This window comes from Sporosarcina sp. OR05 (genome assembly GCF_041414805.1).
Classification (GTDB): Bacteria; Bacillota; Bacilli; order Bacillales_A; family Planococcaceae; genus Sporosarcina; species Sporosarcina saromensis.
Genome location: NZ_JANKJL010000007.1, coordinates 57,672 through 115,342, shown reverse-complemented (window position 1 = coordinate 115,342; position 57,671 = coordinate 57,672). Strand labels below are relative to the sequence as shown.

Here is a 57,671-nt window from a genome sequence, read left to right as displayed (position 1 = left end):
TCGAAGGGAAAGGATGGTTATCATATACGGAACAATTACCGAATACATGGGGACAGCCTATACAGGACGGGGGATTGCGCATAAATACGACACATTGATTGCCACCGCGGAGCAGACGTTGTTGGTAAAAGCACCACCTACAAATTCAGTGTCTGATCTATTGAATGAAGCGACAACGTATTTCATTAAACGAGGATTTGACGTGGATCGTTTTCATAACCCGGTCGATGTCGATCGAATTGACGCCATTTTCGTCAGTGCATTCGGGTTATTCATTCTCCAATCATCCCATCCGGTCGCTTTGGAACCGACGGAGTTCGGCGGGCGTCATCGTGTCATCAGCTTTTACGATACGTTCGATGAGAATAAACTACAAGCTCAAACAACCGACTTGAAAAAGATTGCAGAGGAATCGGATCTTCAACGAACGAAGCTGCTGCAAGCAATGACAAATGCCATTCACATTCATGAGGAAAAAGAAGCGTTAAATATTCCGAGGGTCATGTGGAAAGAACATGATGAATTGCTTGAATCCTTAAAAGTGGAATTGTTCGGTACGATGAAGTTGCACAAGAAATCGACAGTGGCCCATCGTATCGCAGGCTCACTTGCGCCGGGCGGATCGCGTGATTATTTGCCGTCCATTACGAGCCGAGTGAAAAGGCGGATTCTTATGAAAGGTTTATCGGGTACGGGGAAATCGACGATGTTGAAAACGCTAGGGAAAGAAGCGGAACAACGTGGAATTGACGTTCAGTACGGTTGGTGTGGATTAGATCCGAATAGTGTCGATCTGTTGTTGTTTCCGGAACTTTCGGTTTGTCTGTTCGATGCCACTCTACCACATGAATATGACCCTGAACGACCAGGCGATGAAATTTTAGACCTTGTTTCGCTCGTTGCTGAAAATGCAGAAGCGGAAGAGGCCGTGCAAGAGATTGAAGGGCGTTATAAGGAGAAAATTATGGATGGTATCGGATATATGCATGCATTTGCGCAGTCTGAAAGCAAGCTCCGTGACGTTATGGATAAGGCGATTGATCGGAAACGATTCGAAGAGAAAGCGAAGCAGTTTTGGGCATGCATTCATGAGTGAAACGGTTCTTTCAGCGCGTTTTGCTTCCATATGCTAAAATGGGGGCATCACCTGATTGAAAGGAAGATCAATTTGTCCAAAGTTCTCGATACGTATTTACAACAAAATTTACAAGAATTGCGTGACCAAGGATTGTACAATGTTATTGATCCCGTGGAAGGTCCAAATGGTCCTGTTATTAAAATCAAAGGAAAAGATTTAATTAATCTATCCTCCAATAACTATTTAGGTCTGGCGACTGACGAAGATTTGAAAAAATTGGCGATTGCGGCTACTGAAAAATACGGTGTAGGTGCTGGAGCCGTCCGTACGATTAACGGTACACTCGACATTCATATCGAACTCGAAAAGAAACTCGCGGAGTTCAAAGGAACGGAAGCAGCGATTTCATACCAATCCGGTTTCAATTGTAATATGGCTGCGATTTCAGCGGTTATGACAAAACAAGATGCGATTCTTTCAGATGAATTGAACCACGCATCCATTATCGACGGCTGTCGTCTATCTGGTGCAAAAATCATTCGTGTGAAACACCAAGATATGGACGATTTACGTGCGAAGGCGAAAGAAGCGAAAGAATCCGGTCAATACGGCAAGCTCATGTATATTACAGACGGTGTGTTCTCGATGGATGGCGATATTGCAAAGTTACCGGAAATCGTGGAAATCGCGAAAGAGTTCGACTTGATCACGTATGTGGATGACGCGCATGGTTCAGGCGTTACCGGTCTAGGAAAAGGGACTGTGAAGCATTTCGGTCTAGAAAAAGAAATCGACTTCCAAATCGGTACGTTATCAAAAGCGATCGGTGTTGTCGGCGGTTATGTAGCAGGTACACAAAACTTAATCGACTGGTTGAAAGTCCGCTCACGTCCGTTTTTATTCTCAACGGCTTTACCGGCAGGCGATGTTGCAGCGATTATGGGCGCATTAGATAAAATCATGGCATCTACGGAACTGCATGATAAGTTATGGGAAAACGGCCGTTACTTGAAGGAAGGGTTGAAAAACCTTGGCTTTGACATCGGTGTTTCCGAAACACCAATTACACCATGCATTATCGGCGAAGAGAAGTTGACACAGCAATTCTCTACACGCTTAATCGAAGAAGGCGTTTACGCAAAATCCATCGTCTTCCCGACGGTTCCAAAAGGCACAGGCCGCGTTCGGAATATGCCGACTGCAGCGCACACGAAGGAAATGCTTGATGACGCACTTGCGATTTATGAAAAAGTAGGGAAAGAGTTAGGCGTCATTTCATAAAAATAGTTTAGCAACTATCGTATCGGCTTTTGTGCTGGTACGGTAGTTTTTTTATTGAATGATGCAGGTGCTATAGATGTTCGTTACATGATTAAAGACATGTAACGCAAAAGGGGCGTTGGGGCATGATGATGTGAGCTTCGAGGGAAGTTTCGCGCATAAATCGATTAGACTCGGAATAAGAGGCTCTCAATTTTCGCCATTATCGTCAATTGGTCGATTGGTTTTGTAACAAAACTAGTCTTTTTTTACTATTTAACGTTACAGGATGATTACTTTTTAGTAAAAAGGGTAATAGATGAGAAGAAATCATGCGAAGAAGGATGATAGTATGCGATATAATGAGAGCATTCAGTTATTGCAGTCGAACGGCAGAGCGGGCTCGTCGATTGTTAAATATAGATATGAAAAGATTAAAAAGACGATGTTGATGATTATACGAGAAGCCGGTGTTATTTCATTTGAAGAGCTTTCAACAAGAACGTTGAAACGATTAACTCCTTTTGACGGCAATAATCAGTGGTATATGGAAGCGATTGTTACAGATTTAGAAGCGCGTGGACAGTTGGAATGTCCACTGTTGAACGGTCAATTATTTGTTCGATTCGCTAAATGATAAAAGCAAGCCCTTCGTTGATTGATGGGCTTGCTTTGTGTTTACAAAGTGGTTTATTTAGTTGGAATGTGAACTTCTCTTGCCACTTCATCATGAAAGACTGTTGTGAGTTCACCGTTAGGAAGTTCAAGGTCATATTGCGTCTGTTCATTCGGTCGAACCGCGACAATGAGGCAACGAGTGCCATCCTTTAATTCGACAAATGTCTCTTCCACAAAGTCCATTTCTCACACCTCCTTCGTTGAAAATGTCCTCTCAGCTACTCTCTTCAACGTATAGTGCAAAACATGCCTTTGCATGCCGACAGCTTGTTTTGTCGCCATCGCCATCTCTTTCTCAAAAACCTCTCTCTTCTTTTGCTTAGCTGCAATGATCCCTTTCAATGAATGTACCATCCACGGGGTACCAAGCTTGGCCAAACATTCAGAAGCTCTTTCCAGATTGTTATTCATAGTATACCCGATTCCGCTATAATAATTCCGATAAGCAGGGTCTTCCATTGTTTTTGAAAACTCCACGAGATTTCTCCACTCTTTCTGGTGGAAATATAAATTTGCTTTGTACACTTGTTGCACTTCCGCATTTGCATAGGATTTTAGCACACGCTGTAAAGAAGTAATAACTTCCTCGTCCGTTCCATGAGCGAGTGCATAAGCATATCCAAAAATCGGTTTACTGCGATGGTTTGTCAAATACCGGTTAATCAGTTTCAAATTGCGGGATTTGTATATGATATAGAATGGGTAACCCATCGTTAAGATGAACGTGAAAATCATGATGATTGTAAAAACGAGCCATGGCTGTAACCCCGCCATGTATAAAGACAAAGCGAGCAGGACGCTGATGACAATAACAATTATGTAATTAACGTATTTACTAAACATGATGCACCTCAATGTTTTTCTTTAGTATAACAGAAAATTGAGAGGAAAAGATTGCTAACTAAAACAGGTAGTTGTTTTTCAGAAAAGAACATAATATAATCGTAATGTATTGATAATAAAGAGTTTATACTACTTAGAATAATTTATGTCCTTTCCATAAATACATTTGATCTTTAGGAGGAGTATGTGTTGAAGAAAATAATTGTTACAGGTGCACTTGGCCAGATAGGTTCCGAATTAATTGGTAAACTCCAAAAAGAATATGGCGAAAATAATGTTTTATCGACAGATATTCGTAAACCTGAACATCCGATTGCGGGTCCATTTGAAGTGCTAGATGTGACAGACGGTAAGAAAATGCATGATTTAGCAAAGGATTTTGGTGCAGATACGATTATGCACATGGCTGCCTTGTTATCGGCAACCGCAGAAAAAAATCCATTGTTTGCTTGGAATTTGAACATGGGTGGACTTCTAAACGCACTGGAAGTCGCTCGCGAATTAAACATGCAATTTTTCACGCCAAGTTCAATCGGAGCATTTGGCCCTTCAACGCCAAAAGTGAATACGCCGCAAGATACGTTGCAACGCCCGACAACTATGTACGGTGTCAATAAAGTATCTGGTGAGCTATTATGTGACTACTATTACAGCCGTTTTGGCATTGATACAAGAGGTGTACGCTTCCCTGGACTCATCTCGTATGTCGCACAACCTGGTGGCGGAACGACAGACTATGCGGTAGATATTTACTACAAAGCGATCGAAGAAGGGAAGTACGAGTCCTTCATTGCAGCAGGTACATACATGGATATGATGTATATGCCAGATGCACTGCAAGCAATCGTTGACTTAATGGAAGCGGACCCTGCAAAATTGGTGCACCGCAATGCATTTAACGTAACGGCAATGAGCTTTGAACCGAGCCAAATTGCAGCGTCCATTCAAAAGCATATTCCGGACTTTACACTATCGTATAATGTCGATCCTGCTCGTCAAGCAATCGCTGACAGTTGGCCGGACAGCATCGATCCTTCAGCAGCTGTGGCGGAGTGGGGTTTTAAAGCACAATATGATTTGGACGCAATGACCGCTGACATGCTTGAAAAGTTAAAGATGAAGTTACAACGATAAGCGTATATAGGAAAGCCGTTGATTCGATTAGGATTGACGGTTTTTTTGTAGTTGTTTGATGAAATAAACGATCTAAGGAATAAAAAGCTGTCCTCTTGTGGAGAGTTGTCGATGATCGAGTATTTTTTAGTTGGAGGATTAGCATTACATATACTGGAATTTTTTTAGTTTGAATGTAACGAAATGTCTTGAATTTCCGTCTACTGAATAAGGAGACGGATTTCATGAAGATACGGAGGATGTTCTTCTTCGGTGTAATTTTATTCGTACTAACGGGTTGCCGGCCATCTGCTTTTGGCGGTGAAAGTATAATTGAATGGGTGGATTTTATTAAACTCCATGGAATAGAATACAATGGAATTCATTCTGGGGTTTTAGCAGACGAGCACGATATTGGAGAAAAAATCGGAACGGTTCAATTTAGAGTGGCAGATAACGTGACTAATCCAAACTATAAAATCAAAGATGGCGATGCTGCATTTCATGAAAAGGGAACTGATATTTATCAAGTCAAGGATCAACCGCATTTAATCGCAGTTAAGGATGCTCATGCCATAAATGGATACCAAGTATACTTTTCAAGAGATGAACTTGACTATCAGTGGCATTTTAAAGATATGCCCATTGAAAAGGTTAAGTTAATTGAGATTTATCAAAGTGTCCCGGCAGAGAAGGATAAATTGATTGCTAAATTGACAAAGAGCGAAGACGTCAATACCTTCCTTCAACTACTAGTGGAGAGTGAAGAAAATCCTAACTTCCAGCCGAATAGTGAAAAAGGGGATCCTCTTTTTTACGAAATGGTTTTCTATACGGAAGATCCAATTGCTTATAAATTTACCATGTAGTTCGACGGAAACACCTATTATTAGTATCCTTGGGACACATCTATCTTGTCTGATGAGATCAAAGATTTCATTGAAGGAAATTAAAGGGTGTTTCAGTAATTTAGCGCTTTATGCTTACAGAATAAATAAAATGTGTAGTTGTAGATAAACTTAATTATTTTCATTACAATGTAATAGTACTGGACACAACTACTAATTTTAGTAACAAAGCATAGGAGATGTTTTTTTGAAGTATGTAATTTACGGAATCATTTTTGTTTGTATCATTCCTGTTCTTGCCTTTTTCCTCATATCTAAAGAGTTCACGTTGTATCTCTTAGTATGTTTGTTGATTCTTCTCTCCGTCATTTTTGTAATTAATCGGATGGGAACGAATAAGTGAGTTAAATGCTTTTTCAATGAATTGAATGGGGGTATGTAATGTGGGTTTATTACTAACGATCATCATGTCATTCTCAATCATTCTATTATTCATTTCTTTATTCTACGCGGTCATTAATCGTTCTTGGTCAGCGATGTTTGTATGTTTTATTGCGAGTCTACCGGTTTCGCTATACTTTGCAAGTGTGAGTTCGCCGTTATCCTATTTAGGATTGGCACCGGTGCTTTTCTTGATTCTCATGATTGGTTATCGAGTGAAGTTTAGAAGTAATGAGTTCAATAATTAGCGACTCTTGCTGGTAAAGAAAGTTCGAAATTAACGATTTGGAGAGAGCTTATGAAAATTATTCCCTATCTATTATTAGGTATCTTTATCAGCGCTGTGGCTTTTATTATTTTCGAAAATATATACTCCAATGTAACAGGAGCTATTTTCAGTTTAACGGTACCTATTGGAATGATTTTAGGTATGCAAATCGCTATATACAAAAAGTTACAAGATAAGTAAATAAGGTTATGTGATAGAGGGAGAAAGGAATTGAGCGGGTTGCCGTTCAGTTCCTTTTTTGCATTTATTGAAATGCAAACTTCGCAAAGTAGTAGCTTTTCAATTGAGACAAGGAGGCTATCGATCGGATAAACTAACTTATCGATCAAGTTCACAATCTATTCGATTGAATCCGCCGACTTATCGGTCGAGTTCACAAAGTTATCGATCGAATTCACAAAGTTATCGCCATTTCGGGACCTTTGACGTATTCCAACAATGACGCGTTCTCCTAATTCTCCCGTTTTACATACAAATCATCGATTAAGGTTGAAAGAAGAATAGGACCTTCCACTAGTAAAGTTATCGATCAAGTTCACAATTTATTCGATTGAATCCGCCGACTTATCGATCGAGTTCACAAAGTTATCGCCATTTCGGGACCTTTGACGCACCACAAACACCCTCAACCCAAACAAAAAACCACCGTATCTCAAACAGATACGGTGGTTTTGCAATGACAAATTAAAATAACAAATGTGCAACGCCGGCTACGATCGGTAGGGCGATGAGCGTACGTAATAAGAAAATGATGATCAAGTCTAAAATGTTCAGTGGTATTTTTGTTCCGAGGATCAAGCCACCGACTTCAGACATGTAAATGAGTTGTACGACCGAAATCGTAGCGATTGTAAACAACGTAATCGGGGACGTGATGACACCGTCTGCGAGGATTACAGGTAAGAACATATCTGCAAATCCGACGACCATTGTTTGTGCAGCTTCTGCAGCTTCTGGAATACCGAGTACAGCTAAAATCGGTTCGAACGGCTTTCCTAAAATGGTGAACACGCTTGTATATTCAGCTAGAACAAGGGCGATTGTACCGAACGCCATAACGACTGGCGCAACACCAATCCACATGTCGAGCACGTTTTTCATACCGTCTGTGAAGATTTTGCCGATGGAACGATTTTTTGAAGCTGTGTCTAGCGCATACTCCAACCCGTGGCTGACAACGTTGTACCCTGCAGGTAACTTTTCGTCTGCCCCTGTAAACTTTCGACCGTCGATATACTCGGTCTTTTTACCGCGCAGCGGATAAATCCGTGGCATGATTAATGCCAAGATGATACCGGTTAAAATAACAGTTGCATAGAACGGTAGGAAATATTGCGACATGCCAACTGTATCGATAATAACGAGTGAGAACGTAATCGAAACGACTGAAAACGTCGTAGCGATAATCGCTGCTTCACGTTGCGTGTAGTGGCCTTCTTCATATTGTTTGCTTGTCAATAAAACCCCGATTGTTCCGTCGCCAATCCATGAAGCGAGTGCATCAATGGAAGAACGACCTGGTAAATTGAACAATGGACGCATTACCTTCACCATCATTGTGCCGAAAAACTCTAGTAAACCGAAGTTTAATAGAAGTGGTAAAAGCAAGCCGGCAAACAAGAAAATCGTGAATAAGAATGATACAAGACCATCTGGTGCCAGTAGCAAGCCGCCTGTGTTTTCATTCCAAATGGCTTCCGGTCCGACTTGGAACGTTACCATGATGGCGAAAATTGCCCCGACAAGACGTGTGATGGCCCAAAATGGTGTCACTTTGAATAAGGATTCCATGAGCGACGGTTTTGAACTGGACCGCGGGACGAATAGAAATACTAACGATCCGATCGCCGCGATACTAATCAAAATCATTGCAGCCATTGGCATTGCAGGTTCTACCCAACCTGAAAGAATCGCTGCAAATTTTGCGATTGGCACTTTCCATTCGTCTCCGAATTTAAGTGGTATCATGAATAGGATGATTCCTAGTATTGAAGGCAGTAGAAAATAAAGCCATGTGGATGTGCTATGCTTTTTCATGCTTTTTCTCCCCTTATGAATAAATTATCATTTTTATTGTATATTTATACATTCTAACTACTTTAAGACCTATTGTAAATATAGTATCACAATGTTGTATTTTTCTGTAATCAAATTTGAAAATAAAAAGAGCCCTGTTAGTTTTTCAGACAGGGCATAGGCTTACGTTCATTCAAAATCGCGATCCCATTGATACGTATAGAAGCGTTCGTAATGTAGCCATTTCATCGCTTCAGGGTCTTTTTCAGCTAAACGCTTTTCCATATCGCGCATCATCCAAACGGTTTGTGAAGCGTGCGCATTCAACGTCGCAAGTTTCTTTTGTGCAGCACCTTCTACGTGATGAAGGACGTCGGGTTGTCCAATGACCTCTACGGTATTGTGTGCAAATGCGATCGTATACAACGTCGGCCGTTCGCTTTCAGGCATTCGACGAATCGCTCGTACGACTGCGCGTGCTGTTGCGTCATGATCCGGATGGACCGACAATCCTGGATAAAATGAAATGACGAGGGATGGATTTGTGTCTTCAATTAAGTCTGTAATAAGCTTAATCATCTTTTCGTCATCTTCAAATTCAATTGTCTTGTCTCTTAGCCCCATCATTCGCAAATCGGTAAGACCCATCGCAGCGGCTGCGTTTTGCAGCTCCTGTTTACGAACTTGTGGCAATGTTTCCCGATTAGCAAATGGGGGATTGCCTAAATTTCTCCCCATTTCCCCTAGTGTCAAGCATGCGTAAGTAACCGGCACGCCCATCTCGATGTAGGTGGAAATGGTACCCGATACGCCGAAAGCTTCATCGTCTGGATGTGGGAAAATGACAAGTACGTGTCGTTCTTTTTTTATCATCGAAAAGCCTCCTTAGCTTACCATTGCTACAACTTAATATGTAAACGGTGTTTCACTAATTTCAAGAGCGACTGCCAATTTTCCGTCGGGATCCAAGCCTGCCATGAGGAGACGGTCGTGCTCGTCGACTGTGTAATGCGTGATGCCTTGCGCATAAATCCAACCGGAAGGCAATTTCAAGCCGATGCGATGTGGCGAATCACCAGCCACTTTTCCGAGCTCATATTTCACAACAACGTTCCGGATAAAGGCACCAGCATTAAAAAATCCTTCTTTGAAATGCGTTGCGTAAGCGCCGTTCGTCGTTTCAAGATGGATGTACACATCTTTATTCGCATAGGAATTAAGCAATTCCTGTAAGTGGTCGGGTTGAACTTTTTCCATGCAGAATCCTCCTTCGTGCAAACTATCAATGGTTTAAGTATATAGAAAACGATGATTGAATGCGATTGACGTGCTTGAAGGGGGCGTCTTCATCAAGAGGGTGGACATAGCAGAAAGGTGGCGAGCGGTAGGTGGGATATACATGGTATACATGCTGGTGCCGATGAAGTGGACTGTGCAAGTTCGGAGTGAATCGCCTAAAAAAGCTAGGTGCCCGCGTTACTTAAGGGCACCTAGCCAATCCAGACGATTAGATCGTTGTTGTCGTAATGTCTGATGCACCAAATCGATTTTTCGCACCGTGCATGACAGGGCCAACATACGCATTCAGCTGCCAGCCGTTAGCGATCGCTGCAGAGACGAACCGCTTTGCTTCAATGACCGCTTCCTTGACGGCAAGTCCATTCGCAAGGTTCGCGGTAATCGCTGCTGCAAACGTACACCCGGCTCCATGGTTATACGGCGTCGCTGTTTTTTCTGCTTCCAACAATGTGAATGTCTCGCCGTCATAAAACAGATCGGCGGCTTTGTCGTGATCCAATTGTTTCCCGCCTTTTATGACAACATTGCGTGCTCCTAATGAATGAATTTTTTCGGCAACTGATTTCATCTGTTCAATCGTTGTCGGGGTTTTCATGCTCGCCAATTGGCCAGCTTCAAACAGGTTGGGCGTGACAATCTCTGCATGAGGAAGTAAGTATTCCACCATGGCATCGACCGTACCGGGGTTCAACACTTCGTCATCTCCTTTACAGACCATCACCGGATCAATGACGACATGATCAAGTCCTGATGCCGTAATGGCTTCGCCTGCCGTCCGAATGACTTCTTCCGTGCTCAACATTCCTGTCTTAATGGCATCGACGCCTGTTGAAAGTGCGGTTTTCAGTTGTGCTTGCAACACGTCAATTGGAAGGGAGTAGACTCCGTGATTCCAATGATTGTCGGGATCCATCGTCACTACGACTGTCAAAGCGGTCATGCCATACGTGCCGTGCTCTTGAAATGTTTTTAAGTCGGCCTGAATGCCAGCTCCTCCCGATGTATCTGAACCTGCAATCGTCAACGTCTTTTTCATCGTCATTGTTGTGATTCCCCTTCGTGTTTGATTAAAATCTTTCCTTTCATAGTAAGGAAGAAAAACGTAAAATACAATTAACGGGAATTGAAAATAGTGATGCTAACGTAAAGCAGCTGTGCGGGGCGTTCGAAGTAGAGCTCCAGTGCCCGTGGTAGACCGTTTTGTGACCTAAGTTGGCCAAACCCGCATCCAAACCGGGACGTCTCTAACTCAAAGCCGTTCATCACAGGCCTCAGATAAATTACTAAGTGATTCTCCCGCAACTAAACCGGTGACCTTGCAATGAAAAACGATTTGGTAAGGAGTTGTCACAGATGTATAGTTTGCCAGGAAACTTTTTCATAGGCCAAACGTACAACTTAGTAGAATAGACTCGAAGTGTAACGGATTGTGTCGAAGGAAGGTGAGTGAAAGTATGGGAGATCAGAAAAAAATACAAGAAATCGAGAAACTGTTAAAAGAATTGAAGGCGGCAGAATCTGAAAGTGCTGTCACAGTGGAAGAAGCAATGGGCAGGAGGAAGAGTTTCTGGCGCATCGGCAAACTTTTTCTATCGTTCAAGCTATGGAAGCGTTCGTTTATCCTCATGGCGGTCTTGGCTATCCTGCTAGTTATCGCAATTCCGTTCGTCACATTTTATGTATTAAAACAAGGTAGCACGTTCACCGAAGAAAAAGGCGTCTTCGTGGAACAAATACAGGATTTAAATGAAATGGCAACCGCCGAGGCGTTTACAAAAGTAATTGTCGAGCGGTCGGACAATCAATTGTTCGGGCAAAGTATCGGCATGAATGTACCTGGAACAAAACGGCAACTACTTGTCGTCATACCAGGATCCGTAAAGGCGGGCGTCGATTTATCCGGCGTAACTGAAAACGATATTGTCATCGATGACGAGAAGAAAACAGCCAACCTAACGTTACCAGCAGCTCAATTTTTAGGCGGTGCAGAAATCTATTTTGAAGACGTTGAGATCTATTCGTATGAAGGGGTGTTCCGCGAAAAAGCGGACATTAACGAAGCATATGATCTAGCAGCAGAAGCGAAGACGCTCATTTTGGAAGAAGCAACAGGACAAGGTGTGTTAAAAACCGCGCAATTCAATGCAGAAAAGACCTTAAAGGAAATGTTTTCATTCGCTGGCTATGACGTGACGATTGAGTTCAAGGAGACTGAGAAGCATGGTGAATAAAGTGTTTGGCAACGACTGGGATGACGTATTGCAAGAAGAATTCACAAAACCCTACTTTGCTAACCTGCAGCAATACCTTGCGGATGAATATGAAAATGAAACAGTCTATCCAACTAGGGAAGACGTATGGACTGCTTTTAAACTGACCCCATTCCATAAAGTGCAAGTCGTCATACTTGGACAAGATCCGTACCACGGGCCAGGACAAGCACATGGACTCAGTTTTTCCGTCAAGCCGGATGTCAAATTCCCACCGAGTCTCCGCAATATTTTTAAAGAATTGCAGTCGGATATTGGTTGCGATATTCCTCCGTCCGGTACGTTGACAGGCTGGGCAAAACAAGGTGTACTTATGCTCAATACCGTTCTGACCGTCCGAGAAGGAGAAGCGCATTCTCATCGAAAACAAGGGTGGGAGACTTTCACGGATGAAGTCATTCGTCGCTTAGCGATGCGCGAAGAACCGGTAGTTTTCATATTGTGGGGGCGTCCTGCTCAAGAGAAAAGGAAATTAATAGACCTCTCGAATAACGCTATTGTGGAATCGGTCCATCCAAGCCCCTTGAGTGCAAGCCGAGGGTTTTTTGGCAGCCGTCCATTTTCGAAAACAAATGCGATTTTACAAGCGTGGAATGTTCGCCCAATTGAGTGGTGTAAGACCGATGGGGGAATTTGATGGGAAAGAATGCCCCTTAGTTTTTGTGAACGGTAGAGATTTGACAAGCGAAAACCTCATTGGGGCGCGTCATTGCGTACGCAGTTAGGCCATGATACAGTTGATAGGAAAGAGGTTGATGACATGGCTGTAAATTGCTTTACCTGTCAATATTGTTATGTCACATGGGACCCGAAACATCCCCGTGGTTGTAAGGCATATGGATTTAAAACGCGCGAACTACCGTCCATCGTCGTCCGACGATCTTCCGGCATGGAATGTATGAAATATGAACCGAAAAAAGGGGGCATCCGACGTTGATTGCGACGAAACGAATACTTGCAGAAATGGAACGCCAACTTCAGCAGGCACGAACGACGAATGATGAACAAGCAATTCGAGAAGCTTTGGCAGCAATCCGCTCGCTTTGCGAAGTCGTACTAGGCGAAGAAACGATAGCATCACAACCAGTTGTCCAACAGGCCGTACCGCTTGCCCAACAACCACAAATTCATTCACTGGAAAGCAAACCGCTTGTTGAAGAAGACGCAAATGGCGGTTCGATTTTCGATTTCTAATTGTTGAAAACTTGCCTATTATGAAAACGGGAATACTTGTTGAAATGAGCTATCATAGAAATAGAAACAATTATTCACATTCAGAAAGAAGGAAACCATATGCCATTTTTTATTATCGCTGGTGCTGTTAACGCGGCCATTGCAGTTGCCCTCGGCGCATTTGGCGCACATGCACTGAAAGAACGCCTATCCGCGCATTACCTCGCCATCTGGGAAACGGCCGTTCAATACCAAATGTTTCACGCCATCGGTCTCCTAGCAGTCGGCATCCTCATGAGCTCCGCGCTCCTCGGACCGTCGACACAACTGAGCTGGGCAGGCTACTTACTGCTCGCGGGTACGATTATTTTCTCCGGCAGCCTCTACGTCCTTAGTCTGTCAGGCATCGGAATTTTAGGCGCAATCACCCCAATCGGCGGCGTCGCATTCATTGCTGGCTGGATAATGTTAATCATCGCAGCGGTGAAATTTGGAAAATAATAAGCGTTTGATCGAGTTGAAGAGCCTAAATTCTTCAACTCTTTTTTGTGGAATCTCGTCGTCGTGAGTTCTAGAAATGGGCGAGGTTACGCGTGAATGGTGTCTCTTCGCGTGAGACAACTTTAATACGAGTACGCCTCGGTCAAAAGTGGTTTGTTCCGCACCCAAAGCGAGTCGTGCAGAGTCCAAAGCGGTTCGTCGCGCTTCAAAAGGAGACTGTCCCGTTCCAAAGAGCGTTACCCCACGCCTGAAACGTGTCCTCTACGTCCAAATAGAGAGAAGTAACGGCTAAGCGGTTGCGAAAACAATGCACTGTACACTCAATTGTCGAAAAATTATTCGTTCACCGATTATTCTTTTGATAAACTATATAAAAAGGGGGAGATTGTATGGTGTTGACCGGTTCACGTTCCAAACAAGCCATTTTACTTGTATTACTTCTTCTCGTACTTGTTAGTAATTTCTTAGCTTATCGACTGCCTGTCATCCCAATTCCGGCTGATTCTCGTGGAGTTGTCATTGGATCGCTGCTCGATTTTACAATTGTCGCGCCACTTTTGATTCTAGCGTTGACGCGAAAAAAGGGCTTTACAATAAAGCGTTTTTTTACATTTATGGTGATGGGGCTAATCGCTGCTCGGTTTATCATTCCTGCTGAACATTTTGCTCCATTTAAGGTTCTTCCTTATGTTGCAATTGGTTTTGAGGGTTTGATTATTCTAGCTGAAATCGGTCTTCTTTTCCTTCTAGCAAAACATTTGCCTGCAATTATTAAAGATCTCAAGCAAAGTAATTCGAGTAGTTTGTTTGCATTTCCTAGACTGGTCAAGGAAAGAGTTTCGGCGCATCCGCTTATTTCTATTATAGCCGCTGAAGTACTAATGTTTTACTATGCGGTTGCATCTTGGAAGCGCCAACCTCCAGTTGGACAGAACTTGTTCACGTTACATCAGAAAACGAGCATGCTTGCGTTTAACATTATGCTCATTCATGCAATCGTCATTGAAACGATAGGAATCCATTGGTGGTTACACGAAAAATCCTTCATCCTTTCAGTTGTTTTACTCGTATTGAATGTATATTCGGTCATCTATTTTATTGCGGATATCCAAGCAATACGCCTTAATCCATTGAAAATGAATGAAGATCATCTTCAACTATCGTTAGGGTTAAGCAAGCGAATGGAAATCCCTTACGAAGCAATTAAGAAAGTAGATTGGGGCACGGACGCAGAGGCTTACCCGTTAAAAGAGAAAAATCTTATCGAATTTATTGCGAGAGATTTTGAAGATGTAAAGCCGCACTGTATTATCTACTTTAACCGTCCATTGAAGGCAACATTGTTTTTAGGAGCAGAAAAGGAATTTAATACAGCTGCAATTCGTGTGGATGAACTTGAACGGTTCAAAAAAACACTTACTGAAAAAGTACACTCACTCTAGCAAAATCAAAAAGATCGTCAACCGAAAAAATACTTTCAGTTGACGGTCTTTCTTTATTCGACACTGGATTGAATTTAACGCAGTGGCTTTTAAAGTTATACAGTCAGAATAACTATTGTGATTATATTCGTTTTAATTTTGTAGATATCTTTCTACTAATGGTTCACCTAAAAGAGTGGCATGAAAGAATTTTGTTAAAATCATTTTGCTATTCCTTATGTACTTGTCTTTTATTCACACTTCCAAATCCTTCAGCTCCATAAATCATGAAGTAGGGTCGTCTAAGACATTAGGTAGATTGTACACAGTAAAGAAAGATCCAGTTTTAGAAATTACGTTAATTAGAAAGCCTTCCATTGTACTAAGCCAATGGAAGGCATTTCGATTATTACTGGGAATTAAAATGGCTGTTGATCAAAATAATTGAGCTCTTCGTCAAATTGAGCATAGTCAAAGTAAATCATAGGCATTAAAAAACGATCCCCAGTGCCACTTTCACTTAAAATGACGTGATCGCGACCGGCAGCTTCGACCATGCCTCGAATCGCGAGCGTATTTTTTCCAGCAGCTAATGCATTTTCGAAAGAGAAGTTGAATGTACCGATTTTTCCTCGGTTCAGACGTAAAATGTTCTCAATATACGATTCTTCCCGAAACGGCGTAGCAGGCGGGCGTCCTCCGCTTGGAATGGTTACTTGTGGTGGTGTCGTCCCTGGCTGTTGTGGTTGAAATCCTGGATACCAATAGTATTGCACGATTTACTCATCCTTTCATGTGGTCAATTACACCTTGGTGTAATTGCGTTTGAATTTTCCCATGGAGGCAATTTTTCGTACTCTGGCTGTCGTTGTTGCGGAGACGACTGAAGCGCGCAACTTCCCTTCATTTTCACGTCTTAAAAAGGGTGGAATATAAGAGAGCTGCTGCATGCTTGTCGATTCGCACAGGTACTGACGGTTATACGCGTGGGCAATCTTCGACGGTAGGGGCAAAGAAGCAATGTGCTTTGTATCTGCCTGTGTTTGGTTGATTGTACCACTGTGGAGGACAAGCTCCAGGTGGTTCGAAAAACCAAAGTGAGCGGGTTGCTGGGTGGAATTTCTCCCCTGCAATTGCCCGTCTTGCCAACTTTTTATCCACCTCACGAGCCCGTTGATAAAAATAGCTTTTTGTCGTCGCTTCAAAGCCTCCTGGACGTTGATAGACCATGTCTTGTATGTTTCGGATTTTCGTGAAATCCAAACAATCCCCCAGAACCCGATTGACCCCTACGTTTCCGACCATGAGCATTCCTAACTGCCCTTCGCCCTCAGCTTCCGATCGCATTAATCGAGCTAACAGATCAACATCCTTGTCAGTGGCCTTAATGACTGCCACGGCATAACCCCCTCAATTCAACGATATGCTCTGCATTCTATGAAAATGACAGAAACTTATATATACTAAGGAAAAGGGGGAGAGCACGCATGCAAATTGATAACCGAATTACAAGTTTCCTATCTTTCTACGAGGAGAAAAAGCCACTTACGCACGATAAACTTGAGCAATATTTCAACGAACACGAAATAATTTTCAAAGACTATTTTCCAATGCATTGTCCAAAAACCGAAGCGCGCATCCAACTGGCGATTGACAAGTACGAAAGTAAAATTGAGGATATCCGTACGATTTCACATACCTTGCCAGCAATTATTGAAGACATTGAAGAGGCTTTTGCACAAACTTATCAATTGGACCTAGATTTAGCATATGTACTAATGGTTGGTACATTCGGTTCCAACGCATTCGTCACGAGAGACAATCGCCGCAAGATCTTTTTTGCTGCAGAAAAGCTATCGGCAAAACATGAACACTTGCAAGTCATTACGGCGCATGAAATCGGTCATGTCACACATTTCGCACTGGCTACACGCCAAGGGATTGACTGGTCGACCATTGATTGGATGCATGGATTGACGACGCTTTTTACAGAAGGAGCCGCGACCTATTTATCAAAGAAAATGGTTCCAGGCCTTCTACAACCGGTCTATTTTACGTACGATGACGAAGGCGCACCATGGGTAGAGTGCTATGAGCGTAATAAAGCAGAAGTGAAACGGCGCTTTTTAGAAGATGCAACAGGGGAATGGGATATGGCGAAGGAACGGGAGTGGTTCCGATTATCCGGTGGGACTTATTTTGGGTACAACCGAATTGGGTACTTACTTGGGACTGATTATATGGAACATCTCATTGAGAAGCTTGGCGAAGAACAGGCATTGACCTTTTGGAACGGCAACGATCTAAAAGCGGATATCTTGAACTGGCTTGCTGAGAAATAAATGCCTGCAATGAAAAGTTATGCCAAATAGAATACACTTATAAGTTCAGGACTCGCAGTATAATAAATTACTTAATTACCCGCGAGTCCTGCTATTATCGTTCTCGGTTAATTAGGTGACTCCTAAATGCCCGTTGCCCCTGAATTTTGTGGCTCGTGGTCAAATAGAGGCTATCTAAATACCCGGCATCTCCGAATATCGTCACTTGCGGTCAAATAGAGAACTTCTAAATGCCCGTCACCCCCATATATCAACGCTTGCGGTCAAATAGAACGCTTCTAAATGCCCGTCACCGCCGAAAATCGTCACTTGCGGTCAAATAGAGGGCTTCTAAATGCCCGTTACCCCCGAAAATCAACGCTTGCGGTCAAATAGAACGCTTCTAAATGCCCGTTACCCCCGAAAATCGTCACTTGCGGTCAAATAGAGGGCTTCTAAATGCCCGTCACCCCCATATATCAACGCTTGCGGTCAAATAGAGGGCTTCTAAATGCCCGTCACCCCCGAATAGCAACGCTTGCGGTCAAATAGAACGCTTCTAAATGCCTCCTGAAATTCCAGCACTCATTGTCCAATATATCCCCTCAAATTCCGTACTACCTCCGAAATATCAACATGCAAGGTACAATTAAGCCCGTCGATGCTCGCTTAATCTTCGGACACAAAATAGTTGGTAGCAAGCAAGTTTCCAGAATTGAGAATACGTGAATACTATGACATGATTAGAATAAATCCATCATAAGGGGTTTATTGCCAGTTGAACGGAAAGGAATGAGGACATTGGCCTTCATATTGAAGAGAAGTAAACTATTCATTTTTTTGATTTTCATATTAATGCTCGTTGGCGTCTACACATTTTTAACGTTGCCCAAACGGGAAATTCCTGAAACGCCGATAGATGTCGTCATGGTGTCTACGATTCTACCGGGTGCTGAACCTGAAGAAGTCGAGTCGTCTGTTACGAATCCATTGGAGCGTGCGATGAAAAAGCTTGATGGCATCGACGCGATGAAGTCCGTATCAGCAAACTCTGCCTCAATCATTACGTTATCGTTGAAAGACGGAATTGATTCAGATCAGACAATTAGCAAAATCCAGCAGGAAGTTCAGCGTTCAGCAGGGGAGTTGCCGGAAAATGCACAAACCCCTGATGTGAAAAAGCTGGACTTGGCGTTTCCGCTGTCCTCCTATATGTTCACGGGAGATGAGGACGCGCTCGCTAACTTAGAGCAATCATTCGTAAAGCTTTCTGATGAAATACGGTCCATTGAAGGTGTAGCAGGTACTACGGTCAAAGGGTTTACAGATAAGCAAATCGAGATTTTAATTGACACCGAAAAGCTTGTGCAAAACCGTTTGCAGCCAGGTGACGTTCTGAGTGCATTGCAACAAGCGAACCAGCCGCTTGCGCTTGGCACGCATGATGATGGCAATGAAAACCTCGTGCTAACGGTCCAACAAGCGACTGGCATCGAGAAATTGAAACAACTACAAGTTGGTGCAACAGCGGTTCCGTTAGATGAAGTTGCGGACATCCAGGAAGTGGCGAAGGAAGCGGAAGACTTCATTACTTTTGAAGGCAATCCTGCAATCTCGTATACGATTTTCTTGCAACCGGGGAAAGACATTCCTTCTATGGATAAAAAGGTTGCGCAAAAAATGGACCGTTTCATTGAAGACCTACCGAACGGGATCACCGCGGTACACTATGAGTCTCAAGCTGAAAACGTCAACACGATCTTTGACAGCTTGTACATTTCACTACTCATTGCAGTGTTGGCGGTTTTAGTTGTAACGACTGCCGGGTTGACGATTTACGGATCATTTGCGGTAGCGCTCACCGTGCTTGCTTCTGTGTTAATTGGCCTGATTCCAATCCCGTATATGGGCGTGGATTTGAATCAAATCTCCGTCATCGGTCTGATTATTGCCATCGGTATACTTGTCGATGACAGCATTGTCGTCAATGACAACATTCAGCGTCGTTATAAGTTAGGGGATGCACCACTTCTTGGTACTGTAAATGGGGTTAAGGAAGTGTACACGTCGATCATCTCATCGAGCCTTGCGATTGTTGTGACGTTTTCACCGTTATTATTGCTGTCAGGTGGAAATGGCGCATTCATCAAGGCATTGCCGAGCATTTTAATCACAACAATTATTGCATCGACGGTGTTGTCTGTGACACTCGTGCCGATGTTGCAATATGTAAAAACGAAGCGACGCAATAAAAAAATCTCAGACACTCCTGGGTTCCTTGGAAAGCCGTTGGAGAAGCTTGCCGTCTTTTATTCCGAAAAAGTGTTACGGTCTGTATTGAAACGTCCGTTGCTCGTCGGATTTGGTGGGTTAGGGATTGCGACAGGATTGTTGTTCCTCGCATTTTTGACACCGTTCGAATTTTTCCCGGCAGCGGATAAAGAAGAAGTGACGATGAATGTTAGGCTGGCGGCAGGCACTTCCATTGAGGAAACCGATGAAGTGTTGAAAGAGATTGTGTCGACAGTTGAGCAAGAAGATAAAGATGTAAAAGAGACGGCCATTTTCACAGGGACCGGTTTGCCGAGCTTGTTTGCAGCATCTATGGACAATGTAGGGGCGAATACTGGGCAGGTAGTGTTCCGTGTTGACCGTGAACAGACAAGTGCATCTGCCTTTATTGAAAAATGGGAGCCTGAGCTGCGGGAGCGATTTGGGGAAGCGGAGATATTCCTCGATACAATCGTTCAAGGACCGCCAGTCGGTGCACCGGTAACGGTTACTGTGACGGGCGATGACATTACTGAGCTTGCATCATTACGGGATGAGCTGAAAGAGCGTTTATTGGCAAACGGGGCAACGATTGTTACAGATAATTTAGGGGCAGCAGTTCCTGCAAATGAATTTGTACCGAACCGCCAAGCGCTTCAAGACAATGGAATTGCGTTAAGCACGGTGACCAACCAATTGCAATTGCTCACACAAGGTGTTCCTTTGTTTAAACTGTATGAAGACAACATTCCTTATCAAGTCGTGTTAAAACAACGAGGCGTGGAAAGTGGAGCGCCAATTGACTTGTCACAGTTTGAACTTCCATCCATGACAGCGGCTGGGGGTCCACCGCAATTTGTCCCATTGAATGAATTGGTTTCAACTGAAGAAACGTCATTGCTCGCACAAATACCACACGAAAATGGTGAGCGGTCGATTACATTGAAAGCATTCGGCGATGCAGATGGATTCAAGGATGCCATGTTAGAGGCGGCAGAAGATGCAAAACAAGATGTACCTGAAGGATACACAATTTCTACAGGTGGAGAGAATTCGGACCAGCAAGCATTCTTTGCTGAAATCGGAATTTTATTCTTAGTTGTCATCTTGCTTGTCTATCTCGTCATTGCGTTCCAATTTAAATCATTTACATTGCCATTCCTCGTGTTGTTTGCGGTGTATTTAGGGATTTCCGGTGCAATCCTCGGATTGTTTATCACGCAAACACCACTCAGTTTCCTTGGCGTCATGGGAATTGTGTCGCTGACCGGTATCGTCGTACGAAACGCGGTCGTGCTCATCGACTTCGTGGAAGCGAGGCGTTTGCAAGGCAACATGAATGTCGTGGAAGCAGTCGTCGAGTCTGGTTATGCACGTATCAAACCGATCGTCTTAACATCCTTGACGTCGATTGTTGCACTCATACCAGTCGCGGCAACGGGAGATCCGCTGTTTGAAGCACTAGCCATCACGATCATTGCTGGTCTGGCCTTCTCCAGTCTGTTTACACTCGTCATGATTCCATCACTCTACTTGGTTTATTACAAGCTGATTGGACATCGCATAGAACGAGCATGAGCAGATAAGTCGAATTACCAAACAACCGAAAAAGGCGCAATTTCGTTCACGATGAACGAAATTGTGCCTTTTTGCATGAGCAATTTGCTAGAGACTTTCCGTTTTCTAAGAAAAAACGAGAATGGTTAACGAACAAGTCGCTTTCCATTCTCGTATTCATATAACACAGGAGCACTTATTAATGCTGTAAAACCTGGCGATGGTAGTAGACTACCTCCAAAAATGACTCGCTCGTGCCCGTGTTTCTAGTCCTCTTAAATCGTAAAGAACGACTTACGTTTCTCCTCATCAAGCAACGTCCCGACAAAGAACGAACCGAACACACCGTAACGCGCACTCACTTCGTCAAAACGCATTTCGTATACTAATTTCTTAAACTGCAACACATCATCCGAGAACAATGTGACGCCCCATTCGAAATCATCGAAGCCGACAGAACCGGAAATGATTTGTTTTACTTTCCCCGCATACCCGCGACCGATCATGCCGTGGCTGCGCATCAATTCCTTACGCTTGTCCATATCGAGCATGTACCAGTTGTCGTTGCCTTCGCGTTTCTTATCCATCGGGTAGAAACAAATGTATTGGTTACGTGGCAACTCTGGGTACAGACGGCCGCGCACATATGGATTTTGATACGGGTCTTCATCTGATTCGCCTGCAAGGTAATTCGACAGTTCGACAACGGACACATAGGAGTACGCCGGAATCGTGTAGTCCGCGATCGTCAATTTATTGAATTCCGTTTCAAGCTCTTGCAATTCATCCATCGTCGGACGTAGCATCATGAGCATGAAATCCGCCTTTTGCCCAACGACTGTATAAAATGCATGTGATCCTGTTTTATTGTCATCCGCTTGTTGAAGCTTTTCTAAAAATGCTAGAAATTCATCGACAGCGGCTTGGCGCTCCTCTTTTGAAATTAACTTCCAAGACGCCCAATCCATCGTCCGTAAATCGTGCAATACATACCAACCATCGAGTGTAATCGCTGCTTCGTTCAAGTGAAATCAAACTCCTTTATATATGGTTTTACTTCTTCCTTTAGTGTAGCACAACCCATTAAGAAACATGTTCATCAACTGTTTAATTCATCAATTCGTCATGAACGGCGAGGTTGTTCGTTCACTCGTTTGTAGTGTATGCTTAAAGCGGAAAAGAACTAGAAAAGAAAAGCGATCAGGCGTGCAGTCCATTGTCGAGGCATCTATGGCAATGAATGGCCTGCATACTATCGTTGCACATACATTCAGGAGAGAAAGAAATGTCCAATTTACAACTAGCAAAATGGCGCTTTATTGATGAATCGATGACCGCTTTAGACCGCTCCGCCCTTGAATCCTTTGCAATGGATGACACGCTTTGCCACCTCGTCGGGCAGAAGGATTCCGTTCCGACCGTCCGAACATGGGTGCATGGAAACACCGTCGTGTTAGGCATTCAAGATCATCGTCTCCCGCATATTGAGGAGGCCTTGCCCATTTTACATGCAGCGGGCTATCAAACAATCGTCCGTAATTCAGGCGGATTAGCTGTCGTCCTTGACGAAGGTGTGCTGAATGTTTCAATCGTCCTCTCTGAACAAGAGGGATCGATTGATATTCCGGAAGGGTATGAAGCGATGCTTGAATTTGTTCGCTTGCTGTTCCCCGAAGCTGCGGACCAAATTGAAGCGTATGAAATTGTAGGATCCTATTGCCCGGGGACATATGACTTGAGTATCAATGGGCGGAAGTTTGCAGGGATTTCGCAAAGACGACTCCGTCAGGGCGTGGCGGTTCAAGTGTATTTGTGCGTGGAGGGCAGTGGTTCCGACCGCGCAGCACTCGTTCGCGATTTATACGAAAAAGGGTTGCAAGGGGAGCAGACGAAATTCACCTACCCAACAATTCAACCTGAAGTGATGGCGTCACTGTCAGAGTTGCTTGGCATGCCGTTGACGGTCAGTGACGTTTGCATTCGCATTCAAATGTTGTTGAACGTCTTATCGGAGAAAGAGGTCCAAATGGGTGGATTGACGTCTGATGAAATGGAATTGTATTTGTTTTATTTGAAACGTGTCGTTGAGCGCAATCAAAAGATGCTCGCACGATGAGCGACAAAAACCGCCAGATCAGTTGACTGGCGGTTCTTTTGATACGAGATTTCCGTTGCGCTCCATTTTGAATACAGGCGCGGTACGGTCTTCTTCTTCAAGTGTGACGAGACGACGGGCACGGTTCATAATCTGCACGAACTGTTCGTAGTCGTTACGGATATTCGCATTCTCTTGGCGGAGTTTTTGAATCTCCTTCTCAAGCTTCTCGACTTTATCATTTGCCATTTTAGCAGTATGCTTCCATCTGAGTGATTCAGAGTCGCCGCCACCTGAATGATGCAAACGAATCAAATACGCAATGACCGTATCAAGTGATAACGCGGACAACGGAACAGCTGCTTTTTCATCCTGCTCCACCCCTGGACTAGGGTTATATAGTTGCTGTGTACGACGCTTGAAATCAGCCCCTAAAACGCGCATTGCCTGTTTCCGTTCCTTTTTCGCCTCTGCCAATTCCTTTTCGTATTCGCGGCGAACGACGGCGTTCCATCTAAATCCGCAAGCGGCCGCGGTCCGATTGAGCGCATCGCCGACCTCTTCAAACGCACTAAGCTGTGTACTGCCTTCACGGACATGTCGAAGTACCGTCTCAGCTAATAAAATATCATTTTCCTCAAGCCATGCATCCTGTCTAACTTTCACCATCTCCTTGCCTCCTGCCATGTTAATAGTCTCTTTCTTACGGTCAGTGTGTACAGACAATGAACCTTTTATTCATTCAAACTGGAACACTTTCCAAAAAATATCACTTTATTTCAAGGAAATCCGTCCTTTTTTCATCTACCGTTCCGCAGTCTTTTTGATATACTTAAGAAAATGCATGGACGGAGGGGCACGATGGATTATAAGAATGAGAAACTGGCTGAAGAGAAAGTGTTCAAGGATCCCGTTCACCGGTACATCCATGTGCGCGACAAAGTAATTTGGGATGTGATTGGAACGAGGGAGTTCCAGCGTCTCCGTAGAATCAAACAGCTCGGGACGACGTATCTCGTTTTTCATGGTGCCGAACATACTCGATTCCAACACTCGCTCGGCGTCTATGAAATTGTGAGACGGATCATTGATGATGGTTTCAGCGGACGTGCGGAGTGGAATGATGAAGAACGGTTAGTAACATTATGCGCCGCCTTGTTGCATGATCTCGGGCACGGTCCTTTTTCGCATGCGTTTGAAAAAGTGTTTACACTCGATCACGAATATTTTACACAAGCGATTTTAACGGGGGACACGGAAGTGAATGCGGTCCTCCGAAACGTTTCGCCTGATTTTCCGCAAAAAGTGGCGGATGTCATTGGCAAAATCTATCCGGATAAGCTCGTCGTCAGTTTGATTTCAAGCCAGATTGATGCAGATCGCATGGATTATTTGCAACGCGATGCGTATTATACCGGTGTTTCTTACGGTCATTTCGACATGGAGCGGATTTTGCGTGTTATGCGTCCAGACGAAGAACAAGTCGTCATTAAATCGAGCGGCATGCACGCCGTCGAAGATTACATCATGAGCCGTTACCAAATGTACTGGCAAGTTTATTTCCACCCGGTGTCAAGAAGTGCGGAAGTAATCTTAATGAAAATCTTGCACCGCGCAAAGCATTTACATGCGGCAGGCTATTCATTCAAATATGATCCAGTGCCGTTTCAATCATTCTTTGACCGATCGATTGAGCTTGAAGACTACATCGCGCTCGATGAACACGTACTCATGACGTATTTTCAATGGTGGCGAAAAGAGGACGATGCGATTCTATCGGATCTATGCAATCGATTCCTCGATCGGAAACTCTTTCAATACGCAGAGTTCGATCCCGCGACGGAATACCGCAAAATCGGCGAGCTCGAGCAATTGTTCAAAGAAGCGGGCATTGAACCAGAATACTATTTAGTGACCGATTCTTCATCGGATTTGCCGTATGATTTCTATCGTCCCGGCGAGGAGAATGAAAGAGTGCCGATCTACTTGCAATTGCCGAGCGGTGAGTTGCGCGAGCTATCCCGTTCATCGGAAATCGTCGATGCTATATCCGGCAAACGACGGACCGACCATAAAATCTATTTCCCGGAAGACCTCTTTGAAGCAAAACAAGAGGAACAGCCATTGTATAAACAGATTCTCGAAATGCTACGAAAATAGGAAGGAGAGGGAATACTTGCTGCAAGAACACGCCAAAATCGTACAATTTATCGCACTAGCAAACGAAGTAAGTGGCCGGAAAAAGTTGCAGAAAATGATTTACATCGCCAAGAAGATGAACTTCCCGTTTGCCGAAAAATACGAACTACATATGTACGGACCTTATTCCGAGGAATTGACCCTCCGCGTCGAAGAACTATGCGAAATGGGATTCCTCTCTGAAAACTGCACAGACAAAGGCTCCTACGTTCAATATCGCTACAATGTCACAGACGAAGGCCAACGATTCCTCGAGACCGCCGACAGCCCACATGCAAAACTACACGACTGCATCGAAAAGCTCAACGGCAAAAGCTCACGCTTCCTCGAACTCGTCTCAACCGTCCTGTACTTCGATCACCTCCCACAAACCGAGCAAATCGAAAAAGTACACATCGTCAAAAACAAACTCAACTACACCGAAGCCGAAATGGCCGACGCCTTCGCCTTCATCACAGATCTCCAATCATGCACCCGAGCATGAACAAAGCCTTTCCCTTTACTAGCACAGGGAAGGGCTTTTCTTTTTGCAATCGCGTAATAGGCCCGCATACTAGCTACGGCAATCCGCATTCATTGTAGGCCAAATGCCGCAAACTCCCTCCGAACAAAGCATAACGAGGCAGAACACCGCGAAACGCCGCAAAAGCCTCTAGAACGCGGCATAACATCTCCAAACGCCGCATACTGCTCTGAAACGCGGCATAACATCTCCAAACGCCGCATACTGCTCCGAAACGCGGCATAATTTCTCCAAACACAGCAAATCGCCTCTAAGCAAACCGTTAATTTGTCAAAAGCCATTTGGCGCGATTAGGAATTGTTATGAAAAATTCACCTTCCGCGTTCTCGTGGATTTTACAATATCAAAAGCGGCAAACTTCGCTGGATCGCGGCATAATATCTCCAAACGCCGCAAACTGCTCCGAAACACGGCATAATTTCTCCAAACACAGCAAATCGCCTCTAAGCAAACCGTTAATTTGTCAAAAGCATTAGGCACGAGCAGGAAGCACTTTTGAAAAATATCCACCCGCGGTCTCATTAATTGAATAATAGCAAACGCGGCAAACTTCGCTGGATCGCGGCATAACTTCTCCAAACGCCGCAAACTTCGCCGAAACGCAGCATAACATCTCCAAACGCCGCATACTGCTCCGAAACGCGGCATAATTTCTCCAAACACAGCAAATCGCCTCTAAGCAAACCGTTAATTTGTCAAAAGCATTAGGCGCGAGCAGGAAGCGCTTTTGAAAAATATCCACCCGCGGTCTCATTAATTGATCAATAGCAAACGCGGCAAACTTCGCTGGATCGCGGCATAACTTCTCCAAACGCCGCATACTTCACCAAAACGCGGCATAACTTCTCCAAACGCGGCAAACTTCTCCGAAACGCCGCATAAATCCTCCAATCGCCGCATAACCCCCACAAAAAAACAATGCAAGGATCATCATCCTCGCATCGCCCCAATCATACCTTATCACTCAACCGCTGTCCCGCTACCGCGTAATGGTTTTTCGGCATTTCCTCGATGAACACGACGACGTTCTCGATCGGTGCGCCGGTAGTTTCCGCGACAGTTTGACTGACTTTCTCACAAAGGTTGCGTTTTTGCTCTTCGGTGCGGCCTTCAAGCATTTTTACAGTTACATATGGCATACCATTTCCCCCTTTCGCTTAAACTTATGTATAGTGTATATAATAACAGAGTGGGAGGGGTTATTGGAATGTCGAATGAACAGAAACCAAAACAGAAAATGGGATTCACCATTATAAAAGATGATCCAACTGATGGACATGGAGGCTTCGGTATCGGTTCCTTGTCATTGGAAAACGTCTCGCCGGTCATCGTTGATATCGAAGAAGGGGTCGCGCGTATTGAAATCGGGGCGATGCACGCACGGAGTGACACGGAACGCGGCATCAAATTTACGACGAATCGGGAAGACTCTGAAGGCGGAAAACCGTATTGGCTCGTCTGGGTAACCATCGATTTCAATGCCAACGGACCGTATTATGCTGGAGTGACAGCGTGCGAAATGATCGTTAACCGTGAAAAACGACGCGGCTATAAAATTCTTGCGGACCACGTCAATCGAATGGACAAATCGATGAAACGCCAAATCATCGTTGACCATATGGATGACACGTCCAAAAAGATTCTCGCTGATTTCCTTTCAAGTCATAATCAAGAGATGTGGGACAATAGCGAACCAAAACTACGTGTGGATTTAGGTGTGGACTCACCTGAATTATGAACAAAATGTGACATTTGTGCACACTTTCACTTTCCGAGGTTGAATGTAAGCCGGAAAGGAAGTACACTTAATTCACAGCTTGCAATTGTAAGCTAGGACAACCGAAACGTGCGCTCCTGTTCGCCTGCTGTTCATTACAAACCCAAGCAATGAACGAGCATGAAATAGGTCGCATGCAACGGTAAAAAAGCTTTGCACTTCTGAATTATTCAGCGTGCAAAGCTTTTTTGATTGGCCTTGTGAACGGTAGTAAGCAAGCACTGGAACTTGTACCTGCTGTATAACCATTCTGCGAAGACGAATGTATGTTGTATGAATTACTGTCCAGCAGTGCACGATCATGTCCTATCGCTCTTCATTCAAAAAACGAAAAAGGGAACAGTTCAAAATCGGCATCGTCTTCCTCGCCGTGTAATTGCTCACGCAAGTTCTTGTCCGTACATAACCGCTGTGGCAAATCCTTATCTTTCAAATACATTAGCCGTTGTTTTGGGCATTCATTCACTGCGATGCCGCCCGTCTGTACATCGACGATTGCGCTGCTCACACCTTTTGGTGGAATGAACGGCTCTGGCGCTTTTCCGGCGTGTACCGTTTCCATGAAATCAATCCAGATTTTCTTCGACACCGCTTTATCCTCAAGCGACGTCAAATGCTGTCCGACATCGTAGCCCGTCCAAATACCTGCAGTGAGGGAAGGGGAGTAGCCGATTAAATATTGGTCAGAAATTGTCGTTCCGGATTTTGCTGCATACGGCCGAGATTGCTTCGAACGCATGGACAGTCCTGTTGCAATCGAGTAATCATTGAACACCGGGTCGAACATGCCTGTCAATAAATGCGTCAGCACAAATGCATCTTGTTCAGTAAGCGCGCGCTTCGTCGTCAGTTTCGGTTGTTCATAAACCGTCTTGCCTTCGGAGTCTGTGATGGAAATGATTGTCGTCGGTTCTACGAGCAATCCGCCCGATGAAATTCGGTTATAGGCATTCGTCATTTCTAACAAAGACACTTCCGACGTCCCTAAAGCGACAGCAGGGGATTCCTGAAATTCAACGTCTATCCCTAAACGGTTCGCCATCTTATTAAATTTCTTGTACCCGATATCTTCCAACGTTTTGACCGCGTAAATATTATCCGAAATGGCAAGTGCTTGTGCTAATGAAATCGGGTGTCCGGCAAATTTCCCGTTCACATTTTTCGGCTCATACGTCGACCGTCCTTCATCATACGTAAAGATCGTCTTTTCTGTAGACATGAACGTCAACGGGTTATAGCCGCTTTCAAGCGCAGCTGCATACAAAATCGGTTTCATCGCTGACCCGGGTTGGCGCTTCGCTTGTGTTACACGGTTAAAGGGACTTTCCGCATAATTCGTCCCGCCGACGAGCGATGTAATTGCACCGGTTTCAGGTTCTATGGAAATGAATCCAAGCTGCAATTCGTTTTCCGGCATCCACTTTTCAATGTACTCTTCAGCCGTCTGTTGGTGATGAGGATCCAAAGTCGTTCGGATTGTCCAGCCACCTTCAGCAGGATAACGCCCTTTTTTACTTAGTATTTTCTCTGCTTCCCGCCATACTTCATCCAAAAAATACGGCGCAGCTCGTTTCATATCTGCCCATTCTTCCGTTTTCAACGCAACCGCCGTTTCTTTCGCACGTGATTCTTGCACTTCTGTGATGAAACCTTGGTTTTCCATTAATGAAAGAACGAGCAATTGGCGCTCTCTCGACTTTTCAGGATTGGCGACGGGCGAATAGACAGAAGGTCCTTTGGCAATCGCTGTAATGATTGCCGCTTCCTCAAGCGTCAAATCCTTCGCAGCCTTCGCGAAATAAAACCGGCTCGCCGCCTCGACACCATACATCCCGTGTCCGAAGTAAACGGTGTTTAAGTAGCCTTCTAAAATGACATCTTTCTCGTAAAAGATCTCCATTCGATACGCATACAATGCCTCTTTAATTTTTCGACTCCACGATTTTTCGTGTGTCAAAAACAAATTACGGGCATACTGTTGGGTAATGGAACTGGCCCCTTCAGCCTTACTCATCGTCTTAATATCTTTTAATATTGCACCGGCAATTCTTTTATAGTCAAAACCGTTATGTTCATAAAAATTACGATCTTCCGTTGCAATGACCGCATCAATTAAAAACGGCGACACGTCGTCCAAGCTGACCCAATACCTGCGCTCTGCTGAAAACTTATCACCAATCTGACGACCATTGTTGTCCAGGAAAACACTCGCCTTTGGCACGCTCAAAGAAGGGGCGCCTGTAATTTGCGCATACAAACGAAGACTAATTAACACCGTGAAAAACGCGGTCAACGCTGTGACTGACAATAGGAGTAGCATCCGTGTTGCTGTGCGCATCTTCCTTTTCTTTTTAAAATCGGCTCTCTTCATTGGCAATCGATCCCCCAATCTTTATGCAGTCAGTATGCGACAGCAAGGCGAAGATTAAACGGCATTCCTATGAAAAAGCACGACTTTTCATTCCAATCAGTAGATGTATGGAAACGACAACGGAAAAAAGTTATAATGGATAGTATTTACGAGCACGCTCGACAAAAGCAGGACGTAGAAATCGATAGAGTAAGGAAGTGTTCTTGTGGAATCAATCAAGGACGGTCAGCCCGTAGACGTCCGGCTCCAATCGTCCATTCAGCATGAAGGACAAGTAGCAGAGCCGCACGAACTGACAGCTGCGGGGATATTGATAAAAAAAGCGGGTAAGACGTATTTGCAATTTGAAGAAGGCGGGCACGCTGAACCTGTCAAAACAATCGTCAAATTGGACAAAGACGACGCATTCATCATGCGCAAAGGTGCTGTGCAAATGCGCTTGCCATTCACAGCAGGTGACATTCGCCCTGGCACATACGGCAATGGACCGGTCGCGTTTAACCTACTCGTCAAAACGACAAAACTGGAAGTGACAGATCGTCGATTCACCGCCCACTACGAATTGCATGCGGACGGCGCACGACTCGGCACACATGAACTACTCATTACATATACGGAGGGACACGCATGAACGCAGTTGAAAAAATCCAACAAGAAATTAAAGAAGCATTCCACCAAGCCGTCATCGCGGCAGAATTAGCGGAAGCAACCGACATCCCGGACATCCTACTCGAAACACCAAAAAACAAAGAGAACGGTGACTATGCGACGAATATCGCAATGCAGCTCACAAAAATTGCGAAAATGCCTCCTCGTGCAATCGCGGAAGCCATATTGGAAAAACTCGATACATCGTCCACGTCCATCAATTCTGTAGAGATTGCTGGTCCAGGGTTCATGAACATCCGACTGAAAAGCGATTATTTAGGAGATGTCGTGAAAACGGTGCTTGCCCAAAAAGAAGATTATGGCCGCTCGACTTACGGTGAACAACAGAAAATCCAAGTTGAATTCGTTTCGGCAAATCCGACGGGCGACTTGCATCTAGGACATGCACGCGGAGCATCTATCGGGGATTCATTGTGCAACATTTTGGATTTTGCAGGCTTTGACGTCTCACGTGAATATTACATTAACGATGCAGGGAACCAAGTGAACAACTTGGCGATGTCAGTGGAAGCGCGTTACTTCCAAGCACTTGGAATGGACAAAGACATGCCTGAAGACGGCTACCACGGGCAAGACATCATTGACATTGGGAAGAAATTGGCGGAAGAATTCGGAGACAAATATGTCCATGTTGGAGAACAAGAACGGCAAGACTTTTTCCGCAAATACGGCTTGGATTATGAATTAGGGAAGTTGAAAAAGGACCTTGAAGACTTCCGTGTACCTTTTGACAACTGGTTCTCTGAGACATCCCTTTATACAGATGGGAAAATCGGAGTTGCACTCGACAAATTGCGTGCAAACGGGCATGTGTATGAAGAAGACGGGGCGACTTGGTTCCGCTCCACAACTTTCGGGGATGACAAAGACCGCGTGCTTATTAAAAACGACGGCTCCTACACGTACTTAACGCCGGACATTGCTTACCACGAAGACAAGCTGCGTCGTGGATTCGATAAGCTGATTAACATTTGGGGAGCAGACCACCATGGCTACATTCCACGTATGAAAGCAGCGATCGAAGCATTAGGCTACGACCGCGACACGCTTGAAGTAGAAGTGACACAAATGGTGCAACTGTACAAAGACGGCGAGAAATTTAAAATGAGTAAGCGTACCGGCAAAGCGGTCACATTGCGTGAACTCGTCGAAGAAGTCGGCCTAGATGCCGTTCGTTATTTCTTCGCGATGCGTTCATCCGATGCGCAAATGGACTTCGATTTAGATCTTGCAATTTCAAAATCAAACGAAAACCCGGTGTACTATGCACAATATGCACATGCACGGATTTCATCGATCTTGCGTCAAGCAGGCGACGCAAACCTTGCTGCTTCAACAGATCACGTCGAGCTTTTACAAACGGAAAAAGAACTGTCACTGTTGAAAAAAATCGGGGACTTCCCACGTCTTGTGAGCGACGCAGCAAGACTACGCTCACCGCATCGGATCACGGTCTATATCCAGGAACTCGCAGCTGAATTCCACAGCTTCTACAATGCGGAAAAAGTGCTTGACCCGGAAAACCATGATCTATCAGAAGCACGCCTAGCACTCATCACGGCAACACGCACAACAATCGCCAACGCCCTCAAACTCATCGGCGTCGCAGCACCTGAAAAAATGTAACCCCATTTCGCCCTTCCGTCAACGAGACGGAAGGGCGAATATTTTGAATCGTGTTGGTGCCTGTCCCCGAAACAATTCACAATTGTTTCGGGGGCAGGCACCAAAAAAATAGGACTGTCGACATTGTCGAAATGTATAGTATAATGAATCAGAATTGAAAATTACATACCCAAACATGAAGGTGCCCCGCTTCCAACGCCGGGGTTAAAAGGGAAGTCGGTTCAATGCCGACGCGGTCCCGCCACTGTATGTGCAAGCAAACTGCAAGTGCCACTGGAATCGTTCCGGGAAGGCGCAGCGAGCGTTACGCACGAGCCAGGAGACCTGCCTTCATGAATCACCCGTACCCTACGAGGATAGGTTTGGTGAAAATCGGTACAAGCAAGTTAGAAACGTCGTACCGGATTTTTACTGAGCACATTCCTCCGTTGACAAACGGGGGATTTTTGTTTGGACAAAACAGGAGGAACGAGCAATGAAGAAGTTTTTGCAATTACTACTCATGGCCGTGCTCGCGACATTCATGCTTGCGGCATGCGGTACAGCGGACGAGCCGAAAAAAGAGGAAACGCCTGTAACTGAAAACGGGCAAGCAGACGGACAAGAAGCGTCTGAAGAAGCAGCATTCCCTGTCACCTTGACAGATGCTGTCGGCAATGAAATCACGTTTGAAGAAGCACCAAAAACAATTGTGTCCATGATGCCAAGTAACACAGAAATCCTTTTTGCCCTTGGTTTGAACGAAGAAATCGTTGGCGTCAACGATTATGATAATTACCCTGAAGAAGCATTGGAAAAAGAAAAAATCGGCGGCATGGAGTTTAACGTCGAAAAAATCGTAGCGATGCAACCGGATGTTGTCTTCGCACACGAATCCGGTCTGAGCACTGGTGAAGAAGGCTTACAACAAATCCGCGATGCGGGCGTTCAAGTGTTTGTCGTGAAAAACGCAACGAACTTTGAAGAAACATACACAACGATTGAACAAATTGGTCAAGCGACTGGAAAAACAGCAGAAGCGACAACAATTATCGAAGACATGAAAGCGAAAGTCGCTGAAGTGATCGAGAAAACAGAAAAAGTTGAAAACAAAAAGCGTGTATTCATCGAAACATCCGATGCACCTTCCATCTATGCACCGGGTAAAAACACGTTCATGCAAGAAATCTTGGACATGATCGGTGCGGAAAACGTTGTCACTGAAGAAGGTTGGGTGATGATCAGTCCTGAAGAAATCGTCAACCAAAACCCTGACGTTATTATCGTCATGTATAGTTATGTGCCGGACATTATCGAAAGCGTGAAAAACCGCGATGGCTTCGGTGACATTACAGCCGTAAAAGAAGACCAAGTCATTCAAGTCGATGAAAACTTGACGAGCCGTACAGGTCCACGTCTTGCACTCGGTCTAGAAGAAGTAGCGAAAGCAGTATATCCAGAGGCTTTTGGTGAATAAAGCAACCATTGCCTACATCGTGTCCGCCGCCACATTACTCGTGGCGGTCTGGCTCGGTGTTTCAATCGGAACGGTACATATTCCTATCAGCACATTTTGGGATGCATCCGATACGACGGCAACGAACATTTTATATAAAATTCGCATGCCACGTGTTATCTTAGCTGGACTAGTCGGCGCCTCGCTCGCCATTGCAGGAGCCGCATTCCAAGGTTTATTAAAAAACCCACTTGCTGATCCATACACCCTCGGAGTGTCATCCGGCGCCTCTGTTGGTGCGGTTATGACACTCTTTTTTGGCTTGTCCATTCCGATTGTGGGCACATACACCTTACCGTTTTTCAGCATGACCGGCGCAGCAATTACAATGTTTCTCGTCATCGGCTTCGCACGTCTCGTCGACCGTTCCATGAAAATGGAGACGATCATTTTGACAGGCATCATCTTCGGGTCCTTCTTAGGCTCAGTTCTTTCATTAATGATTGCCCTCACCGGCGAAGAACTCCGCCAAATTATCGGCTGGCTTCTCGGAAGTGTGTCCATGCGCGGTTGGAATTACATTCTCATGATCCTACCGTTTGTCGTCATCGGCTCCTTCATTCTCTGGTTGAACCGTCGCGAATTAAATGCGATGCTATTCGGAGAAGAACGTGCCCATCACTTAGGCGTAAACGTTAAAAAACGAAAATTTATGATCCTTATCGGCGGCTCCATCTTAACAGGTTCCGCTGTCGCAGTATCCGGTACAATCGGCTTTGTCGGCCTCGTAGTCCCGCATATGACAAGACTCATGTGGGGGTCTGACCATCGTCATTTACTGACATTATCATTCTTAAATGGTGCATCATTGCTCATCATCTGTGACTTGATCGCCCGCACAATTATTTCTCCGACAGAACTACCAGTCGGCGTCATTACTGCATTTATCGGTGCACCGGTGTTTGCGTATATTTTCTACAGACAGAGAAGGAAAGGGGCGATGTGACATGCTGCAAGTGAAAAACGTATCGGGCGGCTATGGCAAAGAGCCGGTTGTTCGCGATGTAACGTTCCAAGTGGCAAAAGGGGAAGTGCTCGGTATTCTTGGGCCGAACGGCAGCGGGAAATCGACGTTGCTCAAAATCATTTCAGGCATTTTGCCGAAACTGACAGGCACCGTCCATATCGACGGGCAAGACGCTGCGGTTTATTCCCAAAAAGAATTTGCACGGAAAGTCGCCGTCCTGCCACAGCTCCATGCGCACGCCTTTTCCCATACCGTAAAAGACACCGTCTCCCTTGGCCGGTACCCGCATCAGTCCGGTCTCTTTTCCACCTGGTCGGAAACGGATGAAACAGCCGTCCAAGAAGCGATGGCGTACACAGGCATTACACGCTATGAACATACGCCGATCGAGCTATTGTCAGGTGGTGAGCAACAGCGGGTTTTCGTCGCCCAAGCACTCGCCCAGCAAGCACCCATCCTCTTATTGGATGAACCAACCAACCATCTCGACATTGCACACCAGCAGCAATTGCTCGACACAATTCGAAAACATGCCGTCGAAAAAGGAGTGACCGTCATTTCCGTTTTCCACGACGTCAACCTCGCATCATTATATTGCGACCGTTTGCTTCTCATGGACAAAGGGACTATCTCAGCAATCGGTGATCCGCAAGACGTCATTCAAGAGACGATCATCGGCTCCGTCTACAACGCGCGCATTAAGACACAGCCGCATCCGGAGCTCCCGAAACCGCAAATGACGTTGTTGCCTGATACAATGGATACGAAACCGTTCATTGTCAAGAAAGAACAAATTACCATCTCTGCGGACCACGTCGGACTGCGCACCGAAAAGCCGTTAAAAACTGTCTCATCCGCCGTCCATAACGCCGGCACAGGCTGGTACCGCGCATTCGTCAACCGTCACGTCGACGCCGACTACAATATCGACAATGTCAAAGCGGAAAACGAAGCCTATCTTCAACAACGTGGCTACCACCTGACAGAAACCGTTGGCATGATGACCGCGGTGACGACCGAACACGCAGAAGTTGGTGAATACAAAGGAGACTTCGGCACCGTCCTCATCATGGTCACTGCTGGCGTCGGCAACGCAGTCGATGTGTCGCAAGCTCTTTACCGGGACCGGCCGGAACGCATCGGTACCATCAACACATGGATCATCGTCAACGGGCACTTATCCGAAGAAGCCTTCATCCAAGCGATGATTACAGCGACCGAAGCGAAAACGAAAGCGCTCCAAACCGAAGCAATCACCGACCCGTTGACCGGCACGATCGCAACCGGCACATCCACCGACAGCCTACTCGTCGCTGCCACCCAAGAAGGTGAGGCGTTGCCATATGCGGGCCCCATCACGCCCCTCGGTAAATTAATTGGCCACGGCGTCTACGATTGCACCGTCCGCGCCATCAAAGCCTACAAACAAGCGAAAGGTTGGCACACATGATCCAAACCCATTTTGTTGCAATCGCGATCGGGTTCCTCCTTGACCGCCTCATTGGGGACCCCCCGAACTGGCCACATCCAATACGTTGGATCGGTACGTTAATTACGAAACTGACCGCGGTCCTCAACAAAGGACGTGCCCGCATACTAAAAGGCGCGGGATTGCTGCTCATGATGATCGTTATCGTGACGGGCATCGTTCTGGCAATTGTTACAATCGCCTATCAAATGCATATTGCAGTAGGCATCGCCGTTGAAGCCGTCCTTATTGCCATTGGTCTTGCCCAGAAAAGTTTACGGGATGCAGCGACGGAAGTGTACAAGCCTTTGATTACTGGCGATGTGCAAGAAGCGCGAACGAAACTGAGTTGGATTGTCGGCCGCGATACTGCAACGCTACAAGAAAGCGACATTGCCCGCGGAGCCATTGAAACGGTGTCAGAAAACACATCAGATGGGGTGACAGCGCCATTATTTTGGGCATTCCTGTTTGGTGCACCAGGCATCTGGCTGTATAAAACGGTTAACACACTCGATTCGATGGTTGGGTATAAAGACGACCGCTACCATGAATTCGGCAAGTTTTCAGCGCGTGCCGATGACATTCTAAATTTCATTCCCGCAAGAATGACAGGGATGCTCATCTTACTGACGACACCGAACGCAGGGGGCATCCCGTTCCGTCAACGGTTCGCCGGCTGGCGGCAAGATGCAAGACGCCATCCAAGTCCGAACAGCGGCTATCTGGAAGCAGCAACTGCTTGGCAACTCGGCGTCACATTAGGCGGGAAAAGTACATATCGAGGCGTCGTTTCTGAACGCCCTCAAATTGGTCCTGGCCACCGGCAGCTCACCGCACCCGATATCCAATCGACCATCGTCCACATGCACATTGTATCGTTTGTATGTTGGATGTTACTGACAGCCATTGGAGTGATCATACATGCAATTACCTAAACACGGCGCAAACCCGCACCATGTCTATAAGCGATTAGGCATTAAGCCACCTGAGCGAACCGTTGATTTCAGTGAAAACTGCAATCCGGAAGGACCGCCGAAAAACGTGCTCGAGATGTGGCCGGCGCTCTTGTCGACGATTCCTACCTATCCTGATCCATCCGGCGAACCGTTCTTGTCGGAAGTGGCAGCGTACCATCACGTTTCTCCTGCTGCTGTCATCGCAGGAAACGGTGCAGCAGAGCTCTTATCGCTCTTAGCTGAACGATACCGCGGCAAACGGGCAATCGTCGTCCATCCGACATTCTCCGAATACGAAGCGACGTTGCGGGCAAAAGGCGTAGAACCGATACGTGTTTTCGCTACAGAACAAGACGGTTTCAAACTGCCCGTAGTGGACATTTTGCACCAACTTCCAACCGCGGCTGCGTTGTACCTTTGCACGCCGAACAACCCGACAGGCATCATGCCGTCCCGTGAAGAACTTCTATCGATCATTGTGCAAGCAGGGGAGGCTAACTGTGAAGTCGTCCTCGACGAAGCGTTCATCGACTTCGTAGATGAAGGGAAATCATTCATCCCGAACGTGCAAGATTTCCCGCACGTCATTGTCGTCCGCTCCATGACGAAAATGTACGCCATCCCAGGCATTCGCCTTGGGTACGCCATCGCAAACCCGGATGTGATTAAGGCGTTACAAGCAATCGCCCCCCATTGGAACGTCAACGGCATCGCCGCTACAATCGGCGCACAATGCCTGCACGAAGCAGCATATCGAATGCGAGCGATCGAGCATGCCGCTGAACAACGGCAACACCTACAGAAATTTTTGGAACAACACGCCTGCACCGTCACTGACGCACAAGCAAACTTTCTCTCCTTCAAACCGGCAGCAGGACTAGATGCACGCAAACTCTATAAAGATCTGCTCACTCACGGCATCGTCCTCCGCCACTCTGAAAACTTCCACGGTATGGATGGACGCTGGCTAAGAGTAGGCATGAAACGTGCAACGGATATGGCGTTATTGCAACGCGAACTAACAGATTGGTTTGTTCGGAACCGCGGGTAATTGTTGAGTTTGCCTGCACTCATTTCGCGCTAGCAATGCTCTTCACCAATAAGGGGTTTGTAAATTGTGAGCGGGATATGCGGCGATTACTCTAGTTATGCGGCGTTTTGGGTAAGTATGCCGCGATTCGTCTAGTTATGCGGAGTTCTGGGCAAGTATGCCGCGTTTTGCAGAGATATGCGGAGTTCTGGGCAACTATGCGCCGTTTTACAAAACTATGCGGCTATCCTACAAACAGAAAACGATGCTCTTCAAATATCTGATTGGTTTTGCAATAAAATAGATTCGCGGGAAGTAGTCAACATTGGAAGGCATGCGTCGCGCTAGCAATGCTCTTAACCAATAAAGGGTTTGAAATTGTAAACGGGATATGCGGCGATTCGTCTAGTTATGCGGAGTTTTGCAGAGTTATGCGGAGTTCTGGGCAAGTATGCGGCAATCTGCAGAGTTATGCGGAGTTTCATGCCAATATGCGGAATTTGCGAAAGTTATGCCGCAATCTCACGAAGTATGCGGCGTTTTACTACTGAAAAAGATGCTCTACTAGTAAGCAAGGCTAGAATTTGCAAATACATATAAAAACACGCCATACATAGAAACGGAGGGGATTGCGTGCGTGGGCAGTTGACATTCATCAGCGGTGGCGTGCGGAGTGGGAAAAGCGCGTTTGCGGAAAGGCAGCTCGTTGCAAGCGCGCGTGTTGCAGGGGGACGGCTCGTCTACATAGCTTCAGGACGAGCTGTCGACAAGGAAATGCAAGCACGTATTGAGCAACATCAACACGACCGAGCGGACCAACAATGGACCACGATTGAACAGCCCGTCTCCCTGGAAAACGTGCTTCCATTTATTCAACCGAACGACTTTGTCTTATGGGACTGTTTAACAACGTGGCTTGCGAACGAAATGTACGAAGAACGAGCAGATACGTTTTGTATCCACGTACCAGGTTGTATGGAGAAAAAAGCCGTACAACTACTTGAGACAGTCCGGCAAATAAGAGAACGAGCAGCACACTTCACCATCGTTTCCAACGAAGTGCTCGACGAACTCCCATCTCCGTTAACAGAAACGCAACAATACAGCAAATGGATCGGCTTGCTACACCAGCAACTTGTCCACATGGCAGACGATGCGATTGAGATGGACTATGGTTTGCCGTTTTACTGGAAAAAAGAAGGGCAGGTGACGACCCGATGAAAGGCATCATGGTAATGGGAACGGCTTCAGATGTCGGTAAGACGATGATCTGCACCGCATTATGCAGGCTGTTTGCTGATGAAGGCATGCGGGTAGCCCCATTCAAATCGCAAAACATGTCGCGATTCTTCGAAAAAACGAAAGACGGCAAAGAGATGAGCCGCGCACAATTTTTGCAGGCGGAGGCGGCGAGGACGGAACCGATTGTTGAGATGAACCCGATTTTGCTGAAACCGCTCGGGAACATGCAATCCGAAGTCCGTTTCCTCGGGGAACTTTTTGAAACGGTCGATGGTATGGCGTATCGCGAACGCTTTTTCAACCGAGCTATTAAAACAATCGAGTCCTCTCTGCAAACGCTCGCTGACCGGTTTGACGTCCTCGTTATCGAAGGGGCGGGCAGTCCGGCGGAAGTGAATTTGAATGACCGTGAAATCGTCAACATGCGCGTCGCGGACATAGCGGATGTACCCGTGCTACTCGTCGCAGACATCGATCGAGGGGGCGCCATCGCTTCCATCGTCGGCACGCTTGCCTTGTTGGAACCGGCACACCGCGCACGCGTCAAAGGAATTCTCATCAATAAATTCCACGGAGACGTCGCGCTATTCCAAGAGGGCGTAACGTTCATCGAACAGCACACCGGCATTCGCGTCGTCGGGGTGCTCCCGCATATGATGAACCATGGCATCGAAGAGGAGGATGTCGATCGCGAAACGTCAAAAGCCCCAGCTGGCATCGATGTGTACGACGCATGGGCCGCGCACGTCAAAGCGCACGTCGATTGGCCGTTCATCCAATCGCTCATAGGAGAACCGAAATGACAGGATTTCTACTGGCGCTACAATTTTTCACAGCCATTCCGATCCGGAAAAACTTGCCGATGGAACAGCAAGACGTCACCCGTATGTACAGCGCACTCCCGCTCATCGGCGCACTCATCGGGCTTATCCTATACGGCACAGCCATACTGCTCACCGAAGGCATCGGCATCAGTCCGTTGCTCGCCTCGTTCCTGATTGTTTTAGTCGGCATTGCGCTGACAGGGGGCCTGCATATGGACGGTTTCGCGGACGCGAGCGATGCGTTTTTTTCGTATCGCGACAAGGAGCGGCGCTTGGAAATTATGGACGATCCGCGTATCGGCGCGTTCGGGACGATGGCGCTCATTCTGCTCATCGTCGGGAAAATGGCATTGGTGTACGAATTGCTGCTCCGCGCACCACATTTGCTGGCAGTTATCATAGCCATCCCGCTTCTCTCGCGTGCCGGCATGAATGTGTACTTTACAACGACACGCCTCGCAAAGGAAAAAGGAATTGCCCATTTTTTCAAGGAGAAATTAGCGACAAGCACGGTCATTTCAACGTCAGGGAGTATGGCACTTCTTTCACTCATAGCGCTTGGCATCGCGGTTCAGTCACTTATCATCCCGGTAGCATTCGCCATCGTGTTGGCTGGTACAATGGTGATCTATCAACACTGGACCTCCAAGCAATTCGGTGGGGTGACGGGAGATTTATGCGGGGCATTCATTGAAGGAACGGAGGCGTTGTTATGGCTCGTCCTCATACTTTGTATTTAATGCGTCATTTGCCGACAGCGGGAAACCGAGCGAAAAAGTATATCGGTTGGACAGACGAACCGATTGAACCGATTACTGAACCAGAAACATTTCGACTGTCAAGTATGCAACAGAACATCGTCTACGGGAGCGACTTGCGAAGAGCGCGACAAAGCGCAAACATCTTCTTGCCGCATGCCATTTTCCACGAAGATCGCCGTTTTCGTGAATGTCATTTTGGCGATTTTGAAGGAAAAACGTATGCCGACCTTGAACAAGATAAGGACTACCGGAATTGGCTCGATAATCCAGTTCTACATGCACCAAAAGGCGGGGAGGGGCTTAAGGACGTCGAAAAGCGGTTGATGGCTGCGTTACACGAGTTGCCAAACGACTCCCTCGTCGTCACCCACGGCGGACCAATCCGCATTGCACTCAATCAATTTTCACCTGAACCAGCCGATTTCTGGTCATGGCAAATCCCACACGGCTCCCTGTGGAAATTCGAGTGGGCAAACGAAACAACGATGAAGGAGGGCGGACGATGCACATCATTATCGGAGGTGCCCACAACGGCAAACGCACATACGTCCAGCAACAGCTCGCCAACACGGCACACCAATGGATGAATTGTGAGATTACGGAGAATTGTTTCGGGGACTGGCACCGAACCGACCTCGTTGTAATTGAGCACATTGAAAAGTGGCTTGCACGGACGGATTTGCCAGAAGCACAAGCGATTGACCACATTTTATCGGCTGTTGAAGGACGCAATACGCTGTTCATCCTCACCGATTTCGGGCGAGGTATCGTGCCGATGGACGCGAAACAACGGGCATTGCGCGATACGTGCGGACGGCTGTACCAGCAATTATTCGCCCGCGCAGATGAAGTGACGAGAATTTGGTACGGCATACCACAAACAATCAAGAAAAGGGGAGAACGCATATGAAAATTTACACACGTACAGGTGACAAAGGGAAAACGAGTTTAATCGGAGGTCGCGTCGATAAAGACAGCTTACGCGTCGAAGCGTATGGCACGATGGACGAACTGAATTCCTTTGTCGGAAAAGCGATGACGGAACTTGACGCTGAGAAATTCGCAGATTTACTTGAAGACTTAGAAGCCATCCAAAACGAACTGTTTGATGGTGGCGGTGACTTGGCGAACGTCATGAAAGAGCGCCACTACAAACTTTCCGACGAACCGATCGAAGTGCTTGAAAAGCGGATTGATGCCCTAATGGAAGAAGCACCGCCGCTTGAAAAATTCATCTTGCCTGGCGGATCACCGGCTTCCGCAACGTTGCATATCGCACGGACGATCACACGTCGTGCAGAACGCCTGACAGTCACACTTATGAAAGCGGAAGAAGATGTCCCGGCCACCGTTCAAAAATATTTGAACCGACTTTCCGACTACTTCTTCGTCGCAGCACGTATCGTCAATGCACGCCTCGGTGTACCAGACAACGAATATGTCCGTAGCGCCAAAGTCTTCCGAACGGACAAAAAGAAAGAGGACTAACATGCACCTTAGAAAACTGACACTCACCGCACTTTTCGCCGCCCTCTGCGTCATCGGCGGCTACATAAAAATCCCGTCCGGCATCGGCTCACTCGCGCTTGACACAGTGCCTGCGTTACTGGCGGCATCTTTCTTGCCGCCCCTGTTCGTCGGATTCGCCTCCATGACCGGGCATCTCGCCTCCGCCATGTATGCGGGCTTTCCACTAGGACCCCTGCATGTGGTCATCGCGATTGAAATGTTCATCATCCTTTATGTATTTTCCCGCATGCACAGAGCAGGGCGCAAAGTTTGGAAATGGGTGTTCTTCATCGTGGCGAACGGTGTGCTAGCACTCATTCCGTTTTATTTCATCGTGTCTCCTGCCTTCTTTGTAGCGGCGTTGCCATCGATCTTCCTAGCGACAGTGCTGAATGCAGCCGTCGTCATTACGGTCCAGCCAGCCCTCGCGAAAGTGGCAAAAGGCCGATTGAGGTTGTCGAAATGAGAAACGCCCTTCACTTAGTCGATGGTCTAATCGTTACGACCGACAATTCAGGCGGCATCGGCGAAAAAGCGGAAGACGTTGTAAATGTGCCCGACGAAGTGACCGCCTACTTCGCCACACGTGTCCCGTTACTGGAGCAATGGGCGGCCAACGCAGAACCGCTAGCTGTGCTTCTCCACAATTTCAGTGGCCCTGCTAGCTGGAAAGCCTACGTCAATGGCGTTACACAACTGTTCACAGATGCAAATTGTCCGGTTCCGACAATTAGCGGCAGTACGGAAACGAATATGGAATTGCTGCAATCCTCCATGGCGGTGACCATTATCGGCAAGCGAAAAGCTGAAGCTGAAAAGGTGAGCGAAGAAGTTGCAGAACAGAATCATCAGCGAACAATAACAGAGAATGCGATTGACCTAAAAGATCAAGAATGTAAAGATCATCAATGTAGAGATCAAGAAATCCTAGATAAACTGAAATTCAATCATCATCACGATTCACAATTGGAATGGTACGCCTACGGCAAACCGCTTGTCGGGACGGCCGTCCTCGAAAACCAATCTGAAATCGCTTCGCTACGCATCATCAAAGAAGCAATGCATCGTGGATTCGTCCAACGAATGTGGCCCGTCGGCTCGTCAGGCATTCTCAAGGAATTCAGGAAGTTAACGAATGATCCAACCATAGAACTTCAATCCACATTGGATCTCCATACTTCCGCCGGCCCATCCACAACCATCATCGTCGGTGTACCGCGCACAATTTGCAACCAAGCCCAACAGCATTTCAACGGCGCACTCCATAAACTGCACATACGCTAACAACGCGCACAACATCGTGCGCGTTTCTATTCAAAAGCAGCAACGCGAACGCAATTTCCTCAACAAGAATTCCCCGCGAACCCCAAGAAAACTACCTAGAATCCGGCGAATCGCAGCATAACTCTCTGGAACTCCGCATAAACCCTCCAAACCCGACAAACTTGCCTCAAACAACTCATACTTCTCTGAAACGCCGCATATCCATCCCCGCAAATAAAACCCGTTAGTTTGTCAAAAGCATTCAGCGCGACAGCAACTCCACCAACAAAAACTTCCCGCGGTCCCAAGAAAACTACCTTGAATCAGGCGAATCGCGGCATAACTCTCTGGAACACCGCATAAACCCGCCAAACGCGGCAAACTTGCCCAAAACGCCGCAAACTTGCCTAAAACTCCGCATAACTCCACCAATCGCCGCATATCCAGCCCGCAAATAAAACCTTTTGTTTGTCAAAAGCATGCAGCGCGACAGCAACTCCACCAACAAAAACTCCCCGCGGTCCCAAGAAAACCACCTAGAATCAGGCGAATCGCGGCATAACTCTCTGGAACTCCGCATAAAACCGCCAAACGCGGCATACTTGCCCGAAACAACTCATACTTCTCCGAAACGCGGCAAGCTTGCCCAAAACGCCGCATTACTCCACCAATCGCAGCATATCCAGCCCGCAAATAAAACCCGTTAGTTTGTCAAAAGCATGCAGCGCGACCGCAACTGCTCCAACAAAAACTTCCCGCGATCCCAAGAAAACTACCTAGAATCTGGCGAATCGCGGCATAACTCTCTGGAACGCCGCATAAACCCGCCAAACGCGGCATACTTGCCCCAAACAACTCATACTTCTCCGAAACGGCGCATAACTCCGCAAATCGCCGCATAACTCCGCAAATCGCCGCATAATGCCACGAAACGCAGCATAATCCCACAACTCCCCGCATATATCAGCAAATCGCAAAACCGTCCAAAAAGTATAGCAAAATAAAAAAATCCGTTGACTGAATGCTCATTCATATCATAGACTAGGAAGTAGAACATCGACATAGTATTTAAAATCTACTACACTATTCATAATCGTAGCAATTAGGGAAGGAGCGAAATGACAATGAATGCATTATTAGTCGCCAACTGGGTGTTGTTCTTAGCTGTCGTGGCGTATGGATTGGCATTATTCACGTATTTAATTAGGACGCGTGTAGAGTTTGTGAAATTGGGGAGAAAAGAAGAGTTTGATAACAATGTTTCGCGCCGCTTACAAGAAGTTTGGGTGAATGTGTTTGGGCAGAAAAAGTTATTGAAGGATAAGAAAAGTGGAATCATTCACGTCATGTTCTTCTATGGCTTCTTGCTCGTCCAACTTGGGGCAATCGACCTCATCTGGAAAGGATTGAAGCCGGAGTCACATTTACCATTAGGGCCGCTCTATGGTGCGTTCACATTCTTCCAGGAAATCGTCGTTTTCATGATTCTCATCGCAGTCGTATGGGCGTTCCATCGCCGATACGTCGAAAAACTGGTCCGCTTGAAACGAGGATGGAAATCGGGGCTTGTGTTGATTTTCATCGGTTTACTCATGGTGTCAACCCTTGTATCGAACGGGATGAACATGATCTGGCATGGGCATGAAACGACTTGGACCGAGCCAATGGCGTCTGCAATTGCAAGCGTTTTCAGCTTCATGTCGCCGACCGCTGCGGCAGTCGTCTTCTTCATCGCATGGTGGGTGCATCTACTCACGTTACTAACGTTCCTCGTCTACGTGCCGCAATCAAAACATGCGCACTTAATCGCTGGGCCGATCAATACGTACATGATGCGCTTTGATCGTAGGGGAAAACTTTCACCAATCGACTTTGAAGCATTAGAGGAAGTCGAAGATGAAGATGAAATGCCAGCACTCGGTGTCGGCAAAATTACGGATTTCACGCAAAAGCAAATGATTGACTTCTATGCGTGCGTGGAATGTGGTCGTTGTACAAATATGTGTCCAGCAACCGGGACAGGTAAAATGTTGTCACCAATGGACTTAATTACAAAACTTCGTGATAACTTGACGAATACGGGTGCTCTTGTGACAAAGAAACAGCCATGGGTACCAACGTTTGCGTTCAAGAACACGAAAGGGAACCAAATTGCACTAGCTGCTGGACTTGAAGGGGCGACGATGGATGATATCTACAATCCGTCACTCATCGGCGATGTCATTACGGAAGAGGAGATTTGGGCGTGTACGACGTGCCGAAACTGTGAAGATCAGTGCCCGGTTATGAATGAACACGTCGATAAAATCATCGACCTACGCCGCTACCTTGTCATGACAGAAGGAAAAATGGATGCGGATGCGCAACGTGCGATGACGAACATCGAGCGTCAAGGAAATCCGTGGGGGCTGAACCGAAAAGAGAAGGAAAACTGGCGTGACGCTAGTCCGGAACTGCACATTCCGACAGTGAAGGAATTGAAAAAAGCAGACGAAGCGTTCGAGTACCTATTCTGGGTCGGTTCCATGGGAGCTTTCGATAACCGTTCGCAAAAAATCGCTCTTTCATTCGCACGACTTATGAATGAAGCGGGCATCAAGTTCGCGATTCTTGGCAATAAAGAAAAGAACTCCGGCGACACGCCACGTCGTTTAGGGAACGAATTCCTCTTCCAAGAACTTGCGACGACGAATATTGCGGAATTTGAAAAAGCAGGAGTCACAAAGATTGTCACGATTGACCCGCATGCATACAATATTTTCAAAAATGAATACCCGGATTTCGGCTTCAAAGCGGAAGTTCTGCATCATACCGAAATGTTGTTTGACCTTGTATCACAAGGCAAATTGAACCCGGTCCATGAAATTAATGAAACGATCACGTTCCACGATTCGTGCTATTTGGGCCGATACAATGACGTCTACGATGCACCAAGGGAAATTCTGAAAGCCATTCCAGGCGTCAATCTTGTCGAGATGAAACGGAATCGCCAAGACGGCATGTGTTGCGGAGCAGGTGGCGGGCTCATGTGGATGGAAGAAGACACAGGCCATCGCGTCAACGTTGCACGTACCGAACAAGCGATGGAAGTCAGCCCGGGCATCATTTCATCCGGTTGTCCGTACTGCTTAACAATGCTTTCTGACGGTACAAAAGCGATTGAAGTGGAAGAGAAAGTCGGCACGTATGATATCGCCGAACTGTTAGAACGCTCCATCTTCGGTGAAGACCGCCAAGTACCAGTGGAAGAGGCTGAAGAAGCAGCATCGAAATAACTGAAACAATCACCTATCATTGCACGATTCGCTGAACAGCGATATAATTAAGAAAATTAAGGAGTTTGCAAGATTGCGAGTTTCTTGTGAACGAGTATTTTCTATACAGGACAAATTCATTTAAAAGTGCATAGACAAAGTCTTAACCGGGCTTTGCCTATGCGTTCCAGGGAGTCAGTGCACTCCCTTTTCTTTCAATGTGTTACCGAGCGAGCGTTCAGTCGCTCGGCAAGCACATAAATGTAAACGTTATCATGGAGAATGGGAGGAATTAGCATGAATCGAACAGTCATAGTGGACGGAGCACGTACGCCGTTTGGCAAACTTGGTGGGGTTTTATCGACTAAATCGGCAAGTGATCTTGGGGGCATTGCCATAAAAGAAGCGCTCCAACGGGCAGGTGTGGATGCGAATGAAGTGGACGAAGTCATTGTCGGAACGGTTCTTCAAGCAGGACAGGGACAAATTCCGTCCAGGCAAGCGGCGACAAAAGCAGGGCTTCCTTGGTCAGTGAAAACGGAAACGGTTAACAAAGTATGTGCGTCGGGCATGCGTTCCGTCACACTCGCTGACCAGCTCATCCGACTTGGTGACGAAGAAGTGATCGTTGCGGGGGGCATGGAATCCATGTCGAATGCACCGTACTATTTGTCGAAAGGTCGCTTCGGATTGAAGATGGGCGATACACAATTAGTGGACGGCATGATCTATGACGGCCTTTCTTGTTCATTTTCACCTGACCGTGTCCATATGGGAACGTACGGCAACGCAACAGCTGACAAATTTTCATTAACACGTGAACAGCAAGACGAGTGGGCATTGCGCAGCCATGAACGGGCACTCGCTGCAATGGATGAAGGGAAATTCAATGACGAAATCATCACAGTCGAAATCCCCCAACGGAAAGGGGACGCGCTCATCGTCGAAACGGACGAAGCCCCTCGACGGGATACATCGCTCGAATCACTTGCGAAATTGCGCCCAGCATTTGGGAAAGACGGCACCATTACAGCAGGCAATGCGCCAGGGGTCAATGACGGGGCGTGTGCATTGGTGCTCATGAATGAAGAGCGGGCCGCTAAAGAAGGAAAGACACCACTAGCAACGATTATCGGTCATGCCGAAGTCGCAGTCGAGCCGGAAAACTTCCCGCAGACGCCAGGACTCGTCATTACGGAATTATTGAAAAAGACAGGGAAGTCGATAGAAGACATTGACCTGTTTGAAATAAACGAAGCGTTCGCAGCAGTCGCTCTCGCAAGTTCGCAAATCGCAGGGCTGGATCCAGAGAAAGTGAACGTCAACGGTGGTGCAATTGCACTTGGTCACCCGATTGGTGCAAGTGGTGCGCGCATCATTTTGACACTTGCTTATGAACTGAAACGTCGCGGCGGCGGACTCGGAATCGCTTCAATCTGTTCAGGCGGGGGCCAAGGCGACGCGGTCATGATTGAAGTGAAATAAAGAAAAGAAGACGGAGGGAATGGTCTCATGAATATACAAAAAGTAATGGTCATTGGTGCAGGGCAAATGGGTGGCGGCATTGCGCAAGTGTGTGCGCAAGCTGGATTTGACGTAAAACTGAATGACATTAAAGAGGAATCTTATGCAAAAGGGCTTGCCGTCATAACGAAAAACCTTGCGCGCAACGTCGACAAAGGACGGATGACGGAAGACGACAAAACAGCAGTGCTCAACAGAATTACGAAGTCACTCGATTTAGCAGACGCAGCGGACGTTGACATTGTCATCGAAGCGGCTGTCGAAAATATGGACGTGAAAAAATCAATCTTTGCAAAACTTGACGGCATCGCGCCGAAGCATGCAATCCTTGCGACGAACACCTCGTCTTTGCCAATTACGGAAATTGCAGCCGCCACAAAACGTCCGGAACAAGTCATCGGCATGCATTACATGAATCCGGTGCCGGTCATGAAGCTTGTCGAAATTATCCGAGGGCTTGCAACATCGGACGAAGTGTATGAGGCAGTCGAAGCGATGACGCACAAGCTTTCAAAAACACCAGTCGAAGTGAACGACTATCCAGGATTCGTCGCAAACCGCGTCCTCATGCCGATGATCAATGAAGCGGTATACACCTTGTACGAAGGCGTCGCAACGAAAGAAGCAATCGACGAAGTGATGAAACTTGGCATGAACCATCCGATGGGGCCGTTGCAACTTGCAGATTTCATCGGACTCGACACATGTCTCTACATTATGGAAACGTTGCACGAAGGATTCGGCGACTCGAAATACCGCCCATGCCCGTTGCTTCGGAAGTACGTCAATGCAGGGTGGCTCGGCAAAAAATCCGGTAGAGGTTTCTACACGTACGAATGATTTAAGGTAGGTAGAAGGTCATGAAATGGCGATAACTTTCGCTATCTGATTGATAACTCTTGCTATCCGATTGATAACTTCGCCTATCCGATTGATAAAAACGTTTATCCAATCGATAACAACATGTACATGATCGATAACTACGCCACTTTACGCTACACATAGTTTTAGCTAGAAATTTCCTCAGTGGGGAATCAGGAGGGATTTACAGTTTAGAAGGTCACCACATCAAGCAAAGGGGTTAATCATATGGATTTACAGTTCACCGAAGAACAACAGATGATGCGCACGATGGTAAAGGATTTCGCCAAGGCGGAAATCGAGCCATTCATTCCACGGATGGAAGCGGGAGAATTTCCACGCGACCTCTTGAAGAAGATGGGGGAACTCGGGCTAATGGGGATTACCGTCCCCGAAAAATACGGTGGCTCCAACATGGATTTCACGTCGTATATCATCGCCATTCACGAGCTGTCGAAAGTGAGCGCAGTTATGGGGGTCATCCTTTCTGTCCACACTTCCGTCGGCACGAATCCAATTATGTATTTTGGGAATGAAGAGCAGAAAGCCAAATACCTTCCGAAAATGGCGACCGGCGAGTACATCGGCGCCTTCTGCCTGACCGAAGCATCCTCAGGTTCTGATGCAGGGTCATTAAAAACAAAAGCGGTCAACAAAGGCGATCATTATGTCCTCAACGGCTCCAAAATGTTCATTACAAACGGTGGGGAAGCAGACGTGTACATCGTCTTCGCATCGACCGACCCTTCGCAAGGCACATACGGCATTACAGCGTTCATCGTCGATAAAGACACACCTGGACTCATTATTGGAAAAGATGAGGAAAAGATGGGTCTTCACGGATCGCGAACGGTGCAGTTGACGTTCGAAGACATGAAAGTGCCCGCAAACAACCGCCTCGGTGAAGAAGGCGAAGGGTTTAAAATTGCGATGGCGAATCTGGACGTCGGCCGCATCGGAATTGCAGCTCAATCACTCGGCATTGCGGAAGCCGCACTGGAAGCGGCGACTGAGTATGCAAAAGAGCGCGTCCAATTTGGTAAACCGATTGCAGTCAACCAAGGTGTCGGTTTCAAATTAGCCGATATGGCAACTGCGACAGAGGCGGCCAAATTGCTTGTTTACCGGGCGGCACAACTTCGAGCAGAAGGGAAGCCGTGTGGCAAAGAAGCGTCCATGGCAAAACTGTTTGCGTCCCAAGCGGCGATGGATAACGCGATTGAAGCTGTTCAAGTATTCGGAGGCTACGGCTATACGGAAGACTACCCGGTTGAACGCTATTTCCGAGACGCGAAAGTGACGCAAATTTACGAAGGTACAAGTGAAATCCAACGCATCGTGATTAGCAAACAGTTGATGCAATAAGTCTACATACCCCAAGGAGGAAATGACATGAATTTTAACCTTTCTGAAGAACATGAAATGATTCGTAAAATGGTGCGCGATTTTGCGGTAAAAGAAGTCGCGCCTACCGCGGCGGAACGGGATGAAGAGGAACGTTTTGATAGGGAGATTTTCGAGAAGATGGCGGAGCTTGGGTTGACAGGTATTCCTTGGCCGGAAGAGTACGGCGGAATCGGTAGTGATTATTTGGCGTATGTCATTGCAGTCGAAGAATTGTCAAGGGTTTGCGCATCGACAGGGGTTACGTTATCCGCACATACGTCCCTCGCTGGCTGGCCGGTATTTAAATATGGGACGGAAGAACAGAAGCAGAAATACCTCCGTCCAATGGCGGAAGGAACGAAAATCGGTGCTTACGGTCTGACGGAACCAGGTTCAGGGTCTGATGCGGGTGGTATGCGGACAACAGCAAAACTCGATGGCGATGCATATGTGCTTAACGGCTCCAAGATTTTCATTACAAACGGCGGAATTGCAGACATTTACATCGTGTTCGCAGTCACAGATCCGGATTCCAAGCATAAAGGAACGAGTGCGTTCATCGTCGAAAAGGATTTCCCAGGATTCTCGGTCGGTAAAAAAGAAAAGAAACTCGGCATCCGTTCTTCACCGACAACGGAAATCATGTTTGACAATTGCCGTGTTCCGAAAGAAAATCTGTTAGGGGCAGAAGGCGAAGGTTTCATTATCGCAATGAAAACGTTGGATGGTGGACGTAATGGCATCGCAGCACAAGCTGTTGGAATCGCGCAAGGTGCACTCGACGCAGCGACGGACTATGCGAAAGAGCGTGAGCAATTCGGCAAACCGATTGCGGCCAATCAAGGCATCGGTTTTAAGCTGGCGGACATGGCGACAGCGACAGAAGCTTCTCGTCTGTTGACGTACCAAGCGGCGTGGCTCGAGTCGAACAACTTACCGTATGGAAAAGCGTCTGCAATGGCGAAGTTGATGGCCGGTGATACAGCGATGAATGTGACGACAGAAGCCGTGCAAGTGTATGGCGGCTACGGCTACACGAAAGACTATCCGGTCGAGCGTTTCATGCGCGATGCGAAAATTACGCAAATCTATGAAGGTACACAAGAAATCCAACGACTCGTCATCTCCCGTATGCTAACAAAATAATCGGGGGTGCAACATGCAGTTCAAACGCGAAGTCCAATCATCCGTCAAAGATGAGAACTTAATTGAAAAAAGACGTGAACAAATTATTGATGGTGCGGTGAAGCTCTTCAAGGAAAAAGGGTTTCATCGTGCAACGACGAGAGAAATTGCGAAAGCGGCAGGATTCAGCATTGGCACACTCTATGAATATATCCGGACGAAAGAGGATGTTCTCTATCTTGTTTGTGACAGTATTTACAATGAAGTGCAAAGCCGCTTATCGACGTCGATGGACCAAGAAGGCAATGTCGAAGGGTTACGCAGTGCGATCGACACGTATTTCCATCTGATCGACGACATGTCCGACGAATTTGTCGTCATGTACCAAGAGTCGAAGTCATTGCCAAAAGACGCCTTGCAATATGTGCTGAAAAAAGAGATGGAAATGGTGTCGCTCTTTAAACGGCTCATCCATGCATGCGTGAAGTCAGGGGAACTGCGCATTACGGAAGACGCGGTCGACATCGCGGCGCACCATGTCGTCATCCAAGGGCAAATGTGGGCGTTTAGAAGATGGGCGATCCAAAGTCAGTATTCGATCGATGCGTTCATCACGCTTCAAACAGACCAATTATTGAATGGGATTGTGAAAAGTTCGTAAGTTGTCGTTCTTTAAACAGAAGGGGTGAGTGATAAATGGCTACAATTGAAATTTATAAACCGAAGCATCACGTTCGATTCGTCACAGCATCCAGCTTGTTCGACGGACACGATGCGTCCATTAACATCATGCGCCGTATTTTACAATCGACCGGCGCAGAAGTGATTCACTTAGGGCATAACCGCTCCGTTGAGGAAGTCGTCAATGCCGCGATCCAAGAAGACGTCCAAGGGATTGCGATTTCTTCCTACCAAGGCGGACACGTCGAATACTTCAAATACATGTACGACTTGTTACAAGAAAGAGGGGCGCCGCACATTCGCATTTACGGCGGTGGTGGCGGTGTCATCTTACCAAAGGAAATCAAAGAACTGCATGATTATGGAATCGCCTGGATTTTCTCACCGGAAGACGGACGTAAACTAGGGCTTCAAGGGATGATCAACCGCATGGTAGAGGAATGTGATTACCTTACAGAAGCGGAAGATGAAATGGCAAACTTGGAGAAGGTGAGCACCGAATGTCCGGAAGTGCTTGCCAACTTGATCACCTATGCAGAAGAAAAGCATAACGAAGACGATCCACAAGCGAAGGCGCTCATTGAGCAAGCGAGAAAGATGACCAAAAACACACCCGTTCTGGGAATTACCGGCACGGGGGGCGCAGGGAAAAGTTCCCTTACGGATGAGTTAATCCGCCGTTTCCTCCGGGAGTTGCCTGACAAAAAAGTCGCGATACTATCCATTGATCCGACGAAGCAAAAGACGGGCGGAGCGTTACTTGGCGACCGGATCCGGATGAACGCCATTTTTAACGAGCGTGTGTTCATGCGGAGTCTTGCGACAAGAGGATCACGGTCCGAACTGTCGGGTGCGATTAAAGACGTACTAGACGTCGTGAAAACGGCTGGGTTTGACTTGATTATCGTCGAAACGAGTGGGATCGGGCAAGGGGATGCAGAAATTACGGAAGTGTCCGATGTATCCATGTACGTCATGACGAGCGAGTTCGGTGCACCGACACAACTTGAGAAAATTGACATGATCGACTTTGCAGACTTGATCGTCATTAATAAATTTGAACGAAAAGGTTCTGAAGATGCCCGAAGCCAAGTGCAAAAACAGTACCAGCGCAGCCATCTATTGTTCGATCAAGACTTGGATAAAATGCCTGTCTACGGGACAATTGCGAGCCAATTCAACGACAAAGGAACGAACTCCTTATTCGCTGCGCTCGTTGCCAAGTTGAATGAAAAATGTGGGCTAGACTGGGAAACGTCCTATACGGATTTTGTAAAAACACAAAAACAGAACGTCATCATTCCAAATGACCGGACACATTACTTACGTGAAATCGCGAGTACAATCCGCGATTACCATAAGAAATCGACACAACAAGTAGAACTTGCCCGTCGTTTATTCCAACTGGAAGGTGCAATGGAAGCGGTTCAGGAAAAAGGGATGGACGATGCACTGATTGCATCACTTCAATCACTGGCTGATGGTGTGCGTGATGAACTGTCTGCCGAATCGAAGCGGATTCTGAATAACTGGGCCACGTTAAAAGAGTCGTATGCGGGCGATGAGTTCGTCACGAAAATCCGTGACAAAGAAATTCGGACGCTGCTAACGACGACAAGTTTATCCGGTTTGAAAATCCCGAAAGTGTCATTGCCGAATTTCAAGGATTACGGCGAAATCTTACGCTGGGTGTATAAAGAAAACGTGCCAGGTTCGTTCCCGTACACAGCGGGTGTATTCCCGTTCAAGCGGGTAGGGGAAGATCCAAAGCGCCAATTTGCGGGGGAAGGTACGCCTGAACGGACGAATCGACGTTTCCATTATTTATCGAAAGATGATGATGCAAAACGGTTATCGACTGCGTTTGACTCCGTGACGTTGTACGGGGAAGACCCGGATGAACGCCCGGATATTTACGGGAAAGTCGGGGAATCAGGCGTTAGTATTTGTACACTTGACGATATGAAAAAGCTATACGACGGCTTTGACTTATGCGCACCGTCGACATCGGTTTCGATGACGATCAATGGACCGGCACCGATCATTTTGGCGATGTTCATGAACACCGCTGTTGACCAGCAAGTGAAGTTGAAAGAGGAAGAACTCGGTCGTGTCCTCACAGTTGAAGAATTTACCGAAGTGCGTGATGCAACGTTACAAGTTGTTCGTGGCACCGTGCAAGCGGATATTCTTAAAGAAGACCAAGGACAGAATACGTGCATCTTCTCAACGGAATTTGCGCTTCGGATGATGGGCGATATCCAGCAATATTTCATCGACAAAAAAGTGCGGAACTATTATTCGGTTTCTATTTCGGGGTACCATATTGCAGAAGCAGGTGCCAATCCGATTTCACAGCTCGCGTTCACACTTGCAAACGGCTTCACGTATGTTGAATATTATTTGAGCCGTGGGATGAACATCGATGACTTTGCACCGAATCTGTCCTTCTTCTTCTCGAATGGACTTGATCCGGAATATACGGTCATCGGACGTGTTGCACGCCGTATTTGGGCGGTTGCAATGCGGGAGAAATACGGTGCGAACGAGCGGAGTCAGAAATTGAAGTACCACGTCCAAACGTCCGGACGCAGCTTGCACGCGCAAGAAATCGACTTCAATGACATCCGCACGACGCTGCAAGCACTCATGGCGTTGCAAGACAACTGTAATTCGCTCCATACGAATGCCTATGACGAAGCGATTACGACACCGACGGAAGAATCGGTACGTCGTGCAATGGCGATTCAGATGATCATTACGAAAGAACACGGCTTATCGAAGAATGAAAATCCGATTCAAGGTTCATTCATCATCGAAGAACTGACGGACCTCGTCGAAGAATCCGTCCTACAGGAATTCGATAAATTGAATGACCGTGGCGGCGTATTGGGTTCAATGGAAACGCAATACCAACGGGGCAAAATCCAAGAGGAATCAATGCATTATGAAATGAAGAAGCATTCGGGTGAACTGCCGATTATCGGTGTGAACACGTACTTGAACCCGAACCCGCCTTCAGAAGAAGACATTGACAATATGGAAATTGCACGTGCGACACAAGAAGAGAAAGAAACGCAAATTACGAATTTACGCGCTTTCCAATCCAAACATAGCGACGCTTCGGCGGAAGCCCTTCGGAAATTGCAAGAAGTGGCGGTTACGGGTGGTAACATTTTTGCAGAATTGATGGAAACAGTTAAAGTGGCAAGTCTCGGCCAAATCACTCATGCGCTTTACGAAGTGGGCGGCCAATACCGTAGAAATATGTAAAATCAGAGAAACGCTCTTCATCTTACAAGAGAGCGTTTTTCTCATGCCTGCTCGTTTTTGAATAAACGGGAAAGGACATGTTTTATCAAGGGCGGATAGGGTACGAGAACAATTAACGCGCTTGCTTCGTTGAGATTGTCTGAACACGAACTGGCCGCAAAAAAAATCAAGGGACTTTAGCGTGTTGCGAGTGGATTTTAATGGTTGGTCAAACGTATAATGGACATAATGATGAAAAAGGGGTGGGGAGATGAAGCTGTATCACCATATACTAATTATTGCAGTGCTTCTCGCCCTCGTGTTTTTCCTGTATGGCGCAGGTTTAGGGGCAATTCCCTTCATGCTAGCATCCGTTTACCTTGGGTATCTGAGCATCAAAGAATTTCAACGTGTCAAGAAGAGTAAAAGATGGTAGCATAATAGGCACTTCATTGTATATAATGATAAGTATGCTTTTGTTCAGAGAAAGGATGTGCGTATGATGAAACTTAATGAATTGACGAAGGAAGAACTCCTTGAAGAATCAATGATTGACATCGCTTATGCCATATTAACAGACAGACATGAAGCTTTGACGCTCGAGCAATTACTAGCTGAAATTCGCGAGCTGACAGGCATGACAGAACAACAAATACAGGACAAGCTTCTGCAATTTTACACAGATATGAATATCGATGGAAGATTCCTTGCGATTCATGACAACCGTTGGGGACTACGTGAATGGTACCCGGTTGACCAGATCGAGGAAGAAACGGCTCCTGTCGTTAAAGTTCGTAAGAAGAAAAAGAAAAAGGCTTACGATGACGATGACGAAGAGGAAGACGAAGAAGAAGAACTCCTTGATGAAGATGAGTTGTTCGACGAAGAATTTGACGAACTTGATGACGATGAGGATGAAGAAGACGACGAGGAAGAAGACATCCTTGAAATCGACGAAGACCTTGTCGAAGATGATGAAGACGGGCTTGAAATCGTACCTGACGACGAACTGGATATAGATGATGAAGACGAAGATGAGGAAGATGAAGAAGAGGAAGAAGACATTCTTTAACATTTCCACTTGACTTCGAGCGTCCAAGGATTTAAGATACTGTTTGGGCTCCTTGAAAAAGGACACATGAATCCGTGTATAAGCGCTCCTCTTGTAGATAGACTACAGTGGAGCGCTTTTTTTGATTTTCATTTACATGATCGACCCCTAACAAAAAGGAGGAGCTACACATGACAAAATATATCTTTGTAACAGGCGGAGTTGTTTCATCTTTAGGGAAAGGCATCAATGCCGCATCACTCGGCAGACTATTAAAAAGTAGAGGCCTCCAAGTAACGAACCAAAAGTTTGACCCGTACATCAACCTTGATCCACGTATGATGAGTCCTTACCAACATGGTGAAGTATTCGTGACGGAA

At 46.4% G+C, this 57,671-nt stretch carries 53 protein-coding genes and 1 riboswitch (1 of these 54 only partly in view); of the genes, 41 read left to right on the top strand and 12 right to left on the bottom strand.

The window, feature by feature from the left end:
• Positions 1–13 precede the first annotated feature (13 nt).
• From NRI27_RS11935 to NRI27_RS11925, 3 genes are all read left to right on the top strand, one after another.
• Complete coding sequence (locus tag NRI27_RS11935) at positions 14–1,096, top strand: hypothetical protein (RefSeq protein ID WP_371390870.1); 1,083 nt, start codon at positions 14–16, stop codon at positions 1,094–1,096.
• A 72-nt stretch (positions 1,097–1,168) separates the two neighbouring features.
• Entirely contained in the window at positions 1,169–2,359 is a 1,191-nt protein-coding gene (locus NRI27_RS11930; protein WP_371390869.1) for a glycine C-acetyltransferase, read from the top strand.
• Positions 2,360–2,690: 331 nt separating this feature from the next.
• On the top strand, positions 2,691–2,975 hold the full coding sequence (locus tag NRI27_RS11925; protein ID WP_371390868.1) for a DUF6958 family protein: 285 nt from the start codon (positions 2,691–2,693) through the stop codon (positions 2,973–2,975).
• A 53-nt stretch (positions 2,976–3,028) separates the two neighbouring features.
• Here the strand turns inward: NRI27_RS11925 and NRI27_RS11920 are convergent, their stop codons facing one another.
• Together NRI27_RS11920 and NRI27_RS11915 are read right to left on the bottom strand one after the other, a co-directional pair.
• Positions 3,029–3,199 (bottom strand): hypothetical protein, encoded by a 171-nt coding sequence (locus tag NRI27_RS11920; protein ID WP_317944630.1) that lies wholly within the window; start codon positions 3,197–3,199, stop codon positions 3,029–3,031.
• 3 nt (positions 3,200–3,202) lie between these two features.
• Positions 3,203–3,859 carry a hypothetical protein gene (locus NRI27_RS11915; RefSeq protein ID WP_371390867.1) on the bottom strand — a complete coding sequence of 219 codons (657 nt, stop codon included), beginning with the start codon at positions 3,857–3,859 and terminating at the stop codon, positions 3,203–3,205.
• A gap of 189 nt (positions 3,860–4,048) precedes the next feature.
• Between NRI27_RS11915 and NRI27_RS11910 the strand changes: the two genes are divergently transcribed.
• The 3 genes from NRI27_RS11910 (at position 4,049) to NRI27_RS11900 (ending at position 6,509) form a co-directional block, all read left to right on the top strand.
• Positions 4,049–4,993 carry an L-threonine 3-dehydrogenase gene (locus tag NRI27_RS11910; protein WP_371390866.1) on the top strand — a complete coding sequence of 315 codons (945 nt, stop codon included), beginning with the start codon at positions 4,049–4,051 and terminating at the stop codon, positions 4,991–4,993.
• A 224-nt stretch (positions 4,994–5,217) separates the two neighbouring features.
• On the top strand, positions 5,218–5,841 hold the full coding sequence (locus NRI27_RS11905) for a hypothetical protein (RefSeq protein WP_371390865.1): 624 nt from the start codon (positions 5,218–5,220) through the stop codon (positions 5,839–5,841).
• A 422-nt stretch (positions 5,842–6,263) separates the two neighbouring features.
• The gene (locus NRI27_RS11900) at positions 6,264–6,509 is read left to right on the top strand and encodes a hypothetical protein (RefSeq protein WP_371390864.1); all 246 of its coding nucleotides are present in this window, start codon (positions 6,264–6,266) and stop codon (positions 6,507–6,509) included.
• A gap of 725 nt (positions 6,510–7,234) precedes the next feature.
• Here the strand turns inward: NRI27_RS11900 and NRI27_RS11895 are convergent.
• From NRI27_RS11895 to thiD, 4 genes are all read right to left on the bottom strand, one after another.
• Positions 7,235–8,587: a YjiH family protein gene (locus NRI27_RS11895; RefSeq protein ID WP_371390863.1), complete on the bottom strand. Its 1,353-nt coding sequence runs from the start codon at positions 8,585–8,587 to the stop codon at positions 7,235–7,237.
• 168 nt (positions 8,588–8,755) lie between these two features.
• Positions 8,756–9,439 (bottom strand): bacillithiol biosynthesis deacetylase BshB2, encoded by a 684-nt coding sequence (gene bshB2, locus NRI27_RS11890; RefSeq protein ID WP_371390862.1) that lies wholly within the window; start codon positions 9,437–9,439, stop codon positions 8,756–8,758.
• A 33-nt stretch (positions 9,440–9,472) separates the two neighbouring features.
• Positions 9,473–9,823, bottom strand: coding sequence for a YojF family protein (locus NRI27_RS11885; protein WP_371390861.1), 351 nt, complete (start codon positions 9,821–9,823; stop codon positions 9,473–9,475).
• A gap of 250 nt (positions 9,824–10,073) precedes the next feature.
• Positions 10,074–10,907 (bottom strand): bifunctional hydroxymethylpyrimidine kinase/phosphomethylpyrimidine kinase, encoded by an 834-nt coding sequence (gene thiD, locus NRI27_RS11880; RefSeq protein WP_371390860.1) that lies wholly within the window; start codon positions 10,905–10,907, stop codon positions 10,074–10,076.
• A gap of 412 nt (positions 10,908–11,319) precedes the next feature.
• On the opposite strand from thiD, the gene NRI27_RS11875 reads away from it, so the two are divergent.
• From NRI27_RS11875 to NRI27_RS11855, 5 genes are all read left to right on the top strand, one after another.
• Positions 11,320–12,096, top strand: a complete 777-nt coding sequence (locus tag NRI27_RS11875) for a DUF4230 domain-containing protein (protein WP_371390859.1) — start codon at positions 11,320–11,322, stop codon at positions 12,094–12,096.
• A complete protein-coding gene (locus NRI27_RS11870; protein ID WP_371390858.1) occupies positions 12,086–12,772 on the top strand; it encodes a uracil-DNA glycosylase in 687 nt (228 codons plus the stop codon). Before NRI27_RS11875 ends, NRI27_RS11870 begins: the two co-directional genes overlap by 11 nt.
• Positions 12,773–13,068: 296 nt before the next feature.
• On the top strand, positions 13,069–13,329 hold the full coding sequence (locus NRI27_RS11865; RefSeq protein WP_371390857.1) for a YwdI family protein: 261 nt from the start codon (positions 13,069–13,071) through the stop codon (positions 13,327–13,329).
• Positions 13,330–13,428: 99 nt separating this feature from the next.
• A complete protein-coding gene (locus NRI27_RS11860; RefSeq protein ID WP_371390856.1) occupies positions 13,429–13,809 on the top strand; it encodes a DUF423 domain-containing protein in 381 nt (126 codons plus the stop codon).
• A 389-nt stretch (positions 13,810–14,198) separates the two neighbouring features.
• On the top strand, positions 14,199–15,251 hold the full coding sequence (locus tag NRI27_RS11855) for a beta-carotene 15,15'-monooxygenase (protein WP_371390855.1): 1,053 nt from the start codon (positions 14,199–14,201) through the stop codon (positions 15,249–15,251).
• Between the two features lie 398 nt (positions 15,252–15,649).
• Here the strand turns inward: NRI27_RS11855 and gerQ are convergent, their stop codons facing one another.
• Together gerQ and NRI27_RS11845 are read right to left on the bottom strand one after the other, a co-directional pair.
• Entirely contained in the window at positions 15,650–16,009 is a 360-nt protein-coding gene (gerQ, locus tag NRI27_RS11850; protein ID WP_371390904.1) for a spore coat protein GerQ, read from the bottom strand.
• A 199-nt stretch (positions 16,010–16,208) separates the two neighbouring features.
• Entirely contained in the window at positions 16,209–16,628 is a 420-nt protein-coding gene (locus NRI27_RS11845) for a cell wall hydrolase (protein WP_371390854.1), read from the bottom strand.
• An 89-nt stretch (positions 16,629–16,717) separates the two neighbouring features.
• On the opposite strand from NRI27_RS11845, the gene NRI27_RS11840 reads away from it, so the two are divergent.
• Positions 16,718–17,572, top strand: coding sequence for an aminopeptidase (locus NRI27_RS11840; RefSeq protein ID WP_371390853.1), 855 nt, complete (start codon positions 16,718–16,720; stop codon positions 17,570–17,572).
• Positions 17,573–18,352: 780 nt separating this feature from the next.
• Positions 18,353–21,400: an efflux RND transporter permease subunit gene (locus NRI27_RS11835; RefSeq protein ID WP_371390852.1), complete on the top strand. Its 3,048-nt coding sequence runs from the start codon at positions 18,353–18,355 to the stop codon at positions 21,398–21,400.
• A 254-nt stretch (positions 21,401–21,654) separates the two neighbouring features.
• Here the strand turns inward: NRI27_RS11835 and hemQ are convergent, their stop codons facing one another.
• Positions 21,655–22,404, bottom strand: a complete 750-nt coding sequence (gene hemQ / locus NRI27_RS11830) for a hydrogen peroxide-dependent heme synthase (RefSeq protein ID WP_371390851.1) — start codon at positions 22,402–22,404, stop codon at positions 21,655–21,657.
• 260 nt (positions 22,405–22,664) lie between these two features.
• Here hemQ and lipL point away from each other — a divergent pair, with 260 nt between their 5' ends.
• Positions 22,665–23,495 carry an octanoyl-[GcvH]:protein N-octanoyltransferase gene (gene lipL, locus NRI27_RS11825; protein WP_371390850.1) on the top strand — a complete coding sequence of 277 codons (831 nt, stop codon included), beginning with the start codon at positions 22,665–22,667 and terminating at the stop codon, positions 23,493–23,495.
• An 18-nt stretch (positions 23,496–23,513) separates the two neighbouring features.
• On the opposite strand, the gene NRI27_RS11820 is transcribed toward lipL, so the two are convergent.
• Complete coding sequence (locus NRI27_RS11820; protein WP_317944589.1) at positions 23,514–24,143, bottom strand: RsfA family transcriptional regulator; 630 nt, start codon at positions 24,141–24,143, stop codon at positions 23,514–23,516.
• 192 nt (positions 24,144–24,335) lie between these two features.
• Between NRI27_RS11820 and NRI27_RS11815 the strand changes: the two genes are divergently transcribed.
• Together NRI27_RS11815 and NRI27_RS11810 are read left to right on the top strand one after the other, a co-directional pair.
• Positions 24,336–25,634, top strand: a complete 1,299-nt coding sequence (locus NRI27_RS11815; protein ID WP_317944587.1) for an HD domain-containing protein — start codon at positions 24,336–24,338, stop codon at positions 25,632–25,634.
• Positions 25,635–25,650: 16 nt separating this feature from the next.
• The gene (locus NRI27_RS11810) at positions 25,651–26,157 is read left to right on the top strand and encodes a YwgA family protein (RefSeq protein ID WP_371390849.1); all 507 of its coding nucleotides are present in this window, start codon (positions 25,651–25,653) and stop codon (positions 26,155–26,157) included.
• Between the two features lie 989 nt (positions 26,158–27,146).
• Here the strand turns inward: NRI27_RS11810 and NRI27_RS11805 are convergent.
• Positions 27,147–27,335: a 2-hydroxymuconate tautomerase gene (locus NRI27_RS11805; RefSeq protein WP_371390848.1), complete on the bottom strand. Its 189-nt coding sequence runs from the start codon at positions 27,333–27,335 to the stop codon at positions 27,147–27,149.
• Between the two features lie 68 nt (positions 27,336–27,403).
• Between NRI27_RS11805 and NRI27_RS11800 the strand changes: the two genes are divergently transcribed.
• Positions 27,404–27,934 carry a YwhD family protein gene (locus NRI27_RS11800; protein WP_317944583.1) on the top strand — a complete coding sequence of 177 codons (531 nt, stop codon included), beginning with the start codon at positions 27,404–27,406 and terminating at the stop codon, positions 27,932–27,934.
• A gap of 355 nt (positions 27,935–28,289) precedes the next feature.
• Here the strand turns inward: NRI27_RS11800 and NRI27_RS11795 are convergent, their stop codons facing one another.
• Complete coding sequence (locus tag NRI27_RS11795) at positions 28,290–30,344, bottom strand: transglycosylase domain-containing protein (RefSeq protein ID WP_371390847.1); 2,055 nt, start codon at positions 30,342–30,344, stop codon at positions 28,290–28,292.
• Between the two features lie 205 nt (positions 30,345–30,549).
• Here NRI27_RS11795 and NRI27_RS11790 point away from each other — a divergent pair, with 205 nt between their 5' ends.
• The 24 genes from NRI27_RS11790 to NRI27_RS11675 all read left to right on the top strand — a co-directional run.
• Positions 30,550–30,975: a YwiB family protein gene (locus NRI27_RS11790; protein WP_371390846.1), complete on the top strand. Its 426-nt coding sequence runs from the start codon at positions 30,550–30,552 to the stop codon at positions 30,973–30,975.
• Positions 30,972–32,639, top strand: coding sequence for an arginine--tRNA ligase (argS, locus tag NRI27_RS11785; RefSeq protein WP_371390845.1), 1,668 nt, complete (start codon positions 30,972–30,974; stop codon positions 32,637–32,639). Before NRI27_RS11790 ends, argS begins: the two co-directional genes overlap by 4 nt.
• Before the next feature lie 162 nt (positions 32,640–32,801).
• A riboswitch (cobalamin riboswitch) is annotated at positions 32,802–32,985 on the top strand.
• A gap of 129 nt (positions 32,986–33,114) precedes the next feature.
• The gene (locus NRI27_RS11780) at positions 33,115–34,095 is read left to right on the top strand and encodes an ABC transporter substrate-binding protein (RefSeq protein WP_371390844.1); all 981 of its coding nucleotides are present in this window, start codon (positions 33,115–33,117) and stop codon (positions 34,093–34,095) included.
• Positions 34,088–35,080 carry a FecCD family ABC transporter permease gene (locus tag NRI27_RS11775; protein WP_317944576.1) on the top strand — a complete coding sequence of 331 codons (993 nt, stop codon included), beginning with the start codon at positions 34,088–34,090 and terminating at the stop codon, positions 35,078–35,080. Before NRI27_RS11780 ends, NRI27_RS11775 begins: the two co-directional genes overlap by 8 nt.
• Position 35,081: 1 nt before the next feature.
• The gene (locus NRI27_RS11770) at positions 35,082–36,551 is read left to right on the top strand and encodes an adenosylcobinamide amidohydrolase (protein ID WP_371390843.1); all 1,470 of its coding nucleotides are present in this window, start codon (positions 35,082–35,084) and stop codon (positions 36,549–36,551) included.
• Positions 36,548–37,507, top strand: a complete 960-nt coding sequence (gene cbiB / locus NRI27_RS11765; protein ID WP_371390842.1) for an adenosylcobinamide-phosphate synthase CbiB — start codon at positions 36,548–36,550, stop codon at positions 37,505–37,507. Before NRI27_RS11770 ends, cbiB begins: the two co-directional genes overlap by 4 nt.
• Positions 37,494–38,579 (top strand): threonine-phosphate decarboxylase CobD, encoded by a 1,086-nt coding sequence (cobD, locus tag NRI27_RS11760; RefSeq protein ID WP_371390841.1) that lies wholly within the window; start codon positions 37,494–37,496, stop codon positions 38,577–38,579. Before cbiB ends, cobD begins: the two co-directional genes overlap by 14 nt.
• Positions 38,580–39,191: 612 nt before the next feature.
• Positions 39,192–39,779 carry a bifunctional adenosylcobinamide kinase/adenosylcobinamide-phosphate guanylyltransferase gene (locus tag NRI27_RS11755; RefSeq protein WP_371390840.1) on the top strand — a complete coding sequence of 196 codons (588 nt, stop codon included), beginning with the start codon at positions 39,192–39,194 and terminating at the stop codon, positions 39,777–39,779.
• Entirely contained in the window at positions 39,776–40,603 is an 828-nt protein-coding gene (locus tag NRI27_RS11750; RefSeq protein ID WP_371390839.1) for a cobyric acid synthase, read from the top strand. The genes NRI27_RS11755 and NRI27_RS11750 overlap by 4 nt, the downstream gene beginning before the upstream one ends.
• Positions 40,600–41,364 (top strand): adenosylcobinamide-GDP ribazoletransferase, encoded by a 765-nt coding sequence (cobS, locus tag NRI27_RS11745; RefSeq protein ID WP_371390838.1) that lies wholly within the window; start codon positions 40,600–40,602, stop codon positions 41,362–41,364. The genes NRI27_RS11750 and cobS overlap by 4 nt, the downstream gene beginning before the upstream one ends.
• On the top strand, positions 41,337–41,972 hold the full coding sequence (locus tag NRI27_RS11740) for a histidine phosphatase family protein (protein WP_371390837.1): 636 nt from the start codon (positions 41,337–41,339) through the stop codon (positions 41,970–41,972). Before cobS ends, NRI27_RS11740 begins: the two co-directional genes overlap by 28 nt.
• On the top strand, positions 41,888–42,295 hold the full coding sequence (locus tag NRI27_RS11735; protein WP_371390836.1) for a bifunctional adenosylcobinamide kinase/adenosylcobinamide-phosphate guanylyltransferase: 408 nt from the start codon (positions 41,888–41,890) through the stop codon (positions 42,293–42,295). Before NRI27_RS11740 ends, NRI27_RS11735 begins: the two co-directional genes overlap by 85 nt.
• Positions 42,292–42,873 carry a cob(I)yrinic acid a,c-diamide adenosyltransferase gene (locus NRI27_RS11730; RefSeq protein ID WP_317944560.1) on the top strand — a complete coding sequence of 194 codons (582 nt, stop codon included), beginning with the start codon at positions 42,292–42,294 and terminating at the stop codon, positions 42,871–42,873. Before NRI27_RS11735 ends, NRI27_RS11730 begins: the two co-directional genes overlap by 4 nt.
• 1 nt (position 42,874) lies before the next feature.
• Entirely contained in the window at positions 42,875–43,360 is a 486-nt protein-coding gene (locus NRI27_RS11725) for an ECF transporter S component (protein ID WP_371390835.1), read from the top strand.
• Entirely contained in the window at positions 43,357–44,178 is an 822-nt protein-coding gene (locus NRI27_RS11720; protein ID WP_371390834.1) for a hypothetical protein, read from the top strand. The genes NRI27_RS11725 and NRI27_RS11720 overlap by 4 nt, the downstream gene beginning before the upstream one ends.
• A gap of 1,103 nt (positions 44,179–45,281) precedes the next feature.
• Positions 45,282–47,432 (top strand): (Fe-S)-binding protein, encoded by a 2,151-nt coding sequence (locus tag NRI27_RS11715; protein WP_371390833.1) that lies wholly within the window; start codon positions 45,282–45,284, stop codon positions 47,430–47,432.
• A gap of 276 nt (positions 47,433–47,708) precedes the next feature.
• Positions 47,709–48,896 carry an acetyl-CoA C-acetyltransferase gene (locus tag NRI27_RS11710; protein ID WP_371390832.1) on the top strand — a complete coding sequence of 396 codons (1,188 nt, stop codon included), beginning with the start codon at positions 47,709–47,711 and terminating at the stop codon, positions 48,894–48,896.
• Between the two features lie 27 nt (positions 48,897–48,923).
• Positions 48,924–49,775 (top strand): 3-hydroxybutyryl-CoA dehydrogenase, encoded by an 852-nt coding sequence (locus NRI27_RS11705; protein ID WP_371390831.1) that lies wholly within the window; start codon positions 48,924–48,926, stop codon positions 49,773–49,775.
• 249 nt (positions 49,776–50,024) lie between these two features.
• Positions 50,025–51,161 (top strand): acyl-CoA dehydrogenase, encoded by a 1,137-nt coding sequence (locus tag NRI27_RS11700; RefSeq protein ID WP_371390829.1) that lies wholly within the window; start codon positions 50,025–50,027, stop codon positions 51,159–51,161.
• 27 nt (positions 51,162–51,188) lie between these two features.
• Positions 51,189–52,328, top strand: coding sequence for an acyl-CoA dehydrogenase (locus NRI27_RS11695; RefSeq protein WP_371390828.1), 1,140 nt, complete (start codon positions 51,189–51,191; stop codon positions 52,326–52,328).
• A gap of 13 nt (positions 52,329–52,341) precedes the next feature.
• Positions 52,342–52,968, top strand: coding sequence for a TetR/AcrR family transcriptional regulator (locus tag NRI27_RS11690; protein WP_371390827.1), 627 nt, complete (start codon positions 52,342–52,344; stop codon positions 52,966–52,968).
• Between the two features lie 35 nt (positions 52,969–53,003).
• Positions 53,004–56,261, top strand: a complete 3,258-nt coding sequence (gene icmF, locus NRI27_RS11685) for a fused isobutyryl-CoA mutase/GTPase IcmF (protein WP_371390825.1) — start codon at positions 53,004–53,006, stop codon at positions 56,259–56,261.
• Between the two features lie 481 nt (positions 56,262–56,742).
• A complete protein-coding gene (gene rpoE / locus NRI27_RS11680; protein WP_371390824.1) occupies positions 56,743–57,312 on the top strand; it encodes a DNA-directed RNA polymerase subunit delta in 570 nt (189 codons plus the stop codon).
• Between the two features lie 170 nt (positions 57,313–57,482).
• Positions 57,483–57,671, top strand: partial view of a CTP synthase gene (locus tag NRI27_RS11675; RefSeq protein ID WP_371390823.1) — the beginning only. It continues 1,425 nt past the right edge of the window; only the first 189 of its 1,614 coding nucleotides appear in the window; its start codon is at positions 57,483–57,485; its stop codon lies off the right edge, out of view.

Coding starts and splice junctions, on each gene's coding strand:
- NRI27_RS11935 (WP_371390870.1), top strand. CDS start 14: ATGGTTATCATATACGGAACAATTACCGAATACATGGGGACAGCCTAT.
- NRI27_RS11925 (WP_371390868.1), top strand. CDS start 2,691: ATGCGATATAATGAGAGCATTCAGTTATTGCAGTCGAACGGCAGAGCG.
- NRI27_RS11920 (WP_317944630.1), bottom strand. CDS start 3,199: ATGGACTTTGTGGAAGAGACATTTGTCGAATTAAAGGATGGCACTCGT.
- NRI27_RS11915 (WP_371390867.1), bottom strand. CDS start 3,859: ATGTTTAGTAAATACGTTAATTACATAATTGTTATTGTCATCAGCGTC.
- NRI27_RS11905 (WP_371390865.1), top strand. CDS start 5,218: ATGAAGATACGGAGGATGTTCTTCTTCGGTGTAATTTTATTCGTACTA.
- NRI27_RS11895 (WP_371390863.1), bottom strand. CDS start 8,587: ATGAAAAAGCATAGCACATCCACATGGCTTTATTTTCTACTGCCTTCA.
- bshB2 (WP_371390862.1), bottom strand. CDS start 9,439: ATGATAAAAAAAGAACGACACGTACTTGTCATTTTCCCACATCCAGAC.
- NRI27_RS11885 (WP_371390861.1), bottom strand. CDS start 9,823: ATGGAAAAAGTTCAACCCGACCACTTACAGGAATTGCTTAATTCCTAT.
- thiD (WP_371390860.1), bottom strand. CDS start 10,907: ATGACGATGAAAAAGACGTTGACGATTGCAGGTTCAGATACATCGGGA.
- NRI27_RS11875 (WP_371390859.1), top strand. CDS start 11,320: ATGGGAGATCAGAAAAAAATACAAGAAATCGAGAAACTGTTAAAAGAA.
- NRI27_RS11870 (WP_371390858.1), top strand. CDS start 12,086: ATGGTGAATAAAGTGTTTGGCAACGACTGGGATGACGTATTGCAAGAA.
- NRI27_RS11860 (WP_371390856.1), top strand. CDS start 13,429: ATGCCATTTTTTATTATCGCTGGTGCTGTTAACGCGGCCATTGCAGTT.
- NRI27_RS11855 (WP_371390855.1), top strand. CDS start 14,199: ATGGTGTTGACCGGTTCACGTTCCAAACAAGCCATTTTACTTGTATTA.
- NRI27_RS11840 (WP_371390853.1), top strand. CDS start 16,718: ATGCAAATTGATAACCGAATTACAAGTTTCCTATCTTTCTACGAGGAG.
- lipL (WP_371390850.1), top strand. CDS start 22,665: ATGTCCAATTTACAACTAGCAAAATGGCGCTTTATTGATGAATCGATG.
- NRI27_RS11820 (WP_317944589.1), bottom strand. CDS start 24,143: ATGGTGAAAGTTAGACAGGATGCATGGCTTGAGGAAAATGATATTTTA.
- NRI27_RS11815 (WP_317944587.1), top strand. CDS start 24,336: ATGGATTATAAGAATGAGAAACTGGCTGAAGAGAAAGTGTTCAAGGAT.
- NRI27_RS11805 (WP_371390848.1), bottom strand. CDS start 27,335: ATGCCATATGTAACTGTAAAAATGCTTGAAGGCCGCACCGAAGAGCAA.
- NRI27_RS11800 (WP_317944583.1), top strand. CDS start 27,404: ATGTCGAATGAACAGAAACCAAAACAGAAAATGGGATTCACCATTATA.
- NRI27_RS11795 (WP_371390847.1), bottom strand. CDS start 30,344: ATGAAGAGAGCCGATTTTAAAAAGAAAAGGAAGATGCGCACAGCAACA.
- argS (WP_371390845.1), top strand. CDS start 30,972: ATGAACGCAGTTGAAAAAATCCAACAAGAAATTAAAGAAGCATTCCAC.
- NRI27_RS11780 (WP_371390844.1), top strand. CDS start 33,115: ATGAAGAAGTTTTTGCAATTACTACTCATGGCCGTGCTCGCGACATTC.
- NRI27_RS11770 (WP_371390843.1), top strand. CDS start 35,082: ATGCTGCAAGTGAAAAACGTATCGGGCGGCTATGGCAAAGAGCCGGTT.
- cbiB (WP_371390842.1), top strand. CDS start 36,548: ATGATCCAAACCCATTTTGTTGCAATCGCGATCGGGTTCCTCCTTGAC.
- cobD (WP_371390841.1), top strand. CDS start 37,494: ATGCAATTACCTAAACACGGCGCAAACCCGCACCATGTCTATAAGCGA.
- NRI27_RS11750 (WP_371390839.1), top strand. CDS start 39,776: ATGAAAGGCATCATGGTAATGGGAACGGCTTCAGATGTCGGTAAGACG.
- cobS (WP_371390838.1), top strand. CDS start 40,600: ATGACAGGATTTCTACTGGCGCTACAATTTTTCACAGCCATTCCGATC.
- NRI27_RS11740 (WP_371390837.1), top strand. CDS start 41,337: ATGGCTCGTCCTCATACTTTGTATTTAATGCGTCATTTGCCGACAGCG.
- NRI27_RS11735 (WP_371390836.1), top strand. CDS start 41,888: ATGCACATCATTATCGGAGGTGCCCACAACGGCAAACGCACATACGTC.
- NRI27_RS11730 (WP_317944560.1), top strand. CDS start 42,292: ATGAAAATTTACACACGTACAGGTGACAAAGGGAAAACGAGTTTAATC.
- NRI27_RS11725 (WP_371390835.1), top strand. CDS start 42,875: ATGCACCTTAGAAAACTGACACTCACCGCACTTTTCGCCGCCCTCTGC.
- NRI27_RS11720 (WP_371390834.1), top strand. CDS start 43,357: ATGAGAAACGCCCTTCACTTAGTCGATGGTCTAATCGTTACGACCGAC.
- NRI27_RS11715 (WP_371390833.1), top strand. CDS start 45,282: ATGAATGCATTATTAGTCGCCAACTGGGTGTTGTTCTTAGCTGTCGTG.
- NRI27_RS11710 (WP_371390832.1), top strand. CDS start 47,709: ATGAATCGAACAGTCATAGTGGACGGAGCACGTACGCCGTTTGGCAAA.
- NRI27_RS11705 (WP_371390831.1), top strand. CDS start 48,924: ATGAATATACAAAAAGTAATGGTCATTGGTGCAGGGCAAATGGGTGGC.
- NRI27_RS11700 (WP_371390829.1), top strand. CDS start 50,025: ATGGATTTACAGTTCACCGAAGAACAACAGATGATGCGCACGATGGTA.
- NRI27_RS11695 (WP_371390828.1), top strand. CDS start 51,189: ATGAATTTTAACCTTTCTGAAGAACATGAAATGATTCGTAAAATGGTG.
- NRI27_RS11690 (WP_371390827.1), top strand. CDS start 52,342: ATGCAGTTCAAACGCGAAGTCCAATCATCCGTCAAAGATGAGAACTTA.
- icmF (WP_371390825.1), top strand. CDS start 53,004: ATGGCTACAATTGAAATTTATAAACCGAAGCATCACGTTCGATTCGTC.
- rpoE (WP_371390824.1), top strand. CDS start 56,743: ATGAAACTTAATGAATTGACGAAGGAAGAACTCCTTGAAGAATCAATG.